This is a genomic window from Microbacterium sp. NPDC058269, from assembly GCF_042881445.1.
In the GTDB taxonomy this organism is placed as follows: Bacteria; Actinomycetota; Actinomycetes; order Actinomycetales; family Microbacteriaceae; genus Microbacterium.
Genome location: NZ_JBHVXT010000001.1, coordinates 1,496,513 through 1,554,183 on the forward strand (window position 1 = coordinate 1,496,513; position 57,671 = coordinate 1,554,183).

Consider the following 57,671-nt stretch of genomic DNA (forward strand, 5'->3'; position numbering starts at 1 on the left):
TCGCTCAGTGCGCGTCAGCTGGTCGACGTACTCGTGGAGGATCGGGCTCTGCATGCGCAGGTCGACCCGGGATCCGGAGGGATCTCGGCCGTCGTGCGGGCGGACTCGGGAGAGCACTGCTTCGTCCTCGACGGTCCGACTCGGCTGGAGCGTGAGGATCTTCCCGAGGGGAGACCGGACCTCACCCGGCTGCGTGTGCAGTACAGCATCTCCGTGACATACGACGGACAGGCGGAGGCGAACACGGAGCTCGCGCTCGCCTTCGCCGATCGGCTCGCCCGGCGAGTCAAGGGCAAAGTGGTCGACTGGCAGACCGAGCCGGAGCCGGTGGCTGCGCCTCCAGCCGCGCCGGAGCCCGAGTGCTTCCTGCATATGGAGTGGTTTCGGGGCTTGGACGACGAGGGCGACGCCTTCGCCGCCCACTACGTCGCATCGGCGGAGGAGTTCTTCCCGCGTGCTCTGCCGAGGACCTTCGGGCGTTGGTCCCCGTTCGCGAAGTTCGCGAAGGAAGGCGCAGCGGGAGTCGACAGGTTGTACCGAGAGGAGTGCGACTCCCAGCGGATGCAGATCAGCGGACGTAAGCCGCTGCTCTACGGATTCCTCGATGGGTGGTCTCGAGATCAGATCGGCGATCGTCAACGCCTGGGGCTCGTGTTCGACGCCTCCACTTTGCTCAAGCCCCGTCTCGCTGGCGCGGTCGAGGCTTTTCTCGTCGACCTTGCTCGGCGCACCGACAGCTTCTACGCGTGCGCCGACATCCGACGATCGAGGTACAGCCATCCTGTGGCAATGGCGCAATGGGGAGAATGGACGGGCCTGCCCCGACAGGCGCCGTGGTTGAGCTCGTTCGCCCCCGACTACGCCGCCCTCGTGCAGTCGCACTTGACGACGGGGGAGCTTCGGGAGTCCGACCGGGGGCTTCTCCACGTCAGCCGCCCTTCGCCCGCGATTCCCGCCTCAGCAACCACCGAGCGGGAACCGTGGATCCCCGAGGACTTCCTTCCCCTTCAGGACGACCCTGATCATCGCCGATTGGCGACGGCCACCGCGAGGATCATGCCTGAACGACTCCGGTCGACGAGCGGTCTGATTCGCATTCGGTGACGGCCGCATCCCCGGTGCTGCGCCCGATGTAATCGTGTCCTTCTGGTGTCCGTCCTATCCGACAGGATGGGGGCAGACGATTCGGAGGGGAGTGGTCGATGTCATATGACCTCGAGGTGTACGGAAAGGTCTCACTGACGGCGAGGGAGCTGGCGAAGGTGGTCTCGTCGGTGCGCGGGCTCAAGGCCAAGGTCGATCGGAGGTCGCAGACGATCTCGTCGATCGTGTACAAGCGCGGCGGCGCGATGGCGTTCGAGCTGGATGGTCCCGATCTGCTGGAGCCGGAGCACATCCCGGAGGGGTGGACCGAGGTCGCGGATGCGACGGTGCTGTACAGCATCCACGTGTCGTACGACGTGCAGACGGGCGCAGGATTTTCGTTCAGCGTAGACGAGACGAAGCTGGCTGTGGCGACGGCGTTCGCCGCACGGTTGGCGGAGCGTGTCGACGGCACGGTGATCGACCCACAGACTTACGAGCCGCCGGAGCCCGAGCCGGAGCCAGAGCCGGAACCCCCGCAACCGCGCTTTCTGCACCTGCGCTGGTACCGACTGCTCGACGATGCGAACGACAAGGATCTCGCCGAGATTTACCTCCGTACCGCCCGCGAGTTCTTCAAGCCCGGCGTGCCTCCGCGATTCGGCACCCACGAACCCTTCCAGGGACGGTTCCCCCGCGACGACGACGCGCAGTTCGACGCCAGGTACCGCGAGGACTGCTACATCAGTGATCTCATTCTCGCGGGCAAGCCGATCGAGCACGGGACCATCGACGGGTGGACGAACGACCTGGAGCGCCGAACTCAATCGATCCGACTGAAGTTCGAGCTCGATCGGCTCGAGAAGCTGAAAGCCCTGGATGCCATCGAGCCGTTCTTCGTCGCGCTCGCCGAACGGACCGGCTCCTTCTTCGCGTTCGCCGAGGTCAATACGAGTCGGTACGGAACGGCTCATCCGCTCATGGACGTCAAGCTCAAAGACCCGTGGAGCGGGTTGCCGACTGCGCCGCAATGGATGACCTGGTTCGAGCTGGAGTACGCCGAGATGGTCGCTCCGCATCTCGACCCCATCCGCACGAAGGCCAACGGCCAGGGGACTCTGCATCGCTGGACGGAGCACCCGGCCGAGGCGGATGAGCTCCTTCGGCTGAGCGGCGATCCGTGGATCCCCGCCGGCTTCCGAGGGGTGCTCGATCCCGCGGGCGACGGGCGGTGCGCCCAGGCGGCCGCGGTCATGCCGGCGTCTCTGAGGTATCCCGCCCCCGAATCACCGCAAGCCCTGCGCATCGAGGCGCACTACGTGCGGGTGCGAGAGATCGAGGCCAATGCACGGAACCGAGCCGCCGAGGGGCGTCGATGACGCTCGAAGGGGGAGAGGTCGACCCGACGTCGACCGCGAGAGGCTTCCTCTGGGGAGGCTGATGAGATGCGGCAGGCTCTGGTTCATGTGTTGCGCACACGCGAGCCGCCACAAACATAGCGACCAACCTCAACAGCGGGTGGAACGCCCTCCGGGCGCTGAGCTGAGCGCGCTCGTGTGGAGTGGGCCGTTGCTACAGGTCACCCTGGTGACTTCCGTCCCCGCACCGGCGAAGAGCGTGTGCTCGACCACCCCGCGTCCACCCGGGGGATAGGCTCCTGTGCCATGACGGAGCGCAAGAACCAACGGCAGCAGCAGCCCGAACTCCACGGAGGGGTGCTGAGCGGCGGTGGCAGCCCGACCCTGTGGGGCGCGCTGATCGGGCTCATCGTCTTCGTCTTCGTCGGCGTTCCGATCAGCGCGGCATTGCGCTTCGCGACCCATCCGATGTCCCAGCAGCTGTTCGGCGGTCGGCTGTCGGAGGCCACCGTAGGCGGTTACACGGCGTTCTGGTGGATCGTCGCGATCATGCTCCTCGCGCTCCCCTTCCTCGTGGGGTGGGGCGTCGCGAAGCTCTCGGCACGGACCCTCACGATCATCGGCGCGATCGCCGTCGCCTTCTTCATCGTCATCCTGATCCTCGGCCAGCTGTATGTGTTCTGACCGGCGCTGAGCGTCCCCCGAAAGGGCGCACCGGAACGCTTCGATAGGATGGGATCGCCCGAAGAGGGCCAGCTCATCGGCCGGTGCAAACCCGGCGAAAGCCAGGGGGTTACCCATGCCAGGAATCGTTATCGTCGGCGTGCAGTGGGGCGACGAAGGAAAGGGCAAGGCCACCGATCTTCTCGGTGAGCGCACCGACTGGGTGGTGAAGTTCAACGGCGGCAACAACGCCGGACACACCGTCGTCGTGGGTGATGAGAAGTACGCGCTGCACCTGCTGCCCTCCGGCATCCTCTCTCCCGGTGTGACGCCCGTGATCGGCAACGGCGTCGTGGTCGACCTCGAGGTGCTCTTCTTCGAGCTGGAGGCGCTCGCCGCCCGCGGCATCGATGTCTCGCGCCTCAAGGTCAGCGCCAACGCGCACATCATCACGCAGTACCACCGCACGCTCGACAAGGTCACCGAGCGCTTCCTCGGCAAGCGCATGATCGGCACGACCGGTCGCGGCATCGGCCCTGCCTACGCCGACAAGATCAACCGCGTGGGCATCCGCGTGCAGGACCTGTTCGACGAGAACATCCTGCGCCAGAAGGTCGAGGGTGCTCTCGATCAGAAGAACCACCTGCTGGTGAAGATCTTCAACCGCCGCGCGATCACCGCCGACGAGGTCGTCGAAGATCTCCTGTCTTACGCCGAGCGTCTGCGCCCGATGGTCGCCGACACCGGATACCTGATCGCTCAGGCTCTGGGCCGCGGCGAGGTCGTCGTGTTCGAAGGCGGCCAGGCGACGATGCTCGACATCGACCACGGCACCTACCCGTTCGTGACCTCCTCTTCGGCGACCGCCGGAGGCGCGGCGACGGGTGCGGGAGTGGGACCCGGCGCGCTCGACCGCATCGTCGGCATCGTCAAGGCGTACACGACCCGCGTCGGCTCCGGCCCGTTCCCGACCGAGCTCTTCGACGAGCAGGGCGAGTGGCTGCGCAAGCAGGGCTTCGAGTTCGGCACCACCACCGGCCGTCCGCGCCGAGTCGGCTGGTACGACGCGCCCATCACGCGCTACGCCACGCGCATCAACGGCATCACCGACCTGGTGCTCACCAAGCTCGACATCCTCACCGGTCTCGAGCAGATCCCGGTGTGCGTCGCCTACGACGTCGACGGCGAGCGCTTCGACGAGGTGCCGGTCAACCAGACCGACTTCCACCACGCGAAGCCGATCCTGGAGTACTTCCCCGGCTGGAGCGAAGACATCTCGGTCGCGCGCACCTTCGAAGACCTGCCGCAGAACGCGCAGGAATATGTGCTGGCGCTCGAGAAGATGAGCAACACGCGCATCTCGGTGATCGGCGTCGGCCCGGAGCGCGACCAGGTCATCGTCCGCCACGGGCTGCTCGACTGACCCGCCGCGCATCGTGACGCGCTTCTGGCTCGGCGGCTACGGGGCCGCGATGGACGGCTCCGCCGACGGCATCGGCCTGCTCGCGGGGGATGAGGGTCGTGAGGCCTCGACGCTCGCCTACCGCGGTGCCGTGGTCGAGACGCCGTCGCCGTCGTGGCTGGCGCAGCATCCGACCCTCGATGTCGTCTACGCGGCGCTCGAGGGCGACTCCGCGGTGCAGGCGTTCTCCCGCGCGGGAGAAGCCGCTCTCGCACCGCTGGGTGCGCCCGCGCCGGTCGGCCAGTACGTCTGCCACGTCGCGGTCGCCCCAAACGGCTCGGCCCTGATCGCCAGCTGCTACGGCGACGGCCGCGTGGTGCGGTTCGACCTCGATGCGGAAGGACGCATCGTGCCCCCGAAGCCGGATGCCGCGGCGGCGCTCCGCGCGGCTCTGTTCGGTGAACCCGACCCGAACGCTCCAGCCGCAACTCCTCCCGGTGACGGTATCGCGGCCATCGACCCGTACGCTGTCGGCGGTGACCGTGTCTCGCACGCGCACGCCGCGGTGTTCCTGCCCGACGGCCGCATCGCCACGACCGACCTCGGCTTCGACCTCGTGCGCTTCTGGCGGCAGAGTGGCAGCGGACTCGTGCTCGACCACGAGGTCGTGCTCCCGCTCGGCACCGGACCGCGGCACATGGTCCTGCACCCCAGCGGACACCTGCACGTGGTCACCGAGTACTCGTGCGAGGTGTTCACACTCGCTCGTGCGGCGGACGGCACCTGGAGCGTCGTGTCGGTGACCCTGACGAGCCCGATCGCCGAGGTGGGTACAGACTTCCCGGCCGAGCTCGCCCGCACGCGCGACGGGCAGTTCCTCTACACAGCTCTTCGCGGAAGCAACACGATCGCGGCGCTGCGGGTGCGTGGCGGGGGCGAGGCTCTGGAGTCCGTGGCGCTCGCAGATTCCGGTGTCGATTGGCCTCGGCACCATCTTGTGCACGAGGGCAAGATGCTCGTCGCCGGTCAGCGCTCCGACACGATCACGTTGATCGACCTCGACGAGCGCACGGGCGCGCCCCTCGGCATCCGTCACGAGGCGCAGGTTCCGACGCCCACGCACTTCCTGCCGGTGCGCTGACCTCGGTGCGCTGACCTCGGTGCGCTGACCTCGGTGCGCTGACCTCGGTGCGCTGACTCGGCGCGATTCACTCGTTCGCGGTGAACAGCAGCGCCGCATTGTGGCCGCCGAACCCGAACGAGGTCGAGAGCACGGTGCGCACCGGATGTGGTCGCTCCCGCCCGCGCACGAAGTCCCAGCCGTCGGCACACGGATGCGACAGGTTCTTCGTCGGGGGCAGCACCTGATCGCGCAGGGTCATCGCGACGATGACGGCTTCGACGACACCGGCAGCGCCGAGCAGGTGCCCGGTGGTCGCCTTCGTCGCCGTGAGCGGAACGGACGGTGCTCGCCGGCCGAGCGCCTGCGTGAGCGCGACGAGCTCTGCGTCGTCGCCGAGCACCGTGCCTGTGCCATGGGTGTTCACGTGGTCGATGTCTGCAGCGTCCATGTCGGCGTCCGCCAGGCAGGCGACGATCGCCCTCGTCGCCCCGACCGCGGCAGGATCCGGCGCGGTGGCGTGATGCGCGTCGCTGGTCGCGCCGAATCCGGCGACCGTCGCGAGAGGGCGAGCGCCACGCTCTTGGGCGACATCCGCGGCCTCCAGCAGGACGGCGGCTGCGCCCTGGGCCATGACGAAGCCGCGTCGTGCGCTGTCGAAGGGGCGGGAGGCCGATGGCGGGTCATCGCCGAATCCGGTGACGACCGAGCGCAGGTTCGCATGCGCCGCGAGATGCAGCGGACCGAGGCAGTCGTCCATCCCGACGACCAGCACCGCGTCGGCGTACCCGTGGCGGATGCGTCGCAGGCCTTCGCCGATCGCGATGGCACCGCTCGCGCATGCCGCGGTGACTGCATGGGTCTGTCCGAGGAAACCGTATCGACGGCTGAGGACCCCGGCGACGGCATCCGCTGTTCCGTAGACGACGAGGCCAGGTGGCACCCGGCGCGGGCCGTGTTCTCGAGTCATGTCTACGGCCCGCATGGTCGCGTCCACCGGTCCTGAACCGGTGGCGACGACCACCTGTGCCGCATGGGTGTTCGTCAGGTCGCCCAAGCCCGCATCCGCGAGCGCTTCATCTGCGGCCGTGATCGCCCACTGCTGCAGCGGCGTGAGGTGACGTGCGAGAGATGGTGGCAGGTCAGGGGGCACCGTGAATCCGCGCACCACGCCGCCGACGTGCACCGGTCCGGATCCGGCGATCTCCGGGGGGAGCCGCGTGATGCCGCTGCGTCCTGCGCGCACGGAGGCCCACAGTTCCGGTGCGGTGAGGCCGCTCGGGGTGACTGCGCCGACGCCGGTGACGACCACGGATCGCCCGACACTCACGGGCGGCCCTTCCCCGACATCACGAGATCCGCGACGGCGACGCGACGGATCTTCCCACCGGCGGTGCGGGGCAGCTCCGGCAGCGTGTGCCAACGGCGCGGGACGGATGCCGAGGGGAGCCGTTCCCGCGCCCACCGCCGCAACTCCGCTGCGGGCGGCGCATCGCCTTCGACGACCAGGGCAATCCGTCTGCCACGGCGATCGTCGCTCTCGGCGATCGCGCAACAGGCGCCCAGGTCGGGCATCCCCTCGAAGGCGCGTTCCACTTCGTCGAGGGCGACGGTGTGCCCGCCGGTGGTGACGACGTCGCCTCTTCTGCTGACGAACGTGAAGTCCCGGCCGTGCAGTCGCCCCTGATCGTGCACGCTGGCCCAGCCGTCGCCGTCCGTCAATGATGCCGAGCTCGTTGCGGGGAGGTAGCCGGTGGAGCACGAGGGGGAGCGCACCCAGAGGCTGCCGAGCTCGCCGGATGCCAGGTCGTTGCCGTCATAGTCGCGCACGCGGGCGTGCACCTTCGGGTAGAGGCGGATGGCTCCGCTGCCGGCGCGGTCGTCGCCGATGAAGCCGAGTTCGCCGGTGCCGAAGTAGTTGATCGTACGGGTGTGAGGGAGCGCGTCGGAGGCCGCGGTTCGAGCCGACGCCGAGAGCGCCGCACCTCCGGTGACGATGAGCTCGATGCCGTCGTACCTTCCCGGATGGCGAAGCGCTGCGTCGACGAGGGTGGTCGCCGCTGCGGGAACTGTGACCAGACGGGTGATGCCCTCGTCGGGCACGCGGGAGGTGAGCCACAGTTCGTCGAGGCGGTCGGCGACGTGCAGCTCACCGCCCGTGGCGAGCACCTCGAACAGCGTGTAGAGAGTCAGGCTGTACGACATCGGGCCCGGCGCGAAGGTCGCGACGCGGTCTTCCGCGCCGAGGTGCGCGCGGGAGACGTCGATGTTCGCCGCGTACTGCGACCGGGTCTTGAGGAACGCCTTCGGCGCGCCCGTCGTACCGGATGAGGTCAGCAGCAGGAACGGAGCATCGATCGGAGGGCCGTCGGTCGGCGCGTCGTCGGTCGGCGCCTCGGGCGCGGATGATCCGTCGTCCAGCAGGTCGGCGAGGTCGAAGACCAGACCGGGCCACCCGCTCGCGCGCAGAGCGTGCCGGAGGTGAGGAGCATCCGTGATGACGGCAGCCGTCCCGGAGGTGACGATCAACTCGATCTGCAGCGCCACCGGCCACTGCGCGTCGATGACGGTGAGGATGCGGTCGCCCGCCTCCACCGCGACGACGGCGCGCGCCGTGTCGAATGCGGCGGACAGGCAGATGGCGACGACCGGCGGGAGGGCCGACGGGCCACTCGGGTCATCTGTAACGGTGGCTGTCGCGAGCAGACGTTCGATGACCGCCGACATCCGGCGTGACTTGGCGTGGAGCTCGCCATACGTCACGCGGGCATCGCGGCCGACGATCGCCGGGCGGTCGGGGTCTTCGGCGGCGATGCGACGCAGCATCGGGGAGAGAGACGTGAGAACTCCTGGGCGGGTTTGCGTGGGAACGAGGGCATCTCTATTCTAATGAACACCGTTCAGGTGAACGGTGTTCAGGAGGATTCATGACCACGTCCCGCGCCACCGACACGAGCGCCTCGCTCGGCCGCATCGCGGTCTTCGCCGCACTGATCGTTGTGCTCGGCACCGTGATCGTGCCCCTGCCGAGCGGCGTGCCGATCACGGCGCAGACCCTGGGGGTCATGCTCGCCGGCCTCGTGCTGGGCCCGCGCCTTGCGCCGCTCGCCGTCGTGTTGGTGCTCGCGCTCGCCGCGGTCGGACTGCCGGTGCTGGCGGGTGGCCGCGGGGGTCTCGGCGTGTTCGTCGGTCCGAGTGCCGGGTACCTCATTGGCTGGATTGCCGGCGTCGTGGTGATCGGGCTCCTCATGCGCACGGGGCGCTTCACCTGGTGGCGCTCCGCGATCGCCGCTTTCGTGGGAGGGGTGCTCGTGGTCTACGCGTTCGGCATCCCCGTGCAGGCGTTCGTGACCGGAGTTCCGCTTGGGCCCACGGCGTTGTCGAGCCTCGCGTTCCTGCCCGGAGATCTGATCAAGGTGGTCGCGGCGACGCTGGTCGTGGTCGCGCTCCGGCGGGCCTACCCGCGTGCGTTCGCCGACAGCCGGCGGATGCGAGAGGTATCTGTCGCCTAGGAGCTGCACGGACCGCCGCCGATCGGAGGCGGCGGGCCTCCGATCGGGCACACGTTCACGACGAGAGGCTGTTCTTCTCGCGAAGTTACATACTCGTGATGCAGGAGGACTCGCGCTGGATCCTCAGCATCCACTATGAGTTATCTGTGCGGCAATTCTTGGCCGCGACTCCGTGAAAGGAACCGCGGTCTTGCGCAGACTCCCCGCTGCAGGTCTTGCCTGCCTTCTCGTCGGCGTGCTGGCGATCATCACCCCCGAATCCGCAGCCGTCGGCGACGTTCTCGTCACGACCGCGAACGCCGTCAGCACTGCGCCGATGGAGGCTCGCGAGATCCCCGACAACGGGGAGCTGACGGCCGAGGATGTCGAGCGGCTCGGCGATGACTCGACGGCTCCGACGGAACCGAAGACCGAGATGCCGACGGGGGACTTCTCTGCTCTTCTGGAAGAGGACCGCACCGTTGCCCCGCCCGCACGCAACTTGAAGCTGCCGTTCGTCTCACCCCTGAGGCAGGCTTCGAGTGAGGAGCTCGCCGAACGCGTCGAAGGACTCCCGGTCGCGGAGCGCGATGAGTTCACGACGACATACAAGTCGGGGACCGGCTCGTTCATCAGCGAGCAGTCCGACGTGCCCGTGAACATGCTCGACGGTGAAGGCGAGTGGCAGGAGATCTCCACGGATCTCTCGGAGAAGCCCTCCGGATGGTCGGTCGACGAGCACCCGTTGTCGCCGTCGTTCGCGAAGAAGGCGGATGCCACGAAGAGTGTGTCGGTGACTTCGGGTGAGCACAACGTGGTGTTCGCGCTGGAAGGAGCGGGAGCTGTTCTCGGAAAGGCGCACTCCTCCGACGAGGCGGACAAGGGAGTGCAAGATGTTCTGCGATACGACGACGTCACGCCGGGGGTAGACCTCGAGTATGAGGTCGAGACGAACGGCGTGAAGGAAACGCTCATCTTCTCGAAGGCGCCCAAGTCGGCGACGTCGTGGAGCTGGAAGGTCGATGTCGGTGACCTCACCCCGTCGCTGAGTGCTGACGGCATGCTCGAGCTTCGTGACGCCGGCGGTGCAATCGCGATGCATGTGCCGACCCCGGTCGCCTGGGATTCCTCTGGCGTGGAGGGAGAGCGCTCCGACGTGCTGATGAATCCGACGGTGGACATCGAGCACCTCGGCGGCACCTCCTGGCGCTACACGCTGTCGGTCGACAAGGGCTGGCTGAAGGACCCGGAGCGTGTGTACCCCGTGTACCTCGACCCGACGATCAATGTCGGTCCGTGGTACGTCAAGTCCTTCAAGTCCGACGGGGCTTCATACCCGGGCCAGGCCCACATCGGCAACACCCGCCAGAACAATTCCAACGTGGTCTGGCGCGCCTTCACCTCCTATGAGATCTCGCCGACGGCATGGCATTTCATCGGCAGCACGCAGTTGGGTATCGGCTACGCGGGCGAGGGCACGGCCACGGTGCAGCCGGGCGGGGTCTGGTCGGCCACCGACCAGTGCTTCAACTGCATCAGCGAGCAGCTCGCACCGTATTCAGGGTTGGGGTCGGGAAGCCTGTGGGCTTCGAGCGAGGCCCTCAGCCGCAACACCGTGGAACATCTCAAACTCGGCTACCGGCAGCAGAGCCTCTTCGTCACCGGCAACGAGACCGCGGTGTACAGCCACAAGCGCATCAACACCTCGTTGTTCGTCGAGTACTGGTCGTATCCGAGCGTGTCGCAGGTGTCGCCGGCAAACGGCGTGGTCAGCCAGACTCTGACTCCTACTCTGTCATTGACGGGGGCGACGTACTCTCCCTACGCGCCGGGAACCGGATACTCGTTCGAGGTCTCGGCGAACGCCGACATGAGTTCTCCCGTGTGGACGTCGGGGTGGACATCGGCGCAGCAGGCGACCGTTCCCGAGGGCAAACTCCACGCGGGCGTCACGTACTACTGGCGCGGCAAGATCTACGACGGTCACAACGGTTGGGCGGGGCAGTCGACGGAGGTCGCGACGGGGGTGCGGACGCTGACTACCCAGGTGCCGCCGCCCACTCCACCCGAGGCGACGGCGACGCCGGGCAATGCCTCGGGTGCGCCGGAGACGATCGTGACGCTGACTCCCACCCTTCAGGTGGATTCCGTCGTCGACCCCGACAACGACCCGGCGGGTGCCGAGGTGAAGTACGAGTTCAAGATCGCCACCGGGTCGGATGCGAAGTCGGGTGCGGTGTTCACCTCGGGTCTCGTCTCCGCAGATGCGGACGGCAAGGTCCGCTGGAAGGTTCCGGAAGGGACGCTCCGCGACGGCAACATCTACTCGTGGATCGTGCAGCCCACTGACGGTGTCGCGAAGAACACGACCCCGGCGTGGGTGAAGCGGGTCAAGGTCGATATGCGTCTCGGGTCGTCGGGGCCCTCGCCATTCGACGCGACAGGTCCCGTCACGGTGAACCTGGCCAACGGCAACGCGAATCTGTCGTTCTCCTCGCCCTTGGTGAGCACGCTCGGCGGCCCCATGGGTATGTCCTTCAGCTACAACTCGCTCGCTGCCGGCGTCTCGAACCGCGGACTCGTGGGCTCATACTTCGATGCGCGCGACGGACTGGGGAACCCTCCCACGTCTGCGGCCGGCTATGGCAGCGCGGGCAAGACGCCGGTGATGGTGCGCACCGATTCCGCGGTGTCGTTCGACTGGGCGCTCGGCGCCCCCGGCCCGGCGCTGAAGGACGACTATTACCTGGCCACGTGGGCCGGCTTCATTCGGGTTCCCCATGCGTCATCGCAGTGGCGGTTCGGCGTGCGCAGCGATGACGGTATTCGCCTGTGGGTCGACAACAACCGCATCGTCGACCGCTGGGCCGGTGGCTCGGGCAGTGTGGAGTGGTCAGCGAATCAAAATGTGTCGGCAGCGGAGATCCCGTTGCTGCTGGAGTACTACGAAGCGGCGGGAGCCGCGAGCGTCGAACTCTGGGCAGACGACCTCGCTGACTCCGAGGGGCCCGTGATCGTCCCCGCCTCGTGGTTCACGACTCGGCGGACCACGATCGGCGAAGGGTGGAGCTCCTCCACCCCGATCGCGGGTGACGCGACCGCGTGGGCCAAAGCAGTGATCGAACCCCAGGCCGTCGTGCTCACCGACGTCACCGGTGGCGCCCACACCTATGCACGCACCTCGAGCGGTGGATACACGCCCCCGGCGGGTGAGTACGGCACGGTCTCGCTCGACAACCTCGGCCGCGTGGTGTTCACCGACGAGGGTGGCACCGTGTACCAGTTCGCCGCGAACGGAACCGTCGAGTCCGCGACGTCGGCGGCCGATGGGCAGAAGCCCGCGGCTCCGGTCTTGGTCTACAACAGCGACGGCACGGTGAAGGAGATCGTCGATCCTTTGTCGAAGGAGGGCTCGACCTCCCACCGCAAGCTCTCGTTCCTGTATCAGGATGCTGGGAAGACACTCTGCCCGACCCTGCCGCCGGGCAACTCGCCGGCGCCGGTGGGTGTGCTGTGCAAGATCGTCTATCCCGCGCTGTCGTCGTCGAACACTCCGGTCACGAACCTGTACTACTCCGGTGGTCAGCTGTCGATGATCGAAGACCCCGGCGCCGAACGGACGGTGTTCCAGTACGACGCGAACGGCACCCTGCAGTCGATCCAGGATTCGGCGGCGAGCGACTACCTGCTCGCGGCGACGACGGCGCCGGATGCGACGCAGCTGAGGACGCAGATCGCGTATGACGGTGGTCGCGTGAGTGCGGTCACCCTTCCGTCTGCGGACGACGGGGCGACTCCCCGGATGACGAAGAACTACGGCTACGACCTGCCCGCACGCACCAGCACGGTCGCGGTCGAGGGCCTGGCTGGGTCGACGAGCTCGGTCGCCTACGACGCGGCCTGGCGGCAGGTGTCGTCGACATCGCCGATGGGCGTCACGGCGACGCAGGAGTGGCACCCGAGCAAGGATCTGGTGCTCTCGGCGACGAGTTCGCTCGGCCAGAAGTCGACGACCATCTACGACCCCGCCACGGATCGGTCGACGGATTCGTACGGCCCGGCACCGGCAGCGTGCTTCCAACCCAATGGGCGCCCGGTGTCGAACCCGGCGGGCACGAGCGGATGCGGCATCCTTCCGGCGCACTCGGCGACGACCTATGACGGTGGTCTCCAGGGGTTGCAGGCCACGTACTACACCAACCCCAATCTGGCGGGGAAGCCGGCGCTGATCGCCCTGGGCATCGGCGGAACCGGTGGTGCCGTCGACCGCGACTGGAGCACAGGTTCGCCGGGCACCGGCATCGGCATCGACAATTGGTCGCTGCGCCTGAGCGGTCTGGTGACGTTTGCGGAGGCCGGACAGTACACGTTCGGCACGAACAGCGACGACGGCTCACGTGTCTGGGTCGGTGACGTTCTGGTTTCCGACAAGTGGGAAGGCGGCCCGGGAGAACGTTTCGGAGCGCCGATCACGGTCGCAGCCGGCGAATCTCGGCGCATCCGCGTCGAGTATCGGGACGACACCTGGTCGGCGAGCCTACAGCTCAAGTGGAAGACCCCGTCTTCCCCGGCCGCCGGCGTGATCATTCCCGGCACCGCGTTGCGTCCCGACTACGGTCTGGTGACGCGCACGACGGCGGATGATTCGACGACCGCTCCTGGGGCGGTCGCCCCGTCGACGACGACGGCGATGACCTATCAGCATCCGTGGCTCGGCCAGGCGACGGCCGGAACCGTCGACCCCGATGGCCTTGCGCTGACGACCTCGACGACGTTCGAGCAGCCCGGCGCGGCAGGGTGGTTGCGGCGTCTGACGCGCACACTTCCGGCCGGTGGTGTGGCCGGTGCTCCGGCGACGGCGAAGACCACGAGCACGTACTACGGCGACCTCGAGAACGCGCCGGCGGTGTGTGGCATCCCCTCGGGGACGAAGCAGTACGGCATGGCGAAGTCGACCACGGGGCCGACTCCGGCTTCGGGCGGGGCCATCACGACCCAGTACGCGTATGACGCGTGGGGCCGTGCTGTGGCGACGAAGTCGACAGGAGACACGGACTGGTCGTGCACGGGATACGACGCCCGCGGCAAGACCGTCTCGTCGAAGATCGTCGGCCAGTCGGGGGTCGCGACGATCTCCAGCTCGACGACCGAGACGACGCGGGTCACGGGTGGCGGGTACACGTCCGTCACGGGCGGTGTGATGGTCGCGGGATCGCCGAACGACTCGACGATCACGACGGTCAGTGACCTGCTTGGTCGCACCGTGAGCTACACGGATGTGTGGGGCACGGTGACCACGCCCACGTACGATCCGGCTTCGGGTCGGGTGACGCAGATCTCGACGACTCCGGCCGGTGGTGCGGCGTCGGTGACGGCGTACACGTATGACGCGGACGGCAAGGTGAAGACGGTCACGGTCGATGGGCAGCAGCTCGCATCGGTGTCGTATGACGCGTTGCAGCGGTTGAAGCAGATCACGTATCCGGACGGTTCTGCGCTGAACAGTGTGGGCCGGGACGCGGCGGAGCGGGTGATCGGCCAGGAATGGCTGGTCGGCGGTCAGGTCGTGTCGGATGCTGTGGTGCGTTCGCAGTCGGGTCGTGTGGTGAAGCAGCAGTCGTCGATGGGTTCGACGTCGTATTCGTCGACGTACGGGTATGACACGGCTGGTCGGTTGGTCTCGGCGGTGATTCCGGGGCATGAGTTGTCCTACGAGTTCGGGTCGTCGGGTGGTTGTGGTCCGAATGCGGCGGCGGGGATGTCGGGGAACCGGACGGGTGTGACGGATGTGTGGACGGCTCCGGGGCAGGTTCCGGTGACGACGTCGACGTCGTATTGCTATGACTGGGCGGACAGGTTGTTGTCGTCGTCGGTGACGGGGGCGATTCCGGGTGCGACGTCGGTGGCGGATGGGCTGGCGGCGTCGGAGATCGTGTATGACGTGCGGGGGAACACGGTTCGTCTGGGCGATATGCAGTTCGCGTATGACGCGGCGAACCGGCATGTGGGGACGACGTATGACGATGGCACGGTGGTGCGGATTGTGCGGGATGCGTCGGGGCGGATCGTGTCGCGGTCGATGGATCCTGCGGGTGCTGGGCTGGCGGTGACGACGAGCTATCTGTATGCGGCGGGTGGTGATGCGGCGTGGGGTCAGAAGTCGGGGGCGGACCTGACCCGGAGTGTCGGGTTGCCGGGTGGGGTGTCGTGGACGAATCAGGCCGGGGTGGTGACGTGGTCGTTCCCCGGGTTGGGTGGTCACGGCCTGGTGACCCGCACCGGCACCACGACCAGCGCGCTGATGTTGTGGGACCCGTTTGGCCAGCCGGTGGACCCGGTCACGTTCGCGATCGGAACTGCTGCGTCGGATGACACCGGGCAGGTGGCGGGGAATACGCTGTGGCATCAGGGGGCGTTGAAGCCCGCGGAGTCGGCGGGGTCGGCGCTGGTGGTGGAGATGGGGGTGCGGTTGTATGTCCCCGCCCTCGGGAGGTTCCTACAGGTCGACCCCATCGAGGGCGGTGGAGCGAACGACTACTCGTGGCCCACCGACCCGATCAACGGACATGACCTGAGTGGGAAGAAGTGGTGGAATCCTTGGGCTGGCGGTTCACAGGGTGGCAACTATGTGACTTCGCGAGGGATGCCGTCGAACATGCGCGGGTACACCACTCCGATGGGAATCTACTCATGGCGGCGGATGACACCAGTTGTCGCCCCGCGGGCAAATGTTCAATCGCAGAATCCGATGACCGCGCACCGCGCGGTTACCGTTCGGACCTCTCAGGCCCAGAAAAAGTTCAAGCATGCGGGTGATCTTGGTGTAACGGGGAACATGAATTCAGTCTCTGTGAAGGAATTCGAGGCGGCCATCATCAACCACGTCAGAAATCCGAACACGATCCGTATTGACGGGGACTTGCGTCGCGTTGCGGTGACGCATTACTTTAATCCGCAGACCGGTGTGAACGTGATGCTTCAGGGGGACGACTTCTTGTCGCTCTGGAAGCTGAGTCCGATTCAGGTGGATAAGTTGTTGACAACAGGGAGCCTCGGCGGTGGATGACGACGTCACGATACGTTTGAGTATGAATGAAGCGCTCGTCTTCTTCGACTGGTTGGCGAGCGCGAACGAGCGTGACGCGTTGGACGCTCTTCCTGCCGAACACCGGGTTCTCTGGGATCTGGAGTCTCAGCTTGAGCCGAAGTTGCCGATGGTTTTTGACGCGGACTACTCGGAACAGGTTGACAAGGCTCGATATGAGATCGAACACCCATCGGACTGATAGGGCAATGTGGATTGGGGCACAGTTGCGGATGATGCCGCGCTCGTGCTGGGAATTGCTGGGATGTTTGGTTGCGGCGTGTGCCTTGGTGCTTCACTAGTCATCACCGGCGTGCGAACTGTTCAGAAGGCTGCGGCGGGCGATGGGGCGGGAGCGCTCATGGGAGTCATCGATATAGCATCCGCGGGGGCTGCGCGACTTGTTACTCGTACAGTCGCAGCAGCAGGAACGGCATTCAATAAGGGAATAAAGTTCCGCAATCTGCCCGGGGCTACCAAGGCAGATAAAGTAACAGCGCGAAGTGACTTTCGCAGCCAGCATGCGTCTACGGGGGGTTGCGAATTGGTGCCGCTCGACACGTTGCTATAACATCTACGGTCTACAGTATGGTATCCGCGATAAACTATGGAGTCTCGAGATTCAAGCAGATCACGAAAAGGGGGCGATATTGAAGATCAAGATCTGCAGGTTCTTCTCGTCTACGCTGGGGCTCAATTTTGTCCTCGGGCTCACTTTGTGTGCATTCGCTCCGATTGAATGGTGGCAACGCCTGATTCTCGCCGTGACGTTAGTTCCACTAGTGGCCTTTGGTGCTAACCGCTTCTACGGGAACTACCAGCTCTGGGACTGGGGCTGCGGGCCTTCTGAAAAGGAGCATAAATAGCGGCATTATCTCGGGCGCGGTTGGAGTGCGGTCGTTTGGTGTCGGCGGTGATTCCGGGGCATGAGTTCACGTATGGGTTCGGTTCGTCGGGTGGGTGTGGTCCGAATGCGGCGGCGGGGATGTCGGGGAACCGGACGGGTCTGACGGATGTGTGGACGGCTCCGGGGCAGGCTTCGGTGTCGACGTCGACGTCGTATTGCTATGACTGGGCGGATCGGTTGTTGTCGTCGTCGGTGACGGGAGCGATCCCGGGTGCGACGACAGTCGCCGATGGCCTGGCGGCGTCGGAGATCGTGTATGACGTGCGGGGGAACACGGTTCGTCTGGGCGACATGCAGTTCTCGTATGACGCGGCGAACCGGCATGTCGGGACGACGTCTGACGATGGCACGGCGGTGCGGATCGTGCGCGATGCGTCGGGGCGGATCGTGTCGCGGTCGATGGATCCTGCGGGTGCTGGGCTGGCGGTGACGACGAGCTATCTGTATGCGGCGGGTGGTGATGCGGCGTGGGGTCAGAAGTCGGGGGCGGACCTGACCCGGAGTGTCGGGTTGCCGGGTGGGGTGTCGTGGACGAATCAGGCCGGGGTGGTGACGTGGTCGTTCCCCGGTTTGGGTGGACACGGTCTCGTGACCCGCACCGGGACCACGACCAGCGCGCTGATGTTGTGGGATCCGTTCGGTCAGCCGGTGGACCCTGTGACGTTCGCGATCGGCACCACTGCGTCGGATGACACCGGGCAGGTGGCGGGGAACACGCTGTGGCATCAGGGGGCGTTGAAGCCGGCGGAGTCGGCCGGGTCGGCGTTGGTGGTGGAGATGGGGGTGCGGTTGTATGTCCCCGCCCTCGGGAGGTTCCTGCAGGTCGACCCGATCGAGGGCGGTGGAACAAACGACTATGTTTGGCCTCTCGATCCGGTCGGTTCGCACGATCTCAGCGGCAAGTGCTTTCTGCTCTGGTGCAATGTTTCAGAGTTCGCGGACGATGCCGCGGGAGTTCTGGGTGTTGCCGCAATGTTTGGCTGCGCGGTCTGCGGGATCGTGTCTGCGGGAATCTCGTTGGCAAACGGAATCTACAAAGTCAGTCAGGGAGATAGCAGCGGTTGGCTGGATATTGGTAGCGCAGCTACTCTCGGAATCGGAAAGGCGCTGACTACTGTTGTGAAATCCGTTCGGCGCACTGCGGCAGGCATCCACTCGATGCCTGCGACTACGTTGAAACGGTATGCACAGAGCAACAAGGTCCCGAGCGCTCGAGGGTGGTCGAGGTTGGACCGTAGGATCAAGGTAGCGTGGGGAGTCCCGGCGGCCGGGTATGGAGTTCTCAACACCGCACTATGGGGCAGAGATGTCATTAAGCGGGGCAGAAGAATGGTGTCGAATTGGTAGGTAGGTCCTCTTGTTCGTCGTGGCTGATTGCTTTCATGAGGGAAGGCTTTCAGACTGGACTTTTCGTCTGGTACCTCATTGCATCAGTGTTGCTGCTTGTGTTGCTTCCTGGGGATCTAGCGTCTGACCTGATCGTGGTCGCAGCGACGGGGGTTCTCATGATCGCCGCCATCATCTTCAGGATTCGCCGCCGGCGGAGAAGCGAGCAAAAGGGAGAAAATAGTCGGACGCCTCCAACTGCTAGTTGAACCAGAAGGCCCTTACTGTTGCTGGCTGCGCTATCGCTGGGCGGGGTAGCGGTCGCAGGGTCGTCGAACGGCTCGACCATCACGACGGTCTCCGACCTGCTTGGTCGGGTCGTGAACTATACGGATGTGTGGGGCACGGTGACCACGCCAGCATCGTTGCTCGAGGGTGCTTTCGATATGGCGGCAGAACAGCGCGAGGTTACGAAGATAACAATGTATTCAAGCTGCGTCCCTTCGGGGTTGTCCTATCTCTTTGCTCTTGGGGCCGGGGTTGGGCTAATAGTGCTTAGCTCCTGGGTGATGTTGCTGATGCGGGCTGTCTACCGTGATGATGGTGGCTTCCGACGCGGCCTCGCGAACGCAGCCCCCCTGTGGCTCCCGGCGCTCACGGGTATCGTGACGCTGTTCAACTTCAAGAATTCGGTGATTGGTTGGGCGCAGACCTGTCTTCCCGCCGATGGTTGGAGCGCGCCGGGCTCGGTGTTCATCGGGCTTGGTCTCGCTGTGGCTCTGACAGCGGTTGGCCGGCTGATCTACAATCGGGTCCGCGTGGGAACGACCGGCGAACCGGTCGACAACGGCGACGAGAACAGCCCTCTGCCTGCGTCATCAGGTGAGGCGCCCGTCGCAAAACGTCCGCGAAACTTGCCCGTGGAGCGTCGGCGAGTGATCGTCGAGTACGCCACGACTTACGGAGCCGCGGTCCTTGTCATTGTCATAGGCGCCGGGCTCGCATGGAACTGAGTCGGCCGTGATTGTTCTTGACTTCCAGATTCTTCGCGAGAGTGTTCTTGACGATGTCGTGTGGCATGAAATCGGTGCAGCGCCCTTTTACTACTCATGCTTCCTGGGCGACATAGTATTCGAAGTCGACGATGTCGATCTCAGTGTCCGATGGGGATGGGTGCCCGTGTTCGACTTTGCGTTTCAGATGCGTCGAATCGCCGACGCGCTCTCCGAGGGCGAAGACCAGGTATACAGCTTCACAGAATCGGACTACACCATCGAGTTCATGCTGCAGGGGGAACGCATCGAGATCCGAGCTGAGTATGCGAAGACCGTAGCGACGGTATCTGTCAGCGAGTTCTCGCGCGCGGCGGAGGGGATGTTCACGAGGGCACGCCAGCGAATCGAGAGCGTCCACCCCGAACTACTCAGGAACCCCCACTATCGGGAACTGCTCGGTTCGTACTGGCGACCGTTGCCGTGAACGTAGCTCGGCGCAGATCCCGGGGTGGTTCCCCAGCAGATCCGTCGACGTCATCTCAGCGAAGCGAGTGGGCGAAGTTGGAGAAGGTAGCGGGCTCGGCGACGGGCGCTCAAGTGGGCGGCCTCCTCTGGGGCGCCGCCGCGAGCGCGTTGACGGTAGCGGTGAGTTGGGGCACGTCCTGGTGGTGGATTGCCGCATGCGTGTGTTTCTTGGCGGTTGCCGCGTTCGTACGTTCGCTCTTTCTCGGAGTGTGGGTGGAGCGGGGCGCAGTCGTAGTCTCCTCATGGTTTCGCAGCCGTCGCTTCACATCCGGAGAGGTCGCAGCTGTCGACAAACAGCTCTACTACGGTGCGGGAGGAGCGGGTGTGGGCTGGCTCCCGTTCGTGGGGTCGGTGCGGATGATCGAGATTGAGTGCGTCGATGGAAAGCGAATTCCGTTGCCATCGACGATCGGTCGCCGAAACCGTGTGCTGCACCTCGCGAGGCGGATACGTGAGGCTCTTGGTCTTCCTTCGCGCTGAGGGGGTTGATCCCCGGCGCGACCACGGTTTCGGGTTACCGCTGCTGTGAACGGTGGATCACGCCCTGCGTGATTCCACGGATGATGATGAAGGCCATCAAGGCGGCGGCGACGAGGAAGGCTTCGCCCAGAATGCTGGACCACATCGTGGCGCGGATCTGCTCTAGTGCTTCGGCGCGTGAGTCGATCTGGTTCGACCATTTGAACGAGATGAAGCTGGCGATCCAGAGAAGCCACCACACGATCAGCCAGCGCGGGGGAGTGCGGCCGATCGCCCGCCAGAGGTCAGAGATGTCTTGGAAGGGGCGCCAGAGGGCGAGGATGGGGAGAAACCAGTCCCCGGCGTGCCAGCCGGCAGCGCGACGGGTGAGCCCGGGGACCTGAAGGGCGACACGGTACTGCCAGGTGGCCCACAGCGTCGCGGCGGCGATCATCGAAAGCGTCGCCAGTGCGTTACCGACGAACCAGGTCCAGTCGTACAGGTGGAGAGTCTGGACGGCCGAGGTATTCCCATCGAGATAGCTGGTGATCGCCATGATGCCCATGGCCTCGACGCCAACGAGCGCGAGCGCCAGAACGCCGCAGACGATGACCATGACCTGGGTCGCGGTGGCGAGCTTGGTGATTGTCCGCAACGTGGCCTGTTCGTTCCGTGGTCGTAGCCAGCTGGTACCGTTCCACCACCACCTGGCTTGGGTGTCATCAGGTGCCGGGTACCAACCAGGCGGCGGGGGAGTGATGGCGCTGCTCATCGTTGGGCGTCCTCGGAGATCGTGCGGCCAATAGCGCGCGGAGCGGATCTGCGTGCGGGCCTCCGCCGCCGATCGAAACAACGAACCACACTCTATGACCCGCCACAGGCGTCCCCGCGCCACGCCGGAGGGAACAACTCACCCGTGACTCGGCGTTGCTCATGAGCGAGACTGGGCCACGTAATCGGCTCACGGAGAGGTGCGACGCATGAATGCTGCGGAGAAGACCGACGAGTACGACCTGATCGTCTTGGGTGGAGGGCCGGTGGGCGAGAACGTCGCCGATCGAGCCGTGCAGGGCGGACTCACCGCGATCATCGTGGAGAGCGAGCTCGTCGGAGGTGAGTGCTCGTACTGGGCGTGCATGCCGTCGAAGGCACTGCTGCGTTCGGCGCAGGCGCTCCGTGCTGCACAGCGTGTGGGCGGTTCCTCCCAGGCGGTGACCGGAAAGCTCGACGTGCGCGCCGTGTTCGACCGTCGAGACTCGTTCACCAGCAACTGGTCCGACGACGGTCAGGTGAAGTGGCTCGACTCGGCCGGCATCGACCTGGCCCGCGGCCACGGCCGCATCACGGGCGAGCGCGAGGTGACGGTGACGGATGCCGACGGCGCGGAGCGCGTGCTCAAAGCCCGGCATGCCGTCGCTATCAGCACCGGATCGGATGCCGTCATCCCACCCATCGAAGGCCTGCGCGAGGCCACCCCGTGGACGAGCCGCGAGGCGACCAGCGCCGAGGAGCTTCCCGAGAGCCTGGCCGTGATCGGCGGAGGCGTCGTGGCCGTCGAGATGGCGACCGCCTACGCCGCGCTCGGCTCGAAGGTCACCGTGATCGCCCGCAGCGGTCTGCTCGGCGGGATGGAGCGCTTCGCGGGCGAGCGCGTCGCCGCAGGCCTCAAGGAGCTCGGCGTCGACGTGCGCACCGGCACGGGAACGACATCCGTGCACCGCGGCGCGAACGGCGTGACCATCACCCTCGACGGTGGCGAGGAGATCACCGCGACCGAGGTGCTCGCCGCGACCGGTCGCTCGCCGCGCAGCGGTGACATCGGCCTCGACGTGGTCGGGCTGGAACCCGGCCGCTGGATCGAGACGGATGACACGCTCCGTGTCCCCGGATCGGACTGGCTGTACGCGGTCGGCGACGTCAACGGGCGCGTGCTCCTCACCCATCAGGGCAAGTACCAGGCGCGCGCCGCGGGGGACGTGATCGTGGCCCGCGCCCAGGGTGAAGACGTGGACGACGCCCCGTGGGGCCGTCACGTCGCCACAGCCGACCAGGCCGCCGTGCCGCAGGTCACGTTCTCGATTCCCGAGGTCGGCTCCGTCGGTCTCACCGAGGCCCAGGCGGTCAAGGCCGGCATCGCGGTGAAGGCCGTCGACTACGACCTGGGCTGGGTCGCCGGCGCGAGCCTCTACGAAGACGGCTTCGAGGGCCAGGCGCGGCTCGTGGTCGACACCGACCGCGACGTCGTGGTCGGTGCGACGTTCGTCGGTCCCGAGGTGGCCGAACTCGTGCACGCGGCCACCGTAGCCATCGTCGGAGAAGTCCCGATCGCCCGCCTCTGGCACGCGGTGCCGTCGTACCCCACGATCAGCGAGATCTGGCTGCGACTGCTCGAGGGCTACGGTCGCGACTCCGCGTGACCCGCATCGAGGTCTGATCCCGCCATCCGGAGCAATCCGTTCTCCCGATCGCGCCGAACAGGATCCGGATTGTTTCTCATATTGACGGCGGTGGCGCAACCCTCACCCCCGATGTCGCAGCCGTCTTATACGCTCGAACTCACATCCGAGGAGGCAGGACCATGAAGGCTGTACTCGCAGGAACCGTCATCGCCGAGGCCGACGAGAGCGATCTCGCCCGCATCGAAGGGAACTGGTACTTCCCACCCGCATCCATCACACCCGGGGCACTCGTCGAGAGTCCCACGCCCTACACCTGTCCGTGGAAGGGCGCGGCGCAGTACTTCTCGGTGCAGACCGACGGAGAGCTCTACACCGACTACGCCTGGTCGTACCCGAACCCCTACCCCTCCGCGTTCGATCGCGTGGGCAAGGACTTCTCCGGGTACGTCGCGTTCGATCCCCGCGTCGAGGTCGGCCCGTAGCCATCTGAAGAGCCACGTAAGCATCAGAAGAGCAAAGACTCGTCCGCTCGCACATCGATCGACCGACTGGAGACCAGCCCATGATCGAGTTCCGCAACGTCACCAAACGGTTCCCCGGCGGCGCCCTCGCCGTCAACGACTTCAGCCTCGTGCTGCCCTCGCGCAAGACCACCGTGTTCGTCGGCTCGTCCGGCTGCGGCAAGACCACCCTGCTCCGCATGATCAACCGCATGGTCGAGCCCACCTCGGGTGAGGTCGAGATCGATGGCGAGAGCGTGCTCCAGGGCGACCCGGTGGCTCTGCGCCGACGCATCGGCTACGTCATGCAGAACTCCGGGCTCATGCCGCACTTCACTGTCATCGACAACGTCGCCACGGTGCTGCGGCTCACCGGCGTGAAGAAGGGCCCGGCGCACCAGCGGGCACGAGAGCTGCTCGACACGGTCGGCCTCGACCAGGCGCTCGCCGACCGCTACCCGAGTCAGCTCTCAGGCGGCCAGCAGCAGCGCGTGGGCGTGGCCCGCGGACTCGCCGCCGACCCGAACATCCTGCTCATGGACGAGCCCTTCGGTGCGGTCGACCCCATCGTGCGGGCCGACCTGCAGCAAGAGACCCTGCGACTGCAGCGCGAGCTCGACAAGACGGTCGTGTTCGTCACGCACGACATCGACGAGGCGTTCCTGCTCGGCGACCAGGTCGTCATCCTCGACAAGGGCGCCCGCATCGTGCAGGTGGGCAGCCCGAGCGAGATCATCGAGAACCCGGCAGACGACTTCGTCGCAGCCTTCATCGGCGCCGAACGCGGACGCCGTGCTCTGCACCTCAAGCAGACGCCGCACGGCACCGTGGTGGTCGATGGCGAGGGCCGCACCCAGGGGTCGATCATCGATGTGCCGGATGCCGTGACCGACGCGCTCCTGAGCGAGGAGAGCGCGACGAAGGGCGCTCCGTGAACTGGATCGTCGACAATCTCGGCCTCATCCTCGAGCTGACCGCGATCCACCTGCAGCAGAGTGCGATCGCGATCGTGCTCGGCTTCGTGCTGTCTCTGCCGCTCGGATGGCTCGCCTGGCGCTACCAACTGGTGAAGGGGCCGGTCATCGTCCTCACCGGCCTGCTCTACACGATCCCGTCGCTCGCGCTGCTGATCCTCCTCCCATCCGTCGCCGGGTATCCCGCTCGCAGCCCGATCAACCTCATCATCGGCCTCACCATCTACGCAGTCGCGATCCTCGTGCGTGCGGTGTCCGACGGCCTCGACTCGGTCGACCCTGCCATCCGGCAGTCGGCCACGGCGATGGGCTACGGCGGTTTCCGCCGGTTCTGGACCGTCGACTTCCCGCTGGCCGGTCCCGTCGTGCTCGCGGGGCTCCGCGTGGCGGCCGTCAGCACGATCTCCCTCGCCACCGTCGGCATCCTGGTCGGCGTGAACAACCTCGGCTACCTCTTCACCAACGGCCTGCAGCGCCGCATCCTCGCCGAGGTGTTCGCCGGCGTGATCGCGGTCGTCGTGATCGCCCTCGTGATCGACCTGCTGCTCCTGCTCCTCGGCCGCGCTCTGATGCCGTGGACGCGCGCCACGAAGACCCCGTCGACCGCCGCGCGCCAGACCGCAGCCCTGAGGACCGCCGCATGAACGTGTTCACCGAGGCCCTCGCCTGGCTCTTCTCCCCCGACCGGTGGGAGGGGCCGTACTCGCTGCCCATCCTGTTCGGCCAGCACATGTACTACACGCTGATCTCGGTGCTGATCGCGGGCATCATCGCGATACCGCTCGGGTGGCTCATCGGCCACACCGGCAAGGGTCGCGAGATCGCGGTCGCGGTCTCCGGCGCGGCACGTGCCATCCCGTCGTTCGGCCTCATGGTGCTGCTCGTGCTGATCCTGGGCGTGCTCCGGGTTCCCGAAGCCGCGATCATCACCTTCGTGCTCCTGGCCATCCCCTCGCTCCTCGCGGGCGCCTACACCGGGCTGGAAGCCATCGACCGTCGGGTGCTCGACTCCGCGCGCTCGATGGGCATGACCGAGTGGCAGGTGTTCTGGAAGGTCGAGGTACCCCTCGGGCTGCCTCTCCTCGTCGGCGGCATCCGCGCGGCACTCCTGCAGGTGATCGCCACGGTCACCATCGCCGCCTACGTGAACCTCGGCGGACTCGGCTGGCCGATCATCCAGGGCATTCCGCTCCGCAAGTTCGACCAGGTGCTCGGCGGTGCGATCCTCGTCGCCGTCCTCGCCCTGATCGTCGACCTGATCTTCGCCCTCCTCCAGCACGCCGCCGTCCCCGCCGGGGTCCGCGCGCCCACCACGACACGGCGGTCGCGTGCCGCCGCCGCCTCGCCGGCGCCGGCCACCGCCTGACTCGTCCCACAGCCTGACACCGTCCCACAGCTCCATCCCTGTTGTCCCAGAGAAGAGGAAGTCCTCATGTTCACAGCACGTAAGTCACGACTCGCCCTTGCCGGTGGTGCCGCGCTCGCCGCGGTGCTCGTCCTCGGCGGCTGCGCGAACAGCAACCCGCTCGACGCCCCGAGCGAAGGCTCGAGCTCCGGCGACGACACGATCGTCATCGGCTCGCAGGCCTACTACTCGAACGAGATCATCGCCGAGATCTACGCCCAGGCCCTCGAGGGTGCCGACATCAAGGTCGACCGTCAGTTCAACATCGGACAGCGCGACGCCTACATGCCCGACGTCGAGTCCGGCGCGATCGACCTGTTCCCGGAGTACACGGGGAACCTGCTCGAGTACCTCGACAAAGACGCCACGGCTACCAGCCCGGAGGATGTCTACGCGGCTCTGAAGGAAGCGCTGCCCGACGGCCTGACCGCTCTCGACTACGCCGAGGCCTCTGATCAGGACACCTACACGGTACTGAAGAGCTTCGCTGAGGAGAACGGCCTCACCACGATCGGCGACCTCTCGAAGGTCACGACCCCGGTCACGATCGGTGCCGCGCCGGAGTTCGAGCAGCGCCCGTACGGCCCGGCAGCGGCCAAGGAGGTCTACGGCGTCGACCTCGGCTTCTCGGCCACCGGCCCGACCACGCTCGAGTCACTGCTCGCCGGTGAGATCCAGGTCGCCGACATCTACTCGGCCGACCCGGCGTTCCAGACCGAAGACATCGTCGCGCTCGAAGACCCGGAGAACATCATCCTGGCCTCGAACGTCGTGCCGATCGTCTCGAGCGACGTCGCCGACGAGATCTCCGACGTCATCAACGCGGTCAGCAAGAAGCTCACCGCCGAAGAGCTCGTCGGTCTGAACGTGCAGAGCACGGTCGACCAGAAGTCGGCGGAGGACATCGCCAAGAAGTGGCTGGCTGACAACGACCTCAGCTGAGTCGTCGCCACGACGAAGCGCCCGGGCCCCTGAGGGTCCGGGCGCTTCGTCGTGGCGGGTGGGTCAGATCCGGGCGTCCTGCTTCGGGACGAGGACCTGCTTGATGATGATGAGGATCGACGCGGTGACCGGCACGGCGACCAGAGCCCCGAGGAGGCCGAGCAGCGTGCCGCCGGCGAGGGCGCCGATCACGACGAGCGAACCCGGCACCGAGACCGCCTTGTTCATCACGCGCGGCGTGATCACGTAGGCCTCGATCTGCATGTAGACGAGGTAGATGGCCGCGAAGATCAAGGCGGCGATCGGGTTGGTGAACAGCGCCAGGCAGGTGCCGAGGATCCAGAACAGCACCGATCCGACCAGCGGGATCAGCGTGATGCAGAAGGCGATGGCCGCCATCAGCGGGGGGAACGGCAACCCGAGGAAGAGGTAGAGCAGGAACGCGAGCGTCGCGTTGCAGAACGCGAGAATCACCATCCCCATCACGTAGCCGCCCACGGAGTCGGTGATCTGATCGGCGATGTCGCCGGCGCGGGCACGGTCGCGGGCTGGGGCGAGACGCAGCATCCCCTGCTTCATCGACGGGAGCGACGCGAGGAAGTACAGCGTCAGCACGAGCACGACGATGGCACCCGAGATGCTGGTGGCGATCGAGGCTCCGACGGCCAGGGCGCCGCCGCCGATCGTCGCGAGGTTGCCGAAGTCGGTCAGGAAGGACTGCACCTGGGCGACGAGGTCTTGGAACTGATCGCCGAACTGGGCCTCGAGGGTCGCGTAGATGTCGCTGTGCGTGAAGTCCTTGATCATGCCGGGCACCGACTGCACGAAGCTCACGATCTGGTCGATCACGACGGGGACGATCATCCACAGCACGAGGGCGAACACCACGATGAGCGCGAGGATCGTGATGACCACCGAGATGACGCGCGAGAGGCCGCGGCGTTCCAGGAACCGCACGGCGGGATCGAGCCCGAGCGCCCCGAACAGGGCGAGGGCGATGTAGATGAGCACGGTCGACAGGTTCGACAGCGCGAGGCCGATCACGATCGCCCCGAGCCCGCCCAGCGTCACCAGGAAGCCGAACACGAACGGGCGGTCGATCCGCGTCCAGAACGAGCGGCTCGGCGTCATCGGCTCGATCACGACCGGGAGCGGAGCGTCTGCCGCAGCGGCCACGGGTGCCGGGGCGTGCGTGCGACGGGTGGTCGCGGGTGCGGCGGGAGCTGCGGCGGATGCGGCGTCGTCGTGGGGCGCGGATTCCGGCGACTCTTCGTTGCTCATGTGCTCACGATAGCGGTGCCACGGAACGAAACCAGGATGTCACGCGGCTCTAGAGTAGGGGCATGACCGCCGCCGAGGACCCGAAGGCCGAACTGCTCCGGCTTCGCGCCACCATCGACAACATCGACGCCGCACTGATCTTCATGCTGGCCGAGCGCTTCCGCGCCACCCAGCAGGTCGGGCATCTGAAAGCGGAGCACGAGATGCCGGCGTCCGACCCGAATCGGGAGGAGCAGCAGGTCGCACGGCTGCGTGCTCTCGCCGAAGAGGCGCATCTCGACCCGGAGTTCGCGGAGAAGTGGTTCAACTTCGTGGTGGCGGAGGTCATCCGGCACCACACCGAAGCGGCCGAGAGTCGCTGAGGAAGAGGTGCCGGACGGGCGACGGTGTGTGCAGCACTCGCCCGTCCGGAGCTGTATGAGGTCGATTGACCAACTAAGTTCAATGAATAAACTTAGGGAGAGACTACGGATCGCGCCACGATCTGTCAACAGCTCGCGACGGGCGAGCGCCGGAACGGGAACGCATGCTCAGCACGGATGATGGCCTCGACACCCAGGCATCGGTTCGGCGTGCGAATCTGCGGCGGGCGCTGCAGCTGGTCTTCCGGAATCCGGGAACGCAGACGCGCGCGGGTATCGCGAGGTCGACCGGACTGACGGCCGCCACCGCATCGTCTCTGGTCGCCGAGCTCATCGAGAGCCGGCTGATCGTCGAGGGCGAGCAGGCGGCGAGCACCGGCGGCAAGCGGGCGACCACTCTGAGCGTCGACGCGGGTCACCACCTGATCCTGGTGCTGGTGATCCAACCTCTGCACGCCGACATCGCTCTCGTGGCGCTCGACGGCACCGAGGTCGAGCTTCGGCGGGTGAACTACTCCGTCGACAACCGCGACCGCACCCTCGACGATGCCGTATCGGCGGTGGCGGAGGAGTTCGGCGGACGGCTCCTCGCGGCCGGCGTCCAGCTGCCTGGCACGACGGATGGGCGGTCGGTGCTCGAGAGCGTGCAGCTCAAGTGGCAGAACGTGCCCCTCGCCGAGCGGTTCGAGCGCGTGCTCGATGCCCCGGTGCTGCTGATCAACGACGTCGACGCGGAGGCCATCGCCGAGGCCGGCATGGAGGAGTCACCTTCCGGCTACCGGCTCTTCATCCACCTCGGCGGCGGCGTCGGTGCGGCGGTCACACTCGGCGGCGAGCTGGCGCCGGGCCCGCGCGACCGTGCCGGTGAGATCGGGCACGTGCAGGTCGTGTTCGGCGACGCCGCGCGCGCCTGTCGATGCGGGCAGCACGGATGCCTGGAGTCGGCCGCAGCGCTCGGGGCGATGCTCGGCGACGAGTTCTCCGACGCCATGGATGCGCCCGAGATCCGCGAACTCGCCGCTCACGCCGATGAGGAGAATCTCGACGAGGGCGCCCGCGCGCTGGCCAGGGCCGTCAAGCTCATCAGCGCGTTGCTCGACCCGATCGAGGTGGTCATCGGCGGACCGGCGACCGAGCTCGGGCCGCGCTTCCTCGACCGCGTGCGCCGGGAGACCGAATACCCCGCTCGCGGCACGGCGCAGGTGCCCGTCCGCTACGCCGACCCCCGCGTCTCCCTCGCCGCCGGTGCTGCGCAGGCCGCGTTGACTGCGGCACTCGGCGTGCGCTGGAACCCGGAGCAGCTGCGCGCAGCGTCCACGTCGGCCCCCTGACGGAGGCACCCTCTCGCGAGCTCGATGAGAAGGCCCCGGATCGCGGTGCGAGCCGGGGCCTTCTCGGTGAAGCGCGCGCTACTTGACGCTGCCCGCGGTCAACCCGCCGACGAGGCGCTTCTCGATGAGCATGAACAGGATGACCACCGGCAGGATCGCGACGATCGAGACGCCGAACACGTACTGCCAGCTGGTCTCGTACTGACCGACGAACTTGGTCAGCGCGACCGACAGCGGCTGGTTCTTGTCGGTCGACAGGATCACCAGCGACGCGGCGAACTCGTTCCAGCAGGCGACGAACGTGAAGACGATCGCGGTGACGATGCCCGGCCACACGAGCGGCAGGTTGATCTTGAACAGCACGGTGAAGCGTCCGGCGCCGTCGATCTGCGCGGCCTCGTCGACCTCTTTGGGGATGCCGGCGAAGAAGGAGTGCATGATCCACACCGCGAACGACAGGTTGAAGGCCGCGTTGATGAAGATCATCGCCGTCCAGGTGTCGCCGAGTCCGAGCACGGTGAACTGGCGGAACAGGCCCGAGGTGAGCACGGCCGGCTGCAGCATCTGGGTGACGATCACGAGGAACAGGAACACCATGCGGCCGGGGAACTTGAACCGCGCCGTGTAGTACGCCGCCGGCAGCGACACCAGCAGCACGAGCAGCGTGGCGAACACGGCGATGACGATGGTCGAGATCAGGTTGTACGGCAGCGGCGTCTCGGGGGTGGACCACATCGAGATGTAGTTCTCCCAGTGCCACTCGATCGGGAGGTAGGTCGGGTCGACCGACCGGATCTGCGACTTGGTCTTCACCGAGCCGAAGAACATGATCAGGTACGGCAGCACGAAGATCGCGAGCACCAGGAAGCCGGCGACGGTGCGCAGGATCACGCGGGGCAGCGTGACCTGGTCTTCGGTGTAGCGACGCTTGCGGCCCGGGGTCGGCGGCGTGCGACGGCCGCGGCCTCCGGCAGTGGTCACGAGCTCGGTCTCGGTCACGGTCATGATCAGACCTCCTTCATGGGCTTGACGATCTTCACGTAGGCCGCGACGATCATGATGACGATGAGGAAGGCGACCACCGAGAGGGCGCTCGCGACATCGACCTTCTTCTGCAGCTCGATGTACTTGAAGATCAGGGTCATGATCGTGTCGGCGCCGTAACCGGGTATGGATCCGGTCATCACCTTCAGGATCGGTAGCGAGTTGAACACGTTGATGATGTTGATGAGGATCGCCACGGCCAGGGCGCTCCTCAGTTGCGGGAGCACGATCGACCAGTAGGTGCGGGCGGGACCGGCGCCGTCCATCTTCGCCGCCTCGATCGCGTCGGCCGGGACCGACTGGAGCCCGGCGAGGATCGTGTACGTCGTGAACGGCAGCGACACGAAGATCGCGATCACGATCGACCACGTGAACGCGGTCGCGGGGTTCTTCGTCCACCCGTAGCCGACCGCGTCATCGGAGAGCCCGATGTCGTAGAGGAACTTGTTGAAGATGCCGAAGTACGGCTCGAGGCTGTAGTAGAACACCATGGTCGTCATCACGACGGACGCCGCCCACGGCACGATGACGGCCATGCGCACGAGCTGACGCCCGGGGAAGGCCTTGTTCAGGATCTGTGCGAGTCCGAGCGAGATCACGACCGTGAGCGTCACGACCGCGACGACCCAGACGATCGTGCGGAAGAAGATCGGCCAGAACTCGGCGAAGGTGAAGACCGTGACGAAGTTGTCGAAGCCCACCGAGCCCTTGTCGAGGCCGGACAGCGAGATGTCACGCGTCGAGTTGAAGAACATCACCCCGGCGGGGAACAGCACCACGCCGATGATGAGCAGCAGCGCCGGAGCGATCCACGGCAGCGCCTGGAGCAGATCCTTTCCACCCGGCCTGCCACGCGTGGCATCCGGGGTCTTCCGGGGGCGGGGGCGGCCGGTGGCCGCCCCCGCGAGGTTCGAGGACTCTGTCTTCTGGCTCATTCGGGTACCCGAACCTCTCCGTCAGCGGGCTCAGCCCGCGTCGACCTGTGCCTGGATCTCGGTCAGCACGTCCTGTGCCGGCTTCGACTGCAGCTGGCCGAACAGCGACTTGAACGCACCGTCGGCGGCGGACCACTTCGGGTTCGTCGACGGGTAGAACTGCGCGTCGGGCAGCACGTCGAGGAAGGGCTTGAGAGCCTCCTCGCCGGAGAGCTGCTCGGCACCGGACTTGGTGACGGGGAGGAAGCCCTCGGCCTGCACCCACGGCACGTAGACGTCGGCGGAGTAGAAGTAGTCGAAGAACTTGGTGATCGCCTCCTGCTTGTCGCCGTCGTTCTCGAACGCCATCAGCTGGTCCATGACGCCGAGCGTGAACGGCGAGCCGTCCTTCGTCGGGATCGGGACGATGGAGTAGTCCAGGTCGGGGTTGTTCTCCTCGATCTGGCCGACCGTCGGCGGAAGACCGACCTGCATGCCGATCTTGCCCTGGATGAAGATGTCCATCAGCGGGGAGCGCTGCGTCGAACCGGGGTCGGCCTGGGTCGCTCCGGCGTCGATCATCTTCTTGATCTGCTCGGCGCCGACCAGGTTCTCCGGGGTGTCGATCGTGATCTCCGACGCGTCGCCGAACGATCCGCCGCCGCCCCACAGCCATACGGCCGCCTCGGCCTGCGCCTCTTCGGATCCGAGCGGCATGCCGTAGCCGGCGACACCGCCGCCGAGGGCGGAGACCTTGGTCGCGGCATCCAGCAGCGAATCCCAGTCGGTCGGCGCCTCGACGCCCGCCTGGGAGAGCAGAGCGTTGTTGACGAACAGGGCGCGAGCTGAGGCGATCATCGGCAGCGCGTAGGCCGTGCCGTCGATCTCGGCGTTCTTGAGGAACGACTCCTGGAAGTCGGAGTACGTGTCGTCGGAGACGACGTCTTTCGTCGGGTAGAGCAGCTCATCGCCGACGAATCCGGCGAACGGGCCGCCGTTGTAGATGTCGGGTGCCTCGCCCGCCTGGATCTTGGTGGAGACGACCTTCTCGAGGTTGTCCCACGACTGCACCTCGAGCTTGACCTTGATGTCGGGGTTGGCCTTCTCGAACCCCTTGATCACCGTCTCCCAGTTGGCCTTGGTGCCGTCGGAGTAGCTGGGGACGAGGAGATCGATGGTGTTCGCTCCCTCGCCTCCGCCGTCGCCGGACGAACCGCCGAACCCGCACGAAGCGAGCGAGAGCGTGGCGACGGCCGCAATGGCGGCGGCGCCGAACCGCAGTGACTTCTTCATGTGTATTGCATTCCTCACTGTGATGTCCGAACCCTCGGCGGCGGGGCCGCTTCGGGAGGGGGGTGTGGTGCACAGTCGCAAGCACATCACGCGACAGTGCGTGGTGACCGCTTCGCCGGAAGGCTGCCGCGATCGTTCAAGCCGGGGCTCGGGGGTGGAACTTGTCTGATTATTTGTCAGGAGAACAAACAAATCAAGGTAAAGCTGTTGGCGCTTTGATTCGACGCCATACTATGATCGAATTGAGCTTCAAACGATCACAACTCTGCAACTTATCGCCAGAAAGGCACCTCGATGACGGAATCGCTGCCCGGCGCACACATGCGCGAAGAACTCCATTCCCAGCCGGAGATGTGGGCGCGGGCCGCAGATCTGACGGCCGAGCAGGCGCTGCTCCCCGCCTCGGGTGCGCGGATCGCCGTCGTCGGCTGCGGCACCTCGTGGTTCATGGCGCAGTCGTACGCGGCCCTGCGCGAGTCGGCCGGGCACGGCGAGACCGACGCCTACGCGGCATCCGAGGCGTTCCTCGACCGCGGGTACGACGCCGTCGTCGCCCTCACCCGCTCCGGAACCACCAGCGAGGTGCTCGAGCTCGTCGACCGCATCAAGGGGCGCATCCCCACGGTCGGGGTCATCGGCGACCCCGATTCGCCGCTCGTCTCGCTCGTCGACGACGCCGTGCTGCTGCCGTTCGCCGACGAGCAGTCGGTCGTGCAGACGCGATTCGCGACCACCGCGCTCGCCCTCTTCCGCGCCTCGCTCGGTGAAGACCTCTCCGGTGCCATCGCCGACGCCCAGGCCGTGCTCGCCGAGGATGGCGACGACGAACTGCGCGATGCGGAGCAGTACACCTTCCTCGGTCGCGGCTGGACGATCGGTCTGGCTCACGAGGCCGCACTGAAGCTGCGTGAGTCGTCGCAGTCGTGGACCGAGGCGTACCCCTCGATGGACTACCGCCACGGCCCGATCGCGATCGCGGCGCCGGGACGCGTCACCTGGCAGTTCGGCGAGGCGCCGGAAGGCCTCTCGGCGCAGGTCGAAGCCACCGGTGCACGGTTCGAGCAGCGGACGATCGACCCGCTCGCCGACCTCGTGCGCCTGCACCGTACGGCACTCGACCGTGCCGTCGCCCGGGGCCTCGACCCCGACCAGCCCCGCAACCTCACGCGATCCGTCATCCTGGATGCATGACGCAACCCGCCGCCGGAGCTGACCATGACCCGAGCTGACGGGACGGACGCCGTTCCCGACGTCGAGCGCGACGCGACCGGTGAGAAGCTCGCCGCCGTGCGCACCCTCGGTGTCGGCGCGCCCGTGCTGGCGTTCGATGTGGGCGGAACCGACATCAAGTCGGCGCTGTTCGACGCCGACGGAACCGCGCTCGGGCTCCGCCGCACGCCCACCCCGATCGCCGACGGCGACCGCACCCAGGTGCTCCTCGACCGTCTCGAGGTGCTGGCGGCGGAGCTCCGTGCCGCGCACCCCGATGTCGTGCCGCAGGCCGTCGGGCTCGTCGTGCCCGGGATCGTCGACGCGGATGCCGGGTTGGGCGTTTTCGCGAGCAATCTCGGCTGGCACGACTCCCCGCTGCGCGACCTCGCCGCCGAGCGTCTCGGGCTGCCGGTGGCGTTCGATCACGACGTGCGTGCGGCGAGTTGGGCGGAACGCCGACTCGGCGGCGCTCGCGACTACGCCGATTCGGTGGTGCTCGTGATCGGCACCGGGATCGCGGGCGCGCTGCTGGTCGGGGGTGTCCCGTACACCGCCGGCGGATACGCGGGTGAGATCGGACACTCCCCGATCGCCGATGGGCCGATGTGCGCGTGCGGCGCACGAGGTTGCCTGGAGGCCGTCGCCTCGGCCGGCGCCATCGCCCGGCGCTACCGCGAGGCGACCGGGATCGCCCCCGACGGTGCGAAGGATGTGATCGCCCGGGCGGCGGCCGGCGACGAGGTCGCCGCGGAGATCTGGAACTCGGCGCTCGACGCCCTCACCATGTCGCTGGCTCAGCTCACCGCCGTCGTGGCCCCGGAAGCCGTGGTGATCGGCGGCGGGCTGTCGCGTGCCGGCGGCGCTCTGTTCGACGAGCTGCGCATGCGCCTGGCCGCGCGGCTCAGCTTCCACCGCATCCCGGCACTGGTGCCCGCAGAGCTCTCCGGCAATGCGGGACTGCTCGGTGCGGCCCTCCGCGCGCGGGAGCTCACGTGATCCTCACCGTCACCCCGAACCCCGCACTCGATCTCACCTGGCGCGTCGACCGGCTCATCGAAGGCGGAACGCACCGGGCGGATGCCGGAGCGGCACGCGCGGGCGGCAAGGGGCTCAACGTCGCGCGCGTCGCGCATGCGCAGGGTGCTGAAGCGCTCGCCGTGACCACGATCGGCGGTCGGGTCGGCGAGGAGTTCGCCGCCGAGCTCCGGGCCAGCGGGGTGCCGCATGCCCTGGTGCCGGTTGCCGCAGAGACACGTCGCAGCATCGCGGTGGTCGACGAGACGCTCGGGGACACCACGATCATCAACGAGCGTGGGCTGAACCCGACCGACGTCGAGTGGGCCGCACTGCTCGCCGAGGTCGTCGAGCGGTTGTCGGGTGCACGCGTGCTGGTCATCTCCGGCAGCCTGCCGCCCGGAGCGCCCGATTCGCTGCTCCCCATGCTCATCGCAGTGGGGAGAGATGCCGGGGTGCCGGTCATCGTCGACACCTCGGGGCCTGCGCTCCTGCGGGCGGCCGATGCCGGAGCCACCGTGCTGAAGCCGAACGCCGCCGAACTCACCGAGGCGACGGGCATCGCCGACCCGGTCGAAGGCGCCCGCTCGCTGATCGCCCGTGGCGCGGAGCTCGTGCTGCTCTCGCTCGGGGCCGACGGGATGCTCGCGCTCACGGCATCCGATCTCGTGCATGCTCGGCTCGACGAACCCCTCGCGGGCAACCCGACGGGGGCCGGAGATGCGGGTGTCGCCGCCTGCGCTGCGCTGTACGCCGACGGGGTGCGCGACCCCGAGCAGATCCTCCGCCGGGCCACCGCCTGGTCCGCCGCCGCTGTGCTCACCCCGCTCGCCGGCGACATCTCCCCGCGCTGGACTGCTCTCGAACAGCAGCTGCGCGTTTCGCATCCTGACCCTGAATCGTTCCGGAAGGACCCTTCGTGACCCTCGTCTCCGCTCGCGACCTCGTCTCTGCAGCATCCGCCGCCGGCACCGGCATCGGCGCGTTCAACGTGATCCACCTCGAGACGGCCGAGGGGCTGGTGCGCGCGGCCGCCCTCGCGCAGCTGCCGGTCATCCTGCAGATCTCGCAGAACTGCGCCGACTACCACGGCGGACTCGAGCCGATCGCGTTGGCCACGCTCGCGGTGGCCAGGCGCGCGCAGACGCCCGTGGCGGTGCACCTCGACCACGCCGAGCGGCCCGAGCTGGTCGACGAGGCCATCGCACTGGGCTTCGGCTCGGTCATGTTCGACGGCGGCGCTCTGCCCTACGACGACAACGTGGCTCTCACGGCGGCGGTCGCCGCCCGGGCGCACGAGGCCGGTGTCTACGTCGAGGGCGAGCTCGGAGAGGTGGGTGGCAAGGACGGGGCGCACGCTCCGGGAGTGCGCACCGACCCCGACGAGGCGCGTGCGTTCGTCGCGGCCACCGGCGTCGATGCCCTCGCGGTCGCGGTGGGTTCCTCGCACGCGATGACCGACCGCACGGCGTCCCTCGACCTCGACCTGATCGCGCGACTGCACGAGGCCCTCCCCGTTCCGCTGGTGCTGCACGGATCGTCGGGCGTCGCGGATGCTGTGATCGCCGACGCCGTGCGCGCGGGGATGACGAAGATCAACGTCTCCACGCACCTGAACGGGTTCTTCACCCGGGTGGTGCGCGAGAAGCTCGACGCCGACGAGCGCCTGGTCGACTCCCGCAAGTACCTCGCCCCTGCCCGCGATGCCCTCGCGGACGAAGCTGCGCGCATGCTCCGACTGTTCGCGTTGCAGCCCGCGGAACCGGTCTCCTGATGAAGCGGGCGGCGCGGCTGAATGCGATCCTCGACCTCCTGGCCGCGAAGGGCGAGGTCACGGTCGAAGAGCTGGTCGACCAGTTCGAGGCATCGGCTGCAACCACACGCCGAGACCTCGACACCCTCGCCGAACAGCGGCTGCTCACCCGGACCCACGGCGGCGCGGTGGCGCAGAGCGTCGCCTACGAGCTGCCCATCCGCTACAAGAGTCACCTGCGCACGCACGAGAAGGCCAGCATCGCGCAGACCGCCGCCGGCCTGGTCGCCCCGGGCATGGTGGTCGGGCTCTCGGGCGGAACCACCACGACCGCTATCGCCGCAGCCCTCGCCGCGCGCGACGACCTCGCGGGGAACGGCGGCATCACCGTCGTCACCAACGCCGTGAACATCGCCGCCCAGCTCGCCACGCGGCCCGACATCAAAGTCGTCGTCACCGGCGGCGTCATCCACTCGCGCAGCTATGAACTGGTCGGTCCGTTCGTGGAGCAGCTGCTGCGGGGGGTGCGGCTCGACATCGCCTTCATCGGCGTGAACGGGATGGATGCCGGAGCCGGCGCGACCACGCAGGACGAGCGCGAAGCTGCCGTGAACCGGATGATGGCGGAGCGCGCTCGCCGTGCGGTCGTGGTGACCGACGGTAGCAAGCTCGGCGTCGAGGCGTTCTCGACAGTCGGGGGCGCGGAGCTCTTCCCCACCGTGATCACCGACTCCGGAGCGGACCCCGAGGTGCTCGCGGCCCTTCGAGCTGCCGGATACACGGTGCTGGTCGCCTGAGCCCGGACACCGGGTATCTTCGAGCAATGCGCGCGATTCCGTCATCCCTCGATCCGCTGGTGGTCTCCGAGATCGACCGGCGACTCGACGGCGTGTCTGCGGAACACGGCGTACGCATTCCCTGGGCGATCGAGAGTGGCAGCCGCGCCTGGGGTTTTCCGTCTCCGGACAGCGACTACGACTGCCGGTTCATCTTCGTGCGGGCGCGCCAGGACTACCTCTCGCTGTGGCCCGCACGCGATGTGATCGAGACCCCGCTCGACAAGACGTTCGACGTGAACGGGTGGGACCTGGCGAAGACCGTGAAGCTCCTGGTCAGAGGCAACGCGACGGCGATCGAATGGCTCCGCTCGCCCATCGTCTACACGGGTGAGAGCGCTTTTCGAGAGGGCCTGCTGACTCTGGCGACCGACGTCGTCGAACGGGGTTCGATCGCACGTCACTACCTGCACATCGGGCGTCAGCAGCAGATCGGGGAGACCACCCTCAAGCGGTTCTTCTACACGCTGCGGCCGGCTGCGGCACTCCGGTGGCTCGCGGATCACCCGCACGAATCCGTTCCCCCCATGGACCTTCCCACGCTGCTGGTGGAGAGTTCGGTTCCACAGGCGGTGACGGACGCGGCCGCGGAGCTCATCGCGGCGAAGGCGGTGACCCGCGAACTCGGCACCGGCACGCCACCCGCCATCCTCACGCGGTTCGTGGCGGACGAACTGGAGCGCGCCGAGTACTTCGAGAACGTGGCGCCCCAGCGGGACCCCGCCGTGATCCGCGACATCGCGGATCACTACTTCACCTCTCAGCTCAGCTGAGTCGCTCGAAGCCCGGACACCCCAAGGGCCCCGACGTCCCCAGATCGTCGAGGCCCTATGAGGGTGTCGCCGCTGCATGCCGCGACACCCTCGAGCAGATGGTGTCCGTGTCGTGTTCGCGCTCCCCAGTGCGCATGATCCCCAGATCCGACTGCGCCTCCCTCGCGCCTCACCCTTCGAGGCCCTTCGCATGGCACCTTCCGAAGAACAGGAGCGTGCAGCATCCGTTCTGATACACCGAATGGAGGAAAAGTTCAGAATCCGTCGCCGTGACATTGGAACGGCGCGCTCAGACCGGTGTCGACGGCGGCCCTCGCGAGTGCGACGGCGGGCGCAGCGCCCCCGGACAGACCCGTGTGCACGACGCTGAGCAGTTCGCCGGCCACGTCATCGGGGACGGCGACGGGAGCGGCGACGACGCAATCCGCGCCGGCGTGCAGCCACACGCGTGTCATGCCCAATGCCTCTTCACCCCAGCGCACCGAGGAACGTCCGAGCTCGCAGGCCGAGAGGATCACGGTCGTCGGGACCCGCGGAATGAGGTCGACGTCGTAGCCGAAGAGGATGCCGTCGGTGAGCTCGAAACCGGAGAACAGCGGGTTGTCCACCGCGTGCCGGCCGTGCGCGGCGATGTGGAGCACATCGGTGGCCGCGGCGAGTTCGGTGACCGCCGCGACCGTCGCCCCTTCGCTGTGCAGAGTCTGCGGTGAAACGCCGGCGCCTCGCCAGGCCGCAGCCGCACGTCCGATCTCGTCGCCCGCGCGAGGGACGCGGGGGCCGGCGGCGAAGCCGATCGTGGTCGGCTGGGTTCGGGGCCGAGCGGGTTCGCCCAGCAGGCGCGAGACGGATGTCGCGAGCGTGAACGGGATGCCGGACATGCCGGGGAGCATCGCCCACGGAACGCCGCCGAGTGCCCCGGGCACCGTGATGGCCAGTCTCGCTGCGGATGGTGCGGCGAGCAGCAGCGGGGCGAGGAGCTCGGCGTCGAGGATCGCCAGGCGCGAGGCCAGCGCACGTTCGGTGACCTCGCCCATCAGTCCTCCACGGGTCAGCGCGGCCATGTCGAGGTCGGCGCGGAGGCCATCGAGGGCCGACTGCACCCGCGTCCATGACAGGTCGAGGACCGTCGCCCCCGACGAGGTCACCACGATCGCGTGCAGGTCGGACCCGGTGAACACGTACGACAGGACGGCCATGTCGCGCTCGAGCTGCGCCGTCGCCTCCGCGAGCCCCAGGCGTTCACGGGTGCCGCTCGCCCCGGTCGCCGCCCACTGCCGCTCGCGCACGCGGTCGCGGAGCGTGCGGACTCTGGCATCGGTCGTCCAGTCGGCGCCCGCCAGCTCGGCGCGCAGCATCCGCAGCTCCGCCAGGTCCACCGCGAGGGATTCGTCGTGCGGGGGCCGCACGGGGGCGACCTGCTGGCTGAGGTGCCGCGCACGTTCCGACCACTCGAACAGGGCGGCTGGGTCGCGCAGTCGGGCGGCGGCGGAGAGCCCGGCGAACATCAGGTCGCTGCCGTGCATCGCGACGGAGGCCTGCAGGTCGAGCGCGCCGAACGACTGCTGCCAGACCGTGAGCAGATCGAGGCCGTCGGCGGCCGCCCGCAGCGCGTCGCGGTCACGGCCGGCAGCCGCAGCACGGGCGGCACGCACCTCGTGGGCGCGCAGTCGCAGCGGCGTCGGCGCCGTGTCGTCCAGTCGCGGCAGTCGCCCGGAGCCATCACGTCGAGCACTCAGTCGAAGCCCTGTCGCCTCGGTGCGGAAGCCGCCGAGGTCGAGGGCCTTCGCGGTGCGGGCGAACTCCGCGTCGTCGATGGGGCGGTGCGGCTTCGCGCGCTGCCGCGCCTCGAGCCGCACCGCTTCGGCACGGGCCGCCCATCCGTGGTTCGCGAGCGCGGTGAAGCGTCGGGCGGCGGTGCGGGCTGCGCGTTCGGCGGCAGCGGGATCGTGGCGAAGGAGCGAGCGCGCCAGGTGGAACTCCGACTCGCCCCTGGCCTGCCGCATCCGCTGGGCCCCGAACTGGACGGCGACCTGTTCGAGAAGTACTTCGGCCTCGGTGGTGAGCCCCGCGTCGCGCAGTACCTCTGCGCGGTCGAGGTCGCTGATCGCGGCGGCCAGGTCGCTGATGGCAGCGAGCTTCGGACGGGAACGGGTCATCAGGGTGAGCGCGGTGACGAGGTCGCCCCCGAGCAGCGCCGCATATCCGAGGTTGTGCCGGGCCTCCGCCAGCGGCTCCTCATCATCGTTCGCCTCGTACACGGCCACCGCGCGCCGCAGATCGTCGATGCACGTCTCGAGCTCGCGTTGCTGCATCCGCACCACGGAGCGGTTCATCAAGCAGTTCGCGAGCTCGGTGGTCTCGTCTCCGATCGCGGTGAGCGTGTCGATCGCGCGGGTGAGTTCGACCTCGGCCTCGGCCAACCTGCCGCCGTGCATGAGGAGCGTGCCGAGCTGCCCGCTGAGCACGGTGACCGTCTCGGTCCGCAAGCCGGAGCGGTCGAGGGCCTCGCGGCACAGCTGCTCCGCGGCGGCCGGCTCTCCCGTCTGGGCGAGGACGTAGGCGACCGTACCGTCGATGCGCGCGCGAAGATCGGGGTCGTCGGTACGGGTGGAGGCTGCGTCGAGGGCACGCCGTGCCTGCGCGAACCGTCGGGCGTTCGCCGCCTCGACGCCGCGCCGGTGCAGCTCGATGGCGGACAGGGGCATCCCCCCAGAATGCCCTGCGTCGGGTCTGCGGGGAAGAGCGCGGATCGAGTGGATTCCGCGCGCGGCGCCGCGCACCAGGACGGGCCGCCCGCATCGGTACGGACGGCTCGTCCCGGGGGCGCGTCAGACGGGGTCGACCGGCGTCGGCAGTGACTTGAGGACGGTGGCCACGGCTTTCGCCGCGGTGCCGGAGCTGACGCCGCCGACCGGCACGGTGCCGAGCTGTGCGGCGATGCGCCCTGCGACGTACGGTGCCGAGAACGACGTGCCGCTCCACACCGCGAACCCGCCGCGATAGTCGTCAGGGTCGATCGTCTCGCGGCGGAGCCCCTCGACGTCGGCCCGCGTCACCGCCTGAGTGCCGCCCACGAAAGCGGGCGAGGTGCTCACCACGGCGGCTCCCGGCGCGTAGGCCCGTACCCACGGACCGATGTTCGAGAAGAGGGCGACCGACTGCGCCGACGGATTCAACGCTCCGACAGAGACGAGCGGTGCATCCTTGTCGGGACGGATGCCGTTGTCCGAGCCGGGCCAGGGCCAGAGCGACGCCGGGAACGAGGGGCGATCGATCGCGTCGTTGCCGGCCGAGCACACCACCACGCATCCGAGCTCACGTGCCTTGGCGAGCAACTGGTACAGCGTGAGGCTGAACAGTCCGTCGGTCGGTGTCTCGTGGTAATAGCTGAGCGACAGGTTCAGCACATCGATCGGGAAGCCGGTCTTCGGGTCCTCGCGGTGGCGGGCGAGCAGGGTGACGACCTGGGCGACGGTCTCGAGGAGGGTGCTCTCGTCGACCACACCGAGAGCTCCGGCCACCCGGATCGAGAGGATGTCGGCATCCGGAGCGGCCTGTCGGACGAGGCCGGCGATGAAGGTGCCGTGCCCGGCGACCGCGTCGATCTCGCCGTCGAGCTGCCCGTACAGGTCGGGGTAGCGTTCGGGATCTGCATCGTCGGTCAGCCCGACCGGCACGCCGTCGAGGTCGACCGTGCGCGTGACGATGTCGGCGGGCAACCAGGCATGCTCGCCGCAGCCGGTGTCGAGCACTGCGACGACGGGGCGCCGTCCGCGTTTCGGGGCGGGCCCACGCACGGGGGCCGGCCCCAACCAGGTCACGGGCTGTCGGGCACCGCGTCCGGGCTCGAGGTAGTCGTCGCTGCCTCCCGCGCCTCCACCGGCTCCGCGCACCGGGTTGGTGCGGGTGAACGGATTGGTGCGGGTGAACGGGTTCGTCCTGGTGAAGGGGTTGAGTCCGACCGGATCGATCGACAGCACGTGGTCGAGGCTCGTCCGCGGCATCGTCGAGCGGGACATGCGGCGTGCGCGCTGGAGCACTCGCCAGGCGTCGGGCGCGACGGGCGATTCGCCACGGACCGGTTCGTCGGGAGTCCGCAGTCGTGCGCGCAGGAAGCCGGGAACCCCCGGCACCAGTTCGCCGTCGACCGCCGAGCGGGTGCCGTCTTCGATCTCGAGCTGCCAGCCGAAGGTGTCGGCCGCGTCACGCAGCGTCCGCACCTCGCGGTCGTAGGCCTCCTCGTCGCCGAGCGCGCGGGTGATCAGCAGCCGCTCCGGCAGGTACGCCGTCGGAAATGCGCGGATCCCGTCCACCGGCTCCGTGCTCGGATCGAGCGCCGTGCCCCGGCGGATCGATCCTTCCGCGCGGTCCTGCCAGGTCCATCCCTTGGGCTGATCCATGCGTCATCCTCTCCCTGCGGGGCACCCCGCGTCTTCATCGACGGGCGGCGCCCGCGATCACAGCTCGAACTGCGGGGTCGCGAGCGTGCGCGTCTCGTCCCCGATCACGGTCGTCAGACGCACGCGCGTGAGGCCCGGCGGCACGTCATCGAACACGAAGCGCCCGGTCTCCTCCGGGGAGACCGATCTGGACTTCTCGCCCTGGGTCAGGACGATCTCCGCGGCTGCGGTGTCGACCCAGCCGTCGACGCGGCGGCGACCGGAAGCGGTGGTCGTCACATGCAGCAGGATGCTGGTGGAGCCGTCGCTGAACTGCAGGGTGAGCGCATCCGCCTCGCCCCGCACCGCACCGAGCTGCCCTTCGACCAGAGTGAGCAGCGCGTATTCACGGGTCAGGCCATCGGCGGCGACGGCGGCGACCATGCGGTCGATCAGACCGGCGGGCATCGGGTCGACCTCGCCCCAGAGCGTGCGGAGCCGGGCGAACATCTGAGCGTCCTCGTACTCGGTCATGCGAATCCCCCTGTCTGCGCTGTCGGCGGCACGTCCAGCAGGGCGCGCAGCTTGGCGAGGCACCGGTTCCGTGTGGGGCCGATGCTGCCGATGGGCATGGCCAGGTCGGCGGCGATGCGCGCATAGTCCGGGCGATCCTCGAACGCGATCACGCGCAGCAGCTTCTGGCAGCGTTCGTTGAGACGGCGCACGGCCGACCACAGCCGACGGTTCTCGTCGCCGAGCGTCGCGTGCTCCTCCGCCGAGGCCTGCTCGGGAAGCAGCGTGTCGAGGTCGTCCGCATCGGTCGTGTCGACCTTGCCGTGTGCCTTCGCGACCTTCCAGGCCTCCCGGCGCGCGGTCGTCGTGAGCCAGGCCGACACGGCCCGGGGGTCGCTGATCGACCCGTGACCGCGCACCAGCTGCAGCCAGGTGGTCTGCACCACGTCCTCGGCGAGGGTGCGTTCGAGTCCGTACGCGCGCACGACGTGCCAGAGCACGGGTGTCATCAGTCGTACGAGCTCGTCCATCGCGCGGCCGTCGCTCTCGCGCCATGCGTCGAACAGGTCCGCGGCGCGCTCCCAGCGTGCGCGCCCGTCGTCCGAGGCAGGATCGTGAGCGGTGCCGGGTGCACCGTCGATCATGAAGCCCATTGTGATCACACCTACCAGGAGCCCGGCAAGGGCTTTCTGATACATGTCCGCATCCAAGAATTCCGCGGAGGGCGGCGGTCGGTGCCCATAGGCGACGTCGATAGCGTGGAGGGGTGCTCCCCCTCGCTGTCGTGCTCTTGCTCAACGCCGCCTTCAACGCCCTCGTCTGGCCGCAGTTCTACAAGCGTGTCGCCAAGGACCCGCGGGCGCGCGACGAGAACGGCAAGGCCACCGCGTTCCTCAAGGTGCACGCCGTCCTCATCGCGATCGCCCTCGTGCTCGCCCTGGTCTCCCTGCTCGCGGGCATCGCGGCGCTCGCCGGCGTTCTCTAGGCGGCACGGCTGGCGGCGCACACCGCTGCGGCGTCAGGCCGTCTCGTACTGTTTCGCGTGCTCGGCCCAGCGCGACTCGACCGGCAGGGCTCGCAGCGCCCTGTTGCTCACGGCGAGGACGACCGAGATCAGGCAGAGCGCGGCGCAGATCAGGATGGTCCATTCCCGCCCGATCCAGGCGAGTCCGAAGCCGGCGATCAGGGGCGCGAGCGGCATCGCACCCAAGCCCAGCACCCCGGCGGCGCTGTTGGCGCGACCGAGCAGGTGGCTCGGGGTGGCGACCATGAAGTAGCCCATCATTCCGGCGTTGAGCGCGGGCACCAGCAGGACCGCGGCGCCGAGCACCACCGCGATGGCCCAGGGCTCGGTGACCATCGAGAGCACGATCGCCCCGACTGAGACGACCGACAGTCCGGCGATCGTCAGGACGCCGGCCTTGATGCGCGGAACGAGCAGCGGAGCGCAGACCGCGCCCACGAGCATCACGGCCCCGATCGACGCGCTCAGGGTGCCGATCAGCAGCTCGGAGTATCCGTCCTGCTGGAGGGCGTAGATGACGGTCGTGATCGTGGCGTTGAAGCCGAGATTGATGACCGTCGTGATGAGCAGCACGCCGCCGAGGTCGGGGCGGGAGAGCAGCCAGCCGAATCCCTCGCGCAGCTCCGACCAGGCGTTGGGCTTCGCCGTCGCTGCCGGCTCGACGTCTTCATCCGCGCCCGTATCGATCACTCCGGCACCACGGGCCTGGCGCCCCAGCATCCATGCGGTCAGTGCGGCGACGGCGTGGCAGAGCGTCATGACCACGCCGACGAGCCATCCGCCCACTCCCAGCAGCAGGCCGCCGAGCGGGCCGCCCGCGAGCTGGAGTGCGGCGTCGCGCCCTTGGTTCGTGGCCTGGGCTCGACCCATCGCGTCGTCGGGCACGATCTCTTTGATGGCGCTCTCGCCCGCGACGTCGAAGAGCCCGCTGCGTGCGGCGAGCAGCACGTCGATCACGAGCAGTGACCCGAACGTCATCGCCTCGCCGAGGGCGAGCAGGGTGAAGCCGCCGGCGAGCACGACGCCGATGAGCGACCCGAGCAGCATCAGTGCGATGCGCCGATGGCGGTCGGCCAGCACACCGCCGGCCAGGGTCATGAGCAGTCGCGCGACCATGCCCGCGGCGCCGATGATGCCGGCCTGGGCGGGGTCGTTCGTCACGATCAGGGCGAGCAGCGGGATGGCGAAGCCGAACAGCGAGGCTGCGAGGCCCTTGCTCGTGTCGCTCACCAGCCAGGTGAGGTATCGGGTGTTGCGCCACAGACGATGGGGCTCGGCGACGGTGGTCATGGCTCGAGAGTAGATGCGCAAGAAGTATTGCGCAAGTCTTATTGCGCAATTGGGGGTGCGGGTAGGATCGGCACATGACGGAGGACAACGCGAAGAGCAGGAGCGACGACCCCGTTTGGATGACCTCGGCCATGCTCAAGGCCTACTCGCACCCGCTGCGCCGCCAGATGATCCGCCTGTTCTCGCGGCGGGAGTTCCTCCGCGCCGCCGACATCGCCGCCGAACTCGGAGTGCCGGCCAACAGTGCGAGCTTTCATCTGCGCGCGCTCGCCGACGCCGGGCTCATCGAAGAGGCACCCGACAAGGCCCGCGACCGACGCGATCGCGTGTGGACCGGCCACAAGGGGGCGCTCAACGTCGGCGGTCCGGAGAGCCCGGTCGCCGATGAGGCCCTCGGGACAGCGGTGATCGCCGCCCTCGTCGAGGACCACCAGGACCTGATGCGCCGAGTGATCGCGTGGACCCCGGAATACGTCGCCGGACGCACGGCCGAGGTGCACGCCGCCTTCACCCAGCGCACGATCCGGCTCACCGAGTCGGAGTTCGACGACGTGATGGTGAAGATCAACGACATCCTGAGCATCGCCGACGATGCGCACGACAGCGCCGACCCCGACGGCCGCTTCTGGCAGATGGACCTGATCGCCGCTGACGACACGATCTGACGCGGGTAGTACTCGATCGGGCTAGTCCTCGATGGGGGAGGATGCTCCGCTCAGGATCAGGATGCTCCGCTCAGGATCAGGATGCGGCGCAGGTGCATGGCGGTGAGCACCCCGGGGCCCATCGACCGCCGAACGTCGATGGTGCGGTCATCGACGGTCTCGAGAAGCAGCCGGATCGCGCGGGCCGCTTCGCCGCGGGCGCGGTGATCCTCGCGGGAGGAGGCATCGCCCTGCGCGATCACATCGGCGACCGCATGACAGGCGGCGGAGAGGGGCTCCGGCAGTGCGGGGTCGAGTGCCAGACCGGCCGGTCGATCCCAGATGGTGTCGGCGATCGCGTCGGAGATGTCGCGGATGAGGTGGGCGATGCGATCGAGGGCTGCGAGTTCGTCGTGGCTCTGCTGGATCCGCGAGCGATGCCCCTTGGCGCGAGGATTGCCGCGACGGCTCTCGTCCGCCTCCGTCAGCGCCGCCCGCAGCTCGGAGGAGGTGTCGGCGAGGGAGGCCGCATCGTCGGCCCATTGCTGATGCTCGGGAGGCCACGACTCCGACACCGCCGCTCCGATGTCGTGCAGGTGTGCCGCGAGCTGCTCTCGGAAGGCCGCCACCCGTCCCGCGGCCGCGACGGTGAGGGGCGCGGGGGCGATCACCAGGTTCACGACCAGGCCGATGACCACGCCGACCGCCGTCTGCGTCAGGTAGCCGAGCGAGTAGTCGTCGGCATTCTGCCCGCCGATGATCAACACGAACAGGGCGGCCATCGGCACGTACTCGCGACCGGCGCCGAACCAGCCCGTGCCGGAGACCAGCACTCCGATGCCGACCACGAGGGGGATCGTCCACCAGGTCGGGCCGACCGTCAGCACCACGATCGTGGCGAGACCGATTCCCGTGGCGAGGCCGAGCAGCGTCTGCAGGCTCGACTTCGCCGAACCCATCAGCGTCGGATACATGCTCACCAGTGCGCCGAGGGGTGCGTAGTACGGGTACTGGTCGGTGACGCCGGGCATGTGCGGGGCGATCATCCACGCCAGCCCGACCGCGAGGGTCGTCTTGGCGACGAGCAGCAGGCGCGCAGGGCGGACGGCGTCATGGAGCGCGCGTTCGACGCCTGCTCGTCTTACCCGGAGGCGGGTGCGGGTCTGCGTCACGGCATCCTCTCTCTGTCGGGGCGCTGTCGGGGTGGGTGATGCCGCGAGCGTATGCGGTCGGTGCGCACGAGGCGAGCGGGTTGCTTCCGCGGCGGCGTACCGGTAGCGCATGCACGCGACGTCGCGGGCGTCGCGTGCACGCGACGACGCCGACCGCCCAGGAGGGCGGCCGGCGTCGTCGGGAGATGTGCTCCTACGGGATGGCTCTGCGGAATGCGAGGAACGAGACGGCGGTGAGCACCGCGACGACCGCGAGCCCCCAGAGCGCGATGCCGAGCGCGCCGAGGTTCATGATGCCCGCTCCGACGTCACCCCAGAGCTCGAGGCGTGTCACCAGGAAGACGAGGCCCACCAGGACCAGGGAGAGTCCGATGCTCACGATGAGGAGCACCAGCTGTCCCCAGCTCTTGTAGATCGTCGCGCCGGTGAATCCGATCACGAAGAAGAAGAGCGCGAGGGTGAAGTAGACCACGAAGGCGCCGAGCGGACCCGCCTCCCAGAGCCACGGCAGGTAGAACAGATAGCCGTTCACGCCGTAGCCATTCGTGGCCACCTCGATGCCGCCGCCGATCAGGAACAGGATGCCCATGAGGGCGCTGCCGAGGATCGCCGTGAGCAGGGTTCCGAAGAAGAACTCCCGACGGGTGATGCTCATCGCCTGCGAGAACGGGAAGGTGAGCGTCATCGCCGACATGCCGATCGCGAAGAAGTACCAGAGCGGTGCCTGGCCGCCGCCGCCGTACTTGGGGCCGTCTCCCGGAATCATCGCGTAGATGATCACCGAGATCACCACCGCCGCACCCAGGATCATCAGCGGGTACCAGACGAAGGTGCCCTTGTTGATCAGCTGCAGACGGATGACGTTGAATGTGCGTCGCATCAGCGCACCTCCTCTTTCGCGGCGGCGTCTCTGGTCGCTTCCGCATCGACCTTCTGCGTGAGACGCACGATCAGCTGTTGCAGCGAGACCGGCGCGAGATCGAGCCCGGCTGCCGCGATCTCGGTGCGCTCCTCAGCCGACACGGCTCCGAGGACGGTGACGGATGCCACGCGGCCGAGCGCCTCACGATGCAGCACCTCGCGGGCGCCGACCCAGGCATCGACCTTGGCGGCCTCGCCCACCACGGTCACGGCGCGGTCGCGCACGGCATCCGTGTCTTCGTGCAGGAGGATCTGACCGTTGTCGATCACGATGACCTTCTCGATGAGGTTCGAGACCTCGTCGATCAGGTGCGACGACAGGATGACGGTGCGCGGATGCTCGGCGTAGTCCTCGACCAGGCGGTCGTAGAAGATCTGCCGGGCGACGGCGTCGAGGCCGAGGTAGGGCTCGTCGAAGAACGTGATCTCGGCGCGCGAGGCGAGTCCGATGATGACTCCGACGGCGGAGAGCTGCCCGCGGGAGAGCTTCTTGATGGTCTGCTTCATCGGCAGCTGGAACTCGGCGATGAGCTCGTCGGCGAGGGCCTGATCCCAGTGCGGGAAGAACAGGCTCGCGGCCTTGAACGCGTGCTTGGGGTAGGCGTCGTCCGGGTACTTCTGGCTCTCGCGGACGAAGCAGATCCGGCTGAGCACGTGCGCGTTCTCGTAGGGGTGCTGGCCGAACACCTTCACGGTGCCGGACGACTCGAAGTTCTGGGCGGTGAGGATCGACATGAGGGTCGTCTTCCCTGCACCGTTGCGGCCGAGGAGGCCGTAGATCGCGCCCCCCTCGATGGAGAGCGACACGTTGTCGAGCGCTCGCTTCTCCTTGTAGCGCTTGCTGAGGTTCTGCACCTCGATGACGGCGGTCATGCGGGGGTCTTCCCTTCTGCGTCGGTGGTCAGTGCGGCGCGCTGCCGGAGCAGGTCCGCGAGGTCTTCGGCGCCGAGCCCGAGCGTGCGGGCTTCGGCGAGGAGCGGGTCGATATAGCGGTCGGCGAAGGCGGTGCGGCGCTCGCCGAGGAGCAGGTCCCTGGCGCCCTCGGCGACGAACATGCCGATGCCTCGGCGCTTGTAGAGCACTCCCTTGTCGGTGAGCATGGCGACTCCCTTCGCTGCGGTGGCGGGGTTGATCCGGTAGAACGCGGCCAGCTCATTCGTGGAAGGGGCTTGAGCCTCTTCGGCGAGTGAGCCGTCGACGATCGAGTCCTCGATCTGCTCGGCGATCTGGAGGAAGAGCGGCTTGCCTTCTTCGATCACGAGTCCTCCGCTGGGGTTAGTGGGTTACTTACTTGACTAAGTAACCACAGAACCCGGACGGATGTCAAGAGCTCCGGATGCTGCGTCCGGGCGCGAGGACGGCGTGAGGTCGAGGACGAGGTAGGGGAGGGTGGCCTCAGGTCTCGCGGCGGTGCTCGCGCCAGTCGTCGACGATCTGCAGCATGCGCGCGGAGAGGAACCGGAAGAACTCGGCGAGCTCGACGGCCCGGTCGTGGGCTCCCTGGTCGTCGTCGTGCTCGGCGGCGATGTCGTCGATGTACTCGGAGAGGCGGGAGTACACCGGCATGTTCCCGACGATCGAGCTGGAGAACGTATCGTGCACGAACTCGTAGCGGTCGCGCCGGTCGCCGGGGCGCGAACGACGTTGGATGAAGTGCAGCTGCTGCAGGTAGCGCACCGCGCCGGAGACGGCGGCGGCGGAGGCACCGAGGCGCTCGCCGAGCTGGGCTGCTGTGTATCCGCCCTCGGGAGCGGCGACCAGCGCCATCATCACGCGCGCCGGCATCCGCGGCATCCCGGCGGCGGTCATCATGGCGGCAGCTTGCTCGGCGGGTTCCACGCCGCGGTGTGGGCCGTTGCTCTGAATCGACGCCGCGGGATCGCGGTCCTCGGTGCTGTCGTCGCGCATCCCGCCTCCTAGGCTCCGGGGGCGAGCTCGCGACGTCGCATCAGCGTCAGGGCGCCCGCGCCACCCGCGGCCAGGGCGAGCACCAGCCACCACAGGCCCCGCGCATCCACACCGGCGCCGTCCACCACGGGTGTCACCGCGAACGGCGAGAGATTCGCACTCCATTCGGGAAGCCCGAACAGCGGTCCGAACATGCCGAGCAGGGCCGCCAGCAGCACGAGGCTCCACGCCACAGCGGTCGTCGCACGGGGGAGCAACACGAAGACCAGTGCCGTGAGTACCGCGAAGATCGCCGCCGCGACGGCCTGGCCGAGCCCCGCCACCGCGACGATGCGGTAGAGCGATTCGTCGCCTCCGTTCGACCAGACGCCGGCCCATCCCGCGAGCACGGCGGCGGCCACCACGATCAGCACGGCGACCACCCCGACGATCACGTAGTCGGCGAGCCAGCGCACGCGTCCGACCGGGGTGGCGAGCACGGCCTCGGTGGTGCCGCGGGCCTCCTCCTGTCGCGCGCGCACCACGGTCTGCACGGCGCAGCACGCCGCGAGGATGCCGAGCAGCGTGAAGAACACCGTGACGACGACCTCGTCGAGTCCGCCCGTCGCGCCTCCGATCTTCTTGAGGATGTCGGCGACGGCCGGATTCTCACCCGAGATCTGGTCGACCAGTCCGCTCAGCGTCGTGGCGAGGATGCCGGTGATCGCGCCTCCGATCGCCCATCCCACGATCGAGCCGGAGGTGAGCCGCCAGACCAGCGCGTGCGGCGAGGCGAGTCCCGACCGAGCCGATACCCGGCCGGGGCGCTCCGCGACGAAGCTGGCATCGATGTCGCGCAGGGACTGCAGGGCGACGGATGCGCCGGCGAGCACGAGGCCGAAGGCCAGGCCGAGCAGCATCGGCCCGGCGAGGTCGGTGTCGTAGGGGCGCGTCTGCTCGGCCCAGCCGAACGGTGAGAGCCAGGCCGGCCAGGCGCTCGTCATGCGGGTGAGGTCATCGCTCGGGGTTCCCGCCGCATTGCCGATGCCGCGGATCAGGAACGTCGCGACGAGCACCCAGATGGTCAGGGAGTTCGCGCCGCGCGAGGTGCGCATGAGCTGTGCGGAGAGCAGCCCGATGCCGAGGAACGCGATGCCGCAGGACGCCGCTGCCGCCCCCGCGAGGAGCGACCCCGCAGACGGAAGCCCGGTGGCGATCAGGGCCACTGCCGTGAGCGCGGCCAGCACCACGTTGGCCAGGATCCCGTGCACGATGGTGGCGATGGTCGGCAGCCGCCGTCCGGCAGGTGTCGCCCACACGAGCTCGGCGCGTCCGGCCTCTTCATCGCCGCGCGTGTGCCGCACCGCGAGGAACGTGCTCATGAGCGCGGCCAGCAACGCCAGCCACGGCAGCACCTCGAAGGCCAGGAACGCCCCCTCCGACGTGCCCGACGGAAGCCCGCGGAACATCAGGATCACCGGATTCGCCAGCGCTGCGGCCAGGATGTTCTGCCGGTCGGCGAGGGTCGAGTACGACTGGCTGACGCCGGCGTACCCCGCGAACGCCATGAGCGCGGTGCCGACGATCCACAGGCTCAGCTGCAGCCAGTCGCGCCGCAGCCGTTGTCGGAGCAGCAGACCGAAGGCGGACATCACGCACGCCCCGTGCGTGCGCGGCGCTCGCGACGGGTGGCGGGAGCCGCGTCGTCCGAGCCGGCGTCCTCCGCGGCCTCGAGCGTCGCGAGATCGTCGCCGTAGTGGCGCAGGAACAGCTCTTCGAGCGAGGGCGGGGCTACGCGCAGGTCGCTGATGCCGAGGGCGGCGAGAGCGGGGAGCACCGTGGCGGTGCGGTCGCTGTCGACGGCGAGGCGGATGCGGTCGCCCTGCTGCTCGGGGTCGTGCACGTCAGGGATGCGGGCGACCTGTTCGAGAGTGGCGCCGGAGGGGGTGAACGACACGTCGCTGCGGGTGAGGTGCCGCAACTCGGTCAACGTGCCGGATTCGACGATGCGGCCGGCGCGGATGATCGACACTCGATCGCACAGCTGCTCGACCTCGCTCATGATGTGGCTCGACAGCAGCACGGTCGCACCGTTCGCGTGAGCACGGGCGACCTCGCGCTGGAAGATGACCGCCATCAGGGGATCGAGCCCGCTGGTGGGCTCGTCGAGGATGTAGAGGTCGGCCGGCACCGCGAACGCCGCGATCAACGCGGCCTTCTGCCGGTTGCCCTTCGAGTAGGCGCGGCCCTTCTTGCGCGGGTCGAACTGGAACGCGTCCATCAACCGCTTCTTCTCGTGCTGGTACGCGGGATCCTTCGTGCGGGCGCCACGCAGCCGCGCGAGCAGGTCGACGGCCTCGCCCCCGGACAGGTTCGGCCACACGCTGACGTCGCCCGGGACGTAGGCGATGCGCCGGTGCAGGTCGACCGCCCGCTCCCAGGGGTCTGCGCCGAACACGGTCGCCGCGCCGGAGGTGCGCCGTGCGAGGCCGAGGAGGATGCGGATCGTGGTCGATTTGCCCGCGCCGTTCGGGCCGAGGAAGCCGTGCACCTGACCATGCTCGACCGTGAGCTCGAGGCCGTCGAGCGCGTGCACGTGCCCGTAGTGCTTGGTGAGGTTCCGGGTGGCGATGACGGTGGTCATGCGCGGGAGCGTACGCCCGATTCACAAAGTTGTGAATCGGGCGAAAACAACCCATACGAAATCCTTACGACCCCCCGCGTACAGTGGGCTGGTGCCGGAGTTCCCCTACAGTCGCCTGCGCCGCTGGCCCGACGTCGAGGCGGACAACCTCCAGGCGTATGACGCAACCGATCTGCTGCTCGTCGAACGGGCGCTTTCCCTCGACGTCCCCGGCTCCGAGACCGTCGTGGTCGGCGATGAGTACGGTGCGATCACTCTGGCGCTGATGGCGGCCGGGCGGCACGGCATCCGTGTGCACCAGGACCTCGCGACGGGCCGCCGCGCCCTGCAGCGCAACGCCGAGGAACTCGGACTCGCCGGCTGCACTGCGCACGAGCTCGAACCGGCGCTGCTCTCCGGCGCGCGCCTCGTGCTGCTGCAGCTGCCGAAGGCGCTCGCGGAGCTCGAGGAGATCGCGGACGCCGTGGCCCGGTGGGCTGCTCCCGATGTCGTGCTCGTCGCGGGAGGCCGGGTCAAGCACATGACCCTCACCCAGAACGACGTCCTGGGGCGCAGTTTCGCGCACGTGCAGCCCCAGCGGGCCGAGCGGAAGTCGCGGCTGATCGTGTCCTCCGGGCCCCTCCCCGTCCCTGCGGACCCGCCGTTCCCGGTGACCGCGCGGCACGACGGGTTGACGCTGGTCGCGCACGGAGGAGCCTTCGCGGGTGCCCGCCTCGACATCGGCACGCGGGCACTGCTGGAGGTGCTCGGCACTGAGCCCACGAGCTCCGCCGCCGATGTGCTCGACCTCGGCTGCGGAACCGGGGCACTCGCCGTCTCGTATGCACTCGCGCATCCCGAGGCGCGGGTGATCGCGACCGACCGCTCCGCGGCGGCCGCGGCATCCGCACGCGCGACGGCCGTGGCGAACGGGGTCGCCGACCGCGTCACGGTCACGCAGGACGACGCCGCCTCCGAGGTCCCGGATGCGAGCATCGACCTGGTGCTGCTGAACCCGCCGTTCCACCTCGGTGCGAGCATCCACACGGGGGCTGCGACCCGCCTGTTCGAGGCCGCAGCGCGCGTGCTCCGACCGGGCGGCGAGCTCTTCACGGTCTACAACTCCTCGCTCGGATATCGTGCCGAGCTCACGCGGCTGATCGGTCCCACCGCGCAGCTGCAGCGCACCCCGAAGTTCACCGTCACTCGCAGCATCCGCAGCTCGGAAACGCCCGATTCCTGACCCGCGGACCGTGCAAGGGGGGGATTGTTGAATACCCGTGCAATTCCCCGGTCAGCCGCCGAAACGAGAGCTCCTCGCGCACCCGGGATTTGCCCCTGATCGGCCATTTCGTTACGTTGGAACGTGGGCCTGACGGCCCGAAGACCAGTCCGCGACCACGTCCTTCTTTCGATGAGCTGTGCTGCGAAGAGGCGTGGACGTACGGTCGATGCTCTATCGCGGCGGATCCGAAATCCGCCGTCTGTGCCGCCACAGCGATCATGTCGAACGGCCCCGAGAGCCTCACCCGGGCGTAACCGAAGCAGGCTCAGCCACCCGAAGGCGAGCCGCGGGGGAAACGTGTCCGAAATCGCTCTCGAAGCGCGCAATCTGTACAAGGTTTTCGGTAAGAATCCGAACACCGCCGTCCGTCGATTGAAAGCCGGTGAGAGCCGCGCCGCTGTCGCGGATGCCGGGACCGCGGCAGTCATCGACGCCAGCTTCACCGTCAACCGCGGTGAGATCTTCGTCATCATGGGCCTGTCCGGATCGGGCAAGTCCACCATCATCCGCATGCTCAACGGGCTGCACGACGTCACCGACGGCACCGTCACCGTGAACGGCGACCCCATCACGGGCATCCCGTCGTCGAAGCTCCGCGACATCCGGCGCGATCGCATCTCGATGGTCTTCCAGCACTTCGCCCTGCTGCCGCACCGTTCGGTCGCCGCGAACGTGGCGTACCCCCTGGAGCTCAAGGGCGTACCGAAGGCCGAGCGCCTCGCCAAGGCCGAGGAGATCCTGTCGCTGGTGGGGCTCGAGGGCCAGGGCGAGAAGCTGCCCTCCGAGCTCTCCGGTGGCATGCAGCAGCGCGTGGGGATCGCCCGTGCGCTCGCCGCCGACAGCGACATCCTGCTCATGGACGAGGCGTTCAGTGCGCTCGACCCGCTGATCCGTCGCGAGATGCAGGAGCAGCTGCTCGAACTGCAGCAGAAGCTGCAGAAGACGATCGTGTTCATCACGCACGACCTGAACGAGGCCATGTTCCTCGGCGACCGGATCGCCGTGATGCGCGACGGCCGCATCGTGCAGATCGGCACGCCGGAGGACATCCTGATGGATCCGGCCAACGACTACGTCGAGCAGTTCGTGCAGGACGTCGACCGCGCTCGCGTGCTCACCGCCGCGAACGTGATGGAGCGCCCGCGCCCCGTCGTGCCGCACACCGCCGGCCCCCGCACAGCCCTGCGCCAGATGCGCGACGCCTACATGTCGGCGACCTACGTGGTCGGCCGTGACCGGCAGCTCGTGGGCGTCGTGACCGACCGCGATGCGGTCAAGCTCGTGCGCAACGGCGCGACCACCCTCGACTCGATCATCAAGCCCGTGCTGCAGAGCGTGCGCGAAGACGATGTGCTGATGAACCTCTTCGTCCCCGCCGTCGAGTCGCCGGTGCCGCTGGCCGTCACGGATGCCGACGGACGACTCGTCGGCGTGATCCCTCGCGTGACGCTGCTCGCCGCCCTCGGCCCCGGCCCCGGTTCGACCGAGGAGATCACCCTTCCGCTGATGCCGATGCCGCAGGCGGAGATCGATGCGGTGCTCGATGACGGGTGGACCGCCGACCCGGCCGATGCCCCGACCACGGAGGAGGTGCGCTGATGGATGGTTTCCGCATCCCCGTCGGAACCTGGATCGAATCCGGCGTCGACTGGATCAAGGACAACCTCGACGGCCTGCTCGACGTGATCTCGTTCGTGATGAGCTTCCTCGTCGACGGGCTCACGAGCATCCTGCTCACCCCGAACTTCGCGGTCATCATCGTGATCGCCGCGCTCATCGCCTGGGTCGTGCGCTCGTGGCAGCTCGCGGTCGGCACGATCGTGTCGTTCGGTCTGATCGTCGGGATGGACCTCTGGGTTCCCGCGATGCAGACCCTCGCGCTCGTGCTCGTCGCCGCCGTCATCGCGGTGCTGATCGCCGTGCCGCTCGGCATCTGGTCCGCGCGCAACTCCACCGTGCGCGCGGTGCTCAAGCCCGTGCTCGACTTCATGCAGACCATGCCGGCCTTCGTGTACCTGATCCCGGCGATCGTGTTCTTCGGCATCGGTGTGGTGCCGGGTCTCGTGGCCACCGTGATCTTCGCGCTGCCCCCGGGTGTGCGTCTGACCGAGCTCGGCATCCGCGGTGTCGACTCCGAGACCGTCGAGGCAGGACAGGCGTTCGGTGCGAAGCCGGGCCAGATCCTGCGCGGCATCCAGCTGCCGCTCGCGATGCCGACCATCATGGCCGGCGTCAACCAGGTCATCATGCTCGCCCTGTCGATGGCTGTCATCGCGGGAATGGCGGGCGCGGACGGCCTCGGGAAGATGGTGGTCGAGGCGATCTCGACGATCAACATCCCCAAGGGCGTCGAGGCCGGTCTCGGCGTCGTGCTGATCGCGGTCTTCCTCGACCGCGTCACCGCTGCGCTGGGCGCACCGGGCGAGAACCGCTCGTCGCTGCTCGGCATGCTCGAGCGGCGTCGCGCGCCGCACTCTGGCGCTGGCGGAAATGGCGGCGGAGCAGCATCCGCCCCCGCGCCCGAGGTCATCGAGCAGCAGGATGCCGCCGACGCGGCGGAACGCGCCGCGACCTCGCCCCGCCGCAACGCGGTCGGCGGCGGGGTGCGCTGAGAGTTTCACCCCTACGGAACAACACCCATACGGAACCGAGAGAGAGAAATCACATGAAGAAGAAGATCCTGGCTATCACGGCAGTGGGCATCGCCGCCTCGCTCACCCTCGCGGGATGCAGTGGCGACGGCGCCGGCGGCACGGGCGGCGGCGACAGCAACGCCGACGACAAGGGCACGATCACCCTGGGCTTCCTGCCCTCGTGGACCGACGGCCTGAGCACCGCGTACCTGCTGCAGGACCAGCTCGAGAAGATCGGCTATACGGTCGAGATGAAGACGCTCACCGAGGCGGGTCCCCTCTACACCGGGCTCGCGCAGGGCGATGTCGACATGTACCCGTCGGCCTGGCCGGAGCTCACGCACGCCGAGTACATGGAGAAGTACGGCGACGACATCGAGGACCTGGGCAAGTACTACGAGAACGCCAAGCTCACCCTCGCGGTGCCGGAGTACTCCGAGCTCACCTCGATCGAGGACCTCGTGGGCAAGGGTGCCGAGTTCGACGGCAAGATCTACGGCATCGAGCCGGGTGCAGGGCTCACCGCCCAGACCGAGAAGATGATGCCCGAGTACGGACTCGACAGTGAGTACGAGCTCGTCACCTCGTCGACCGCGGCCATGCTCACCGAGCTGAAGACCGCGACCGACAAGCAGGAGGACATCGTCGTCACGCTGTGGCGTCCGTTCTGGGCCAACGACGCCTTCCCCGTGAAGGACCTCGAAGACCCCAAGGGTGCGATGGGCAAGGCCGAAGGCCTGCACTTCCTGGGCACCAAGGGCTTCGCCGACGAGTTCCCCGAGGCCGCTGAGCTGATCGAGAAGATCAAGCTCGACGACGAGCAGTACGGTGCACTCGAAGACCTCGTGGTCAAC

The 57,671-nt window shown here is 67.9% G+C and carries 50 protein-coding genes (2 of these 50 running past the window's edge); 31 read left to right on the forward strand and 19 right to left on the reverse strand.

Features of this window, described 5'->3' with window-relative positions:
* The 5 genes from ACFVWL_RS07430 to ACFVWL_RS07450 form a co-directional block, all read left to right on the forward strand.
* On the forward strand, positions 1-1,104 hold the 3' portion of the coding sequence (locus ACFVWL_RS07430; protein WP_387180459.1) for a hypothetical protein. 33 nt of this gene lie to the left of the window's left edge; the window shows 1,104 of its 1,137 coding nt (coding positions 34-1,137); its start codon lies beyond the left edge, outside the window; its stop codon occupies positions 1,102-1,104.
* Positions 1,105-1,202: 98 nt separating this feature from the next.
* The gene (locus ACFVWL_RS07435; RefSeq protein WP_387180461.1) at positions 1,203-2,462 is read left to right on the forward strand and encodes a hypothetical protein; all 1,260 of its coding nucleotides are present in this window, start codon (positions 1,203-1,205) and stop codon (positions 2,460-2,462) included.
* Positions 2,463-2,747: 285 nt separating this feature from the next.
* On the forward strand, positions 2,748-3,125 hold the full coding sequence (locus ACFVWL_RS07440) for a hypothetical protein (protein ID WP_387180463.1): 378 nt from the start codon (positions 2,748-2,750) through the stop codon (positions 3,123-3,125).
* A 115-nt stretch (positions 3,126-3,240) separates the two neighbouring features.
* Positions 3,241-4,527 carry an adenylosuccinate synthase gene (locus ACFVWL_RS07445; RefSeq protein WP_387180465.1) on the forward strand — a complete coding sequence of 429 codons (1,287 nt, stop codon included), beginning with the start codon at positions 3,241-3,243 and terminating at the stop codon, positions 4,525-4,527.
* A 13-nt stretch (positions 4,528-4,540) separates the two neighbouring features.
* On the forward strand, positions 4,541-5,647 hold the full coding sequence (locus ACFVWL_RS07450) for a lactonase family protein (RefSeq protein WP_387180468.1): 1,107 nt from the start codon (positions 4,541-4,543) through the stop codon (positions 5,645-5,647).
* Between the two features lie 67 nt (positions 5,648-5,714).
* Here ACFVWL_RS07450 and ACFVWL_RS07455 read toward each other — a convergent pair whose 3' ends face one another.
* Together ACFVWL_RS07455 and ACFVWL_RS07460 are read right to left on the reverse strand one after the other, a co-directional pair.
* Positions 5,715-6,956: a beta-ketoacyl-[acyl-carrier-protein] synthase family protein gene (locus ACFVWL_RS07455; protein WP_387180471.1), complete on the reverse strand. Its 1,242-nt coding sequence runs from the start codon at positions 6,954-6,956 to the stop codon at positions 5,715-5,717.
* Positions 6,953-8,452, reverse strand: a complete 1,500-nt coding sequence (locus ACFVWL_RS07460) for a class I adenylate-forming enzyme family protein (protein ID WP_387180473.1) — start codon at positions 8,450-8,452, stop codon at positions 6,953-6,955. The genes ACFVWL_RS07455 and ACFVWL_RS07460 overlap by 4 nt, the downstream gene beginning before the upstream one ends.
* 101 nt (positions 8,453-8,553) lie before the next feature.
* Between ACFVWL_RS07460 and ACFVWL_RS07465 the strand changes: the two genes are divergently transcribed.
* From ACFVWL_RS07465 to ACFVWL_RS07490, 6 genes are all read left to right on the forward strand, one after another.
* Positions 8,554-9,138, forward strand: coding sequence for a biotin transporter BioY (locus ACFVWL_RS07465; protein ID WP_387180475.1), 585 nt, complete (start codon positions 8,554-8,556; stop codon positions 9,136-9,138).
* 190 nt (positions 9,139-9,328) lie between these two features.
* Complete coding sequence (locus ACFVWL_RS07470) at positions 9,329-16,183, forward strand: PA14 domain-containing protein (RefSeq protein WP_387180478.1); 6,855 nt, start codon at positions 9,329-9,331, stop codon at positions 16,181-16,183.
* Entirely contained in the window at positions 16,176-16,403 is a 228-nt protein-coding gene (locus tag ACFVWL_RS07475) for a hypothetical protein (protein WP_387180480.1), read from the forward strand. The genes ACFVWL_RS07470 and ACFVWL_RS07475 overlap by 8 nt, the downstream gene beginning before the upstream one ends.
* 840 nt (positions 16,404-17,243) lie before the next feature.
* A complete protein-coding gene (locus ACFVWL_RS07480; RefSeq protein ID WP_387180483.1) occupies positions 17,244-18,455 on the forward strand; it encodes an RHS repeat-associated core domain-containing protein in 1,212 nt (403 codons plus the stop codon).
* A 266-nt stretch (positions 18,456-18,721) separates the two neighbouring features.
* A complete protein-coding gene (locus ACFVWL_RS07485; protein ID WP_387180485.1) occupies positions 18,722-19,447 on the forward strand; it encodes a hypothetical protein in 726 nt (241 codons plus the stop codon).
* A 7-nt stretch (positions 19,448-19,454) separates the two neighbouring features.
* Positions 19,455-19,913, forward strand: coding sequence for a hypothetical protein (locus ACFVWL_RS07490; protein WP_387180488.1), 459 nt, complete (start codon positions 19,455-19,457; stop codon positions 19,911-19,913).
* Between the two features lie 555 nt (positions 19,914-20,468).
* Here ACFVWL_RS07490 and ACFVWL_RS07495 read toward each other — a convergent pair.
* Positions 20,469-21,185, reverse strand: a complete 717-nt coding sequence (locus ACFVWL_RS07495; protein ID WP_387180489.1) for a DUF4328 domain-containing protein — start codon at positions 21,183-21,185, stop codon at positions 20,469-20,471.
* A gap of 208 nt (positions 21,186-21,393) precedes the next feature.
* Between ACFVWL_RS07495 and ACFVWL_RS07500 the strand changes: the two genes are divergently transcribed.
* The 6 genes from ACFVWL_RS07500 (at position 21,394) to ACFVWL_RS07525 (ending at position 26,633) form a co-directional block, all read left to right on the forward strand.
* Complete coding sequence (locus tag ACFVWL_RS07500; RefSeq protein WP_387180491.1) at positions 21,394-22,830, forward strand: dihydrolipoyl dehydrogenase family protein; 1,437 nt, start codon at positions 21,394-21,396, stop codon at positions 22,828-22,830.
* Between the two features lie 161 nt (positions 22,831-22,991).
* Positions 22,992-23,294: a DUF427 domain-containing protein gene (locus ACFVWL_RS07505; RefSeq protein WP_017830017.1), complete on the forward strand. Its 303-nt coding sequence runs from the start codon at positions 22,992-22,994 to the stop codon at positions 23,292-23,294.
* 80 nt (positions 23,295-23,374) lie between these two features.
* Positions 23,375-24,247 carry an ABC transporter ATP-binding protein gene (locus ACFVWL_RS07510; protein WP_387180494.1) on the forward strand — a complete coding sequence of 291 codons (873 nt, stop codon included), beginning with the start codon at positions 23,375-23,377 and terminating at the stop codon, positions 24,245-24,247.
* Positions 24,244-24,930, forward strand: a complete 687-nt coding sequence (locus ACFVWL_RS07515; protein WP_387180497.1) for an ABC transporter permease — start codon at positions 24,244-24,246, stop codon at positions 24,928-24,930. Before ACFVWL_RS07510 ends, ACFVWL_RS07515 begins: the two co-directional genes overlap by 4 nt.
* Positions 24,927-25,652, forward strand: a complete 726-nt coding sequence (locus ACFVWL_RS07520) for an ABC transporter permease (protein WP_387180499.1) — start codon at positions 24,927-24,929, stop codon at positions 25,650-25,652. The genes ACFVWL_RS07515 and ACFVWL_RS07520 overlap by 4 nt, the downstream gene beginning before the upstream one ends.
* Before the next feature lie 66 nt (positions 25,653-25,718).
* A complete protein-coding gene (locus tag ACFVWL_RS07525) occupies positions 25,719-26,633 on the forward strand; it encodes an ABC transporter substrate-binding protein (protein ID WP_387180501.1) in 915 nt (304 codons plus the stop codon).
* A 63-nt stretch (positions 26,634-26,696) separates the two neighbouring features.
* Here ACFVWL_RS07525 and ACFVWL_RS07530 read toward each other — a convergent pair whose 3' ends face one another.
* Positions 26,697-27,914 (reverse strand): AI-2E family transporter, encoded by a 1,218-nt coding sequence (locus ACFVWL_RS07530; RefSeq protein WP_387180503.1) that lies wholly within the window; start codon positions 27,912-27,914, stop codon positions 26,697-26,699.
* 62 nt (positions 27,915-27,976) lie between these two features.
* Here ACFVWL_RS07530 and ACFVWL_RS07535 point away from each other — a divergent pair, with 62 nt between their 5' ends.
* Complete coding sequence (locus ACFVWL_RS07535) at positions 27,977-28,276, forward strand: chorismate mutase (RefSeq protein ID WP_021200128.1); 300 nt, start codon at positions 27,977-27,979, stop codon at positions 28,274-28,276.
* 164 nt (positions 28,277-28,440) lie between these two features.
* Complete coding sequence (locus ACFVWL_RS07540; protein WP_387180507.1) at positions 28,441-29,607, forward strand: ROK family protein; 1,167 nt, start codon at positions 28,441-28,443, stop codon at positions 29,605-29,607.
* 78 nt (positions 29,608-29,685) lie between these two features.
* Here the strand turns inward: ACFVWL_RS07540 and ACFVWL_RS07545 are convergent, their stop codons facing one another.
* From ACFVWL_RS07545 to ACFVWL_RS07555, 3 genes are read right to left on the reverse strand one after another with little or no spacing between them, the layout of a single operon-like run.
* Positions 29,686-30,612: a carbohydrate ABC transporter permease gene (locus tag ACFVWL_RS07545; RefSeq protein WP_387180509.1), complete on the reverse strand. Its 927-nt coding sequence runs from the start codon at positions 30,610-30,612 to the stop codon at positions 29,686-29,688.
* Between the two features lie 2 nt (positions 30,613-30,614).
* Positions 30,615-31,586, reverse strand: a complete 972-nt coding sequence (locus ACFVWL_RS07550) for a carbohydrate ABC transporter permease (protein ID WP_387180512.1) — start codon at positions 31,584-31,586, stop codon at positions 30,615-30,617.
* A gap of 30 nt (positions 31,587-31,616) precedes the next feature.
* Positions 31,617-32,858: an extracellular solute-binding protein gene (locus tag ACFVWL_RS07555; RefSeq protein ID WP_387180514.1), complete on the reverse strand. Its 1,242-nt coding sequence runs from the start codon at positions 32,856-32,858 to the stop codon at positions 31,617-31,619.
* A gap of 294 nt (positions 32,859-33,152) precedes the next feature.
* On the opposite strand from ACFVWL_RS07555, the gene ACFVWL_RS07560 reads away from it, so the two are divergent.
* Genes ACFVWL_RS07560 through ACFVWL_RS07585 form a run of 6 tightly spaced genes read left to right on the forward strand, consistent with a single transcriptional unit; the run spans position 33,153 to position 38,446 of the window.
* Positions 33,153-34,049 (forward strand): SIS domain-containing protein, encoded by an 897-nt coding sequence (locus tag ACFVWL_RS07560; protein WP_387180516.1) that lies wholly within the window; start codon positions 33,153-33,155, stop codon positions 34,047-34,049.
* Positions 34,050-34,073: 24 nt separating this feature from the next.
* On the forward strand, positions 34,074-35,066 hold the full coding sequence (locus ACFVWL_RS07565) for an ROK family protein (protein ID WP_387180519.1): 993 nt from the start codon (positions 34,074-34,076) through the stop codon (positions 35,064-35,066).
* The gene (locus ACFVWL_RS07570; protein ID WP_387180522.1) at positions 35,063-36,007 is read left to right on the forward strand and encodes a 1-phosphofructokinase family hexose kinase; all 945 of its coding nucleotides are present in this window, start codon (positions 35,063-35,065) and stop codon (positions 36,005-36,007) included. The genes ACFVWL_RS07565 and ACFVWL_RS07570 overlap by 4 nt, the downstream gene beginning before the upstream one ends.
* Complete coding sequence (locus ACFVWL_RS07575) at positions 36,004-36,858, forward strand: ketose-bisphosphate aldolase (protein WP_387180526.1); 855 nt, start codon at positions 36,004-36,006, stop codon at positions 36,856-36,858. The genes ACFVWL_RS07570 and ACFVWL_RS07575 overlap by 4 nt, the downstream gene beginning before the upstream one ends.
* A complete protein-coding gene (locus ACFVWL_RS07580) occupies positions 36,858-37,634 on the forward strand; it encodes a DeoR/GlpR family DNA-binding transcription regulator (RefSeq protein WP_387180528.1) in 777 nt (258 codons plus the stop codon). Before ACFVWL_RS07575 ends, ACFVWL_RS07580 begins: the two co-directional genes overlap by 1 nt.
* A gap of 26 nt (positions 37,635-37,660) precedes the next feature.
* Positions 37,661-38,446, forward strand: coding sequence for a DNA polymerase beta superfamily protein (locus ACFVWL_RS07585; protein ID WP_387180531.1), 786 nt, complete (start codon positions 37,661-37,663; stop codon positions 38,444-38,446).
* A gap of 254 nt (positions 38,447-38,700) precedes the next feature.
* Here ACFVWL_RS07585 and ACFVWL_RS07590 read toward each other — a convergent pair whose 3' ends face one another.
* From ACFVWL_RS07590 to ACFVWL_RS07605, 4 genes are all read right to left on the reverse strand, one after another.
* Positions 38,701-41,151 (reverse strand): CHAT domain-containing protein, encoded by a 2,451-nt coding sequence (locus ACFVWL_RS07590; RefSeq protein WP_387180534.1) that lies wholly within the window; start codon positions 41,149-41,151, stop codon positions 38,701-38,703.
* A 123-nt stretch (positions 41,152-41,274) separates the two neighbouring features.
* Positions 41,275-42,846, reverse strand: coding sequence for a S8 family serine peptidase (locus ACFVWL_RS07595; protein WP_387180537.1), 1,572 nt, complete (start codon positions 42,844-42,846; stop codon positions 41,275-41,277).
* Positions 42,847-42,903: 57 nt separating this feature from the next.
* Positions 42,904-43,359, reverse strand: coding sequence for a hypothetical protein (locus tag ACFVWL_RS07600; protein ID WP_387180540.1), 456 nt, complete (start codon positions 43,357-43,359; stop codon positions 42,904-42,906).
* Positions 43,356-44,036, reverse strand: a complete 681-nt coding sequence (locus ACFVWL_RS07605; protein WP_387180542.1) for an RNA polymerase sigma factor — start codon at positions 44,034-44,036, stop codon at positions 43,356-43,358. The genes ACFVWL_RS07600 and ACFVWL_RS07605 overlap by 4 nt, the downstream gene beginning before the upstream one ends.
* A gap of 68 nt (positions 44,037-44,104) precedes the next feature.
* Between ACFVWL_RS07605 and ACFVWL_RS07610 the strand changes: the two genes are divergently transcribed.
* Positions 44,105-44,323, forward strand: a complete 219-nt coding sequence (locus tag ACFVWL_RS07610; protein ID WP_387180544.1) for an SCO4848 family membrane protein — start codon at positions 44,105-44,107, stop codon at positions 44,321-44,323.
* Positions 44,324-44,356: 33 nt separating this feature from the next.
* Here the strand turns inward: ACFVWL_RS07610 and ACFVWL_RS07615 are convergent, their stop codons facing one another.
* On the reverse strand, positions 44,357-45,652 hold the full coding sequence (locus ACFVWL_RS07615; protein ID WP_387180546.1) for an MFS transporter: 1,296 nt from the start codon (positions 45,650-45,652) through the stop codon (positions 44,357-44,359).
* A gap of 74 nt (positions 45,653-45,726) precedes the next feature.
* On the opposite strand from ACFVWL_RS07615, the gene ACFVWL_RS07620 reads away from it, so the two are divergent.
* Positions 45,727-46,317, forward strand: a complete 591-nt coding sequence (locus ACFVWL_RS07620) for an ArsR/SmtB family transcription factor (RefSeq protein WP_387180549.1) — start codon at positions 45,727-45,729, stop codon at positions 46,315-46,317.
* 56 nt (positions 46,318-46,373) lie between these two features.
* Here the strand turns inward: ACFVWL_RS07620 and ACFVWL_RS07625 are convergent, their stop codons facing one another.
* The 7 genes from ACFVWL_RS07625 to ACFVWL_RS07655 all read right to left on the reverse strand — a co-directional run bounded on the left by ACFVWL_RS07625 (position 46,374) and on the right by ACFVWL_RS07655 (position 52,920).
* Positions 46,374-47,468 carry an aromatic acid exporter family protein gene (locus ACFVWL_RS07625; protein WP_387180552.1) on the reverse strand — a complete coding sequence of 365 codons (1,095 nt, stop codon included), beginning with the start codon at positions 47,466-47,468 and terminating at the stop codon, positions 46,374-46,376.
* Between the two features lie 193 nt (positions 47,469-47,661).
* Complete coding sequence (locus ACFVWL_RS07630) at positions 47,662-48,348, reverse strand: hypothetical protein (RefSeq protein ID WP_387180555.1); 687 nt, start codon at positions 48,346-48,348, stop codon at positions 47,662-47,664.
* Positions 48,348-49,262: an ABC transporter ATP-binding protein gene (locus ACFVWL_RS07635; RefSeq protein WP_387180558.1), complete on the reverse strand. Its 915-nt coding sequence runs from the start codon at positions 49,260-49,262 to the stop codon at positions 48,348-48,350. The genes ACFVWL_RS07630 and ACFVWL_RS07635 overlap by 1 nt, the downstream gene beginning before the upstream one ends.
* Complete coding sequence (locus tag ACFVWL_RS07640; protein WP_387180560.1) at positions 49,259-49,648, reverse strand: GntR family transcriptional regulator; 390 nt, start codon at positions 49,646-49,648, stop codon at positions 49,259-49,261. Before ACFVWL_RS07640 ends, ACFVWL_RS07635 begins: the two co-directional genes overlap by 4 nt.
* Positions 49,649-49,784: 136 nt before the next feature.
* On the reverse strand, positions 49,785-50,297 hold the full coding sequence (locus ACFVWL_RS07645; RefSeq protein WP_387180563.1) for a MarR family transcriptional regulator: 513 nt from the start codon (positions 50,295-50,297) through the stop codon (positions 49,785-49,787).
* An 8-nt stretch (positions 50,298-50,305) separates the two neighbouring features.
* On the reverse strand, positions 50,306-51,928 hold the full coding sequence (locus ACFVWL_RS07650; protein WP_387180566.1) for an ABC transporter permease: 1,623 nt from the start codon (positions 51,926-51,928) through the stop codon (positions 50,306-50,308).
* The gene (locus ACFVWL_RS07655) at positions 51,928-52,920 is read right to left on the reverse strand and encodes an ATP-binding cassette domain-containing protein (RefSeq protein ID WP_387180569.1); all 993 of its coding nucleotides are present in this window, start codon (positions 52,918-52,920) and stop codon (positions 51,928-51,930) included. Before ACFVWL_RS07655 ends, ACFVWL_RS07650 begins: the two co-directional genes overlap by 1 nt.
* Before the next feature lie 91 nt (positions 52,921-53,011).
* Between ACFVWL_RS07655 and ACFVWL_RS07660 the strand changes: the two genes are divergently transcribed.
* The 4 genes from ACFVWL_RS07660 to ACFVWL_RS07675 all read left to right on the forward strand — a co-directional run.
* On the forward strand, positions 53,012-54,142 hold the full coding sequence (locus tag ACFVWL_RS07660) for a class I SAM-dependent methyltransferase (RefSeq protein ID WP_387180572.1): 1,131 nt from the start codon (positions 53,012-53,014) through the stop codon (positions 54,140-54,142).
* 339 nt (positions 54,143-54,481) lie between these two features.
* Positions 54,482-55,783, forward strand: coding sequence for a glycine betaine/L-proline ABC transporter ATP-binding protein (locus ACFVWL_RS07665; RefSeq protein ID WP_387180575.1), 1,302 nt, complete (start codon positions 54,482-54,484; stop codon positions 55,781-55,783).
* Positions 55,783-56,796 carry an ABC transporter permease gene (locus ACFVWL_RS07670; protein WP_387180577.1) on the forward strand — a complete coding sequence of 338 codons (1,014 nt, stop codon included), beginning with the start codon at positions 55,783-55,785 and terminating at the stop codon, positions 56,794-56,796. Before ACFVWL_RS07665 ends, ACFVWL_RS07670 begins: the two co-directional genes overlap by 1 nt.
* Before the next feature lie 53 nt (positions 56,797-56,849).
* Positions 56,850-57,671, forward strand: the 5' portion of a protein-coding gene (locus ACFVWL_RS07675) for a glycine betaine ABC transporter substrate-binding protein (protein ID WP_387180579.1). 87 nt of this gene lie beyond the right edge of the window; 822 of the gene's 909 nt are visible here — the first part of the coding sequence; its start codon is at positions 56,850-56,852; its stop codon lies beyond the right edge, outside the window.

Excerpts from the sequence above, each read along its gene's own strand:
- ACFVWL_RS07435 (WP_387180461.1), top strand. The coding sequence starts at position 1,203 with ATGTCATATGACCTCGAGGTGTACGGAAAGGTCTCACTGACGGCGAGG.
- ACFVWL_RS07440 (WP_387180463.1), top strand. The coding sequence starts at position 2,748 with ATGACGGAGCGCAAGAACCAACGGCAGCAGCAGCCCGAACTCCACGGA.
- ACFVWL_RS07445 (WP_387180465.1), top strand. The coding sequence starts at position 3,241 with ATGCCAGGAATCGTTATCGTCGGCGTGCAGTGGGGCGACGAAGGAAAG.
- ACFVWL_RS07460 (WP_387180473.1), bottom strand. The coding sequence starts at position 8,452 with ATGCTGCGTCGCATCGCCGCCGAAGACCCCGACCGCCCGGCGATCGTC.
- ACFVWL_RS07465 (WP_387180475.1), top strand. The coding sequence starts at position 8,554 with ATGACCACGTCCCGCGCCACCGACACGAGCGCCTCGCTCGGCCGCATC.
- ACFVWL_RS07495 (WP_387180489.1), bottom strand. The coding sequence starts at position 21,185 with ATGAGCAGCGCCATCACTCCCCCGCCGCCTGGTTGGTACCCGGCACCT.
- ACFVWL_RS07500 (WP_387180491.1), top strand. The coding sequence starts at position 21,394 with ATGAATGCTGCGGAGAAGACCGACGAGTACGACCTGATCGTCTTGGGT.
- ACFVWL_RS07505 (WP_017830017.1), top strand. The coding sequence starts at position 22,992 with ATGAAGGCTGTACTCGCAGGAACCGTCATCGCCGAGGCCGACGAGAGC.
- ACFVWL_RS07510 (WP_387180494.1), top strand. The coding sequence starts at position 23,375 with ATGATCGAGTTCCGCAACGTCACCAAACGGTTCCCCGGCGGCGCCCTC.
- ACFVWL_RS07520 (WP_387180499.1), top strand. The coding sequence starts at position 24,927 with ATGAACGTGTTCACCGAGGCCCTCGCCTGGCTCTTCTCCCCCGACCGG.
- ACFVWL_RS07525 (WP_387180501.1), top strand. The coding sequence starts at position 25,719 with ATGTTCACAGCACGTAAGTCACGACTCGCCCTTGCCGGTGGTGCCGCG.
- ACFVWL_RS07530 (WP_387180503.1), bottom strand. The coding sequence starts at position 27,914 with ATGAGCAACGAAGAGTCGCCGGAATCCGCGCCCCACGACGACGCCGCA.
- ACFVWL_RS07535 (WP_021200128.1), top strand. The coding sequence starts at position 27,977 with ATGACCGCCGCCGAGGACCCGAAGGCCGAACTGCTCCGGCTTCGCGCC.
- ACFVWL_RS07540 (WP_387180507.1), top strand. The coding sequence starts at position 28,441 with ATGCTCAGCACGGATGATGGCCTCGACACCCAGGCATCGGTTCGGCGT.
- ACFVWL_RS07545 (WP_387180509.1), bottom strand. The coding sequence starts at position 30,612 with ATGACCGTGACCGAGACCGAGCTCGTGACCACTGCCGGAGGCCGCGGC.
- ACFVWL_RS07550 (WP_387180512.1), bottom strand. The coding sequence starts at position 31,586 with ATGAGCCAGAAGACAGAGTCCTCGAACCTCGCGGGGGCGGCCACCGGC.
- ACFVWL_RS07555 (WP_387180514.1), bottom strand. The coding sequence starts at position 32,858 with ATGAAGAAGTCACTGCGGTTCGGCGCCGCCGCCATTGCGGCCGTCGCC.
- ACFVWL_RS07560 (WP_387180516.1), top strand. The coding sequence starts at position 33,153 with ATGACGGAATCGCTGCCCGGCGCACACATGCGCGAAGAACTCCATTCC.
- ACFVWL_RS07565 (WP_387180519.1), top strand. The coding sequence starts at position 34,074 with ATGACCCGAGCTGACGGGACGGACGCCGTTCCCGACGTCGAGCGCGAC.
- ACFVWL_RS07580 (WP_387180528.1), top strand. The coding sequence starts at position 36,858 with ATGAAGCGGGCGGCGCGGCTGAATGCGATCCTCGACCTCCTGGCCGCG.
- ACFVWL_RS07585 (WP_387180531.1), top strand. The coding sequence starts at position 37,661 with ATGCGCGCGATTCCGTCATCCCTCGATCCGCTGGTGGTCTCCGAGATC.
- ACFVWL_RS07590 (WP_387180534.1), bottom strand. The coding sequence starts at position 41,151 with ATGCCCCTGTCCGCCATCGAGCTGCACCGGCGCGGCGTCGAGGCGGCG.
- ACFVWL_RS07595 (WP_387180537.1), bottom strand. The coding sequence starts at position 42,846 with ATGGATCAGCCCAAGGGATGGACCTGGCAGGACCGCGCGGAAGGATCG.
- ACFVWL_RS07600 (WP_387180540.1), bottom strand. The coding sequence starts at position 43,359 with ATGACCGAGTACGAGGACGCTCAGATGTTCGCCCGGCTCCGCACGCTC.
- ACFVWL_RS07605 (WP_387180542.1), bottom strand. The coding sequence starts at position 44,036 with ATGTATCAGAAAGCCCTTGCCGGGCTCCTGGTAGGTGTGATCACAATG.
- ACFVWL_RS07615 (WP_387180546.1), bottom strand. The coding sequence starts at position 45,652 with ATGACCACCGTCGCCGAGCCCCATCGTCTGTGGCGCAACACCCGATAC.
- ACFVWL_RS07620 (WP_387180549.1), top strand. The coding sequence starts at position 45,727 with ATGACGGAGGACAACGCGAAGAGCAGGAGCGACGACCCCGTTTGGATG.
- ACFVWL_RS07630 (WP_387180555.1), bottom strand. The coding sequence starts at position 48,348 with ATGCGACGCACATTCAACGTCATCCGTCTGCAGCTGATCAACAAGGGC.
- ACFVWL_RS07635 (WP_387180558.1), bottom strand. The coding sequence starts at position 49,262 with ATGACCGCCGTCATCGAGGTGCAGAACCTCAGCAAGCGCTACAAGGAG.
- ACFVWL_RS07645 (WP_387180563.1), bottom strand. The coding sequence starts at position 50,297 with ATGCGCGACGACAGCACCGAGGACCGCGATCCCGCGGCGTCGATTCAG.
- ACFVWL_RS07650 (WP_387180566.1), bottom strand. The coding sequence starts at position 51,928 with ATGTCCGCCTTCGGTCTGCTGCTCCGACAACGGCTGCGGCGCGACTGG.
- ACFVWL_RS07655 (WP_387180569.1), bottom strand. The coding sequence starts at position 52,920 with ATGACCACCGTCATCGCCACCCGGAACCTCACCAAGCACTACGGGCAC.
- ACFVWL_RS07670 (WP_387180577.1), top strand. The coding sequence starts at position 55,783 with ATGGATGGTTTCCGCATCCCCGTCGGAACCTGGATCGAATCCGGCGTC.